This is a genomic window from Streptococcus infantis (assembly GCF_047464415.1).
In the GTDB taxonomy this organism is placed as follows: domain Bacteria; phylum Bacillota; class Bacilli; order Lactobacillales; family Streptococcaceae; genus Streptococcus; species Streptococcus infantis_AE.
This window is the reverse complement of sequence record NZ_JASHBX010000001.1, coordinates 57,672-115,342: the sequence shown is the minus strand read 5'-3', so window position 1 is coordinate 115,342 and position 57,671 is coordinate 57,672. Positions and strand designations below refer to the sequence as shown.

The 57,671-nt window shown below is 39.9% G+C and carries 56 protein-coding genes and 1 pseudogene (2 of these 57 cut by a window edge); 10 read left to right on the top strand and 47 right to left on the bottom strand.

Annotated features, from left to right (window positions below; all coding sequences use genetic code 11):
• From QM460_RS00580 to QM460_RS00465, 24 genes and pseudogenes are all read right to left on the bottom strand, one after another.
• Window positions 1–1,183, bottom strand: partial view of a M1 family metallopeptidase gene (locus QM460_RS00580; RefSeq protein ID WP_075228659.1) — the 5' end (the start) only. 1,364 nt of this gene lie to the left of the window's left edge; only the first 1,183 of its 2,547 coding nucleotides appear in the window; it begins with the start codon at window positions 1,181–1,183; its stop codon lies off the left edge, out of view.
• Window positions 1,184–1,305: 122 nt separating this feature from the next.
• Window positions 1,306–1,746, bottom strand: coding sequence for an ASCH domain-containing protein (locus QM460_RS00575; protein WP_075228658.1), 441 nt, complete (start codon window positions 1,744–1,746; stop codon window positions 1,306–1,308).
• The gene (locus QM460_RS00570) at window positions 1,743–2,591 is read right to left on the bottom strand and encodes a putative PEP-binding protein (RefSeq protein ID WP_075228657.1); all 849 of its coding nucleotides are present in this window, start codon (window positions 2,589–2,591) and stop codon (window positions 1,743–1,745) included. Before QM460_RS00570 ends, QM460_RS00575 begins: the two co-directional genes overlap by 4 nt.
• Window positions 2,569–3,069, bottom strand: a complete 501-nt coding sequence (locus tag QM460_RS00565; protein WP_414288806.1) for an NUDIX hydrolase — start codon at window positions 3,067–3,069, stop codon at window positions 2,569–2,571. Before QM460_RS00565 ends, QM460_RS00570 begins: the two co-directional genes overlap by 23 nt.
• Window positions 3,070–3,108: 39 nt before the next feature.
• Entirely contained in the window at window positions 3,109–3,714 is a 606-nt protein-coding gene (locus QM460_RS00560) for a DUF6707 family protein (RefSeq protein ID WP_414288804.1), read from the bottom strand.
• Between the two features lie 59 nt (window positions 3,715–3,773).
• Complete coding sequence (locus QM460_RS00555) at window positions 3,774–4,376, bottom strand: hypothetical protein (protein ID WP_414288802.1); 603 nt, start codon at window positions 4,374–4,376, stop codon at window positions 3,774–3,776.
• The gene (locus QM460_RS00550; protein WP_414288800.1) at window positions 4,349–4,936 is read right to left on the bottom strand and encodes an SMI1/KNR4 family protein; all 588 of its coding nucleotides are present in this window, start codon (window positions 4,934–4,936) and stop codon (window positions 4,349–4,351) included. The genes QM460_RS00555 and QM460_RS00550 overlap by 28 nt, the downstream gene beginning before the upstream one ends.
• A gap of 64 nt (window positions 4,937–5,000) precedes the next feature.
• Entirely contained in the window at window positions 5,001–5,360 is a 360-nt protein-coding gene (locus QM460_RS00545; protein WP_414288799.1) for a hypothetical protein, read from the bottom strand.
• A gap of 272 nt (window positions 5,361–5,632) precedes the next feature.
• Window positions 5,633–5,995, bottom strand: a complete 363-nt coding sequence (locus QM460_RS00540; RefSeq protein WP_414288797.1) for a hypothetical protein — start codon at window positions 5,993–5,995, stop codon at window positions 5,633–5,635.
• A 131-nt stretch (window positions 5,996–6,126) separates the two neighbouring features.
• Window positions 6,127–6,435: a hypothetical protein gene (locus QM460_RS00535; protein ID WP_414288796.1), complete on the bottom strand. Its 309-nt coding sequence runs from the start codon at window positions 6,433–6,435 to the stop codon at window positions 6,127–6,129.
• 24 nt (window positions 6,436–6,459) lie between these two features.
• Window positions 6,460–6,672 (bottom strand): annotated as a pseudogene (locus QM460_RS00530) (DUF4304 domain-containing protein); the annotation flags it as partial.
• 50 nt (window positions 6,673–6,722) lie between these two features.
• Window positions 6,723–7,043 carry a hypothetical protein gene (locus QM460_RS00525; RefSeq protein WP_414288794.1) on the bottom strand — a complete coding sequence of 107 codons (321 nt, stop codon included), beginning with the start codon at window positions 7,041–7,043 and terminating at the stop codon, window positions 6,723–6,725.
• Window positions 7,044–7,059: 16 nt separating this feature from the next.
• On the bottom strand, window positions 7,060–7,449 hold the full coding sequence (locus QM460_RS00520; RefSeq protein ID WP_414288792.1) for an Imm50 family immunity protein: 390 nt from the start codon (window positions 7,447–7,449) through the stop codon (window positions 7,060–7,062).
• A 199-nt stretch (window positions 7,450–7,648) separates the two neighbouring features.
• Window positions 7,649–8,056 carry a hypothetical protein gene (locus QM460_RS00515; RefSeq protein ID WP_414288790.1) on the bottom strand — a complete coding sequence of 136 codons (408 nt, stop codon included), beginning with the start codon at window positions 8,054–8,056 and terminating at the stop codon, window positions 7,649–7,651.
• A 485-nt stretch (window positions 8,057–8,541) separates the two neighbouring features.
• Window positions 8,542–8,880 (bottom strand): hypothetical protein, encoded by a 339-nt coding sequence (locus tag QM460_RS00510; RefSeq protein ID WP_414288788.1) that lies wholly within the window; start codon window positions 8,878–8,880, stop codon window positions 8,542–8,544.
• Window positions 8,881–8,898: 18 nt separating this feature from the next.
• Entirely contained in the window at window positions 8,899–9,318 is a 420-nt protein-coding gene (locus QM460_RS00505; RefSeq protein ID WP_414288787.1) for an SMI1/KNR4 family protein, read from the bottom strand.
• Between the two features lie 18 nt (window positions 9,319–9,336).
• Window positions 9,337–9,672, bottom strand: coding sequence for a hypothetical protein (locus tag QM460_RS00500; RefSeq protein WP_414288786.1), 336 nt, complete (start codon window positions 9,670–9,672; stop codon window positions 9,337–9,339).
• A 36-nt stretch (window positions 9,673–9,708) separates the two neighbouring features.
• Complete coding sequence (locus tag QM460_RS00495; protein WP_414288784.1) at window positions 9,709–10,407, bottom strand: 3-oxoacyl-ACP reductase; 699 nt, start codon at window positions 10,405–10,407, stop codon at window positions 9,709–9,711.
• Window positions 10,400–10,636: a DUF2829 domain-containing protein gene (locus tag QM460_RS00490; protein ID WP_000141913.1), complete on the bottom strand. Its 237-nt coding sequence runs from the start codon at window positions 10,634–10,636 to the stop codon at window positions 10,400–10,402. Before QM460_RS00490 ends, QM460_RS00495 begins: the two co-directional genes overlap by 8 nt.
• Window positions 10,637–10,734: 98 nt before the next feature.
• Window positions 10,735–11,661: an aldo/keto reductase gene (locus QM460_RS00485; RefSeq protein ID WP_414288783.1), complete on the bottom strand. Its 927-nt coding sequence runs from the start codon at window positions 11,659–11,661 to the stop codon at window positions 10,735–10,737.
• Window positions 11,662–11,762: 101 nt separating this feature from the next.
• On the bottom strand, window positions 11,763–13,760 hold the full coding sequence (gene metG / locus QM460_RS00480) for a methionine--tRNA ligase (protein WP_414288782.1): 1,998 nt from the start codon (window positions 13,758–13,760) through the stop codon (window positions 11,763–11,765).
• Window positions 13,761–13,894: 134 nt separating this feature from the next.
• Complete coding sequence (locus tag QM460_RS00475; protein WP_414288781.1) at window positions 13,895–15,154, bottom strand: ABC transporter permease; 1,260 nt, start codon at window positions 15,152–15,154, stop codon at window positions 13,895–13,897.
• Window position 15,155: 1 nt separating this feature from the next.
• A complete protein-coding gene (locus tag QM460_RS00470) occupies window positions 15,156–15,857 on the bottom strand; it encodes an ABC transporter ATP-binding protein (RefSeq protein ID WP_414288779.1) in 702 nt (233 codons plus the stop codon).
• Window positions 15,841–17,028 carry an efflux RND transporter periplasmic adaptor subunit gene (locus tag QM460_RS00465; RefSeq protein ID WP_414288778.1) on the bottom strand — a complete coding sequence of 396 codons (1,188 nt, stop codon included), beginning with the start codon at window positions 17,026–17,028 and terminating at the stop codon, window positions 15,841–15,843. The genes QM460_RS00470 and QM460_RS00465 overlap by 17 nt, the downstream gene beginning before the upstream one ends.
• Window positions 17,029–17,270: 242 nt before the next feature.
• On the opposite strand from QM460_RS00465, the gene gor reads away from it, so the two are divergent.
• Together gor and QM460_RS00455 are read left to right on the top strand one after the other, a co-directional pair.
• Window positions 17,271–18,617, top strand: coding sequence for a glutathione-disulfide reductase (gene gor, locus QM460_RS00460; protein WP_414288776.1), 1,347 nt, complete (start codon window positions 17,271–17,273; stop codon window positions 18,615–18,617).
• Between the two features lie 484 nt (window positions 18,618–19,101).
• Window positions 19,102–19,641: a biotin transporter BioY gene (locus QM460_RS00455; protein WP_414288774.1), complete on the top strand. Its 540-nt coding sequence runs from the start codon at window positions 19,102–19,104 to the stop codon at window positions 19,639–19,641.
• A gap of 51 nt (window positions 19,642–19,692) precedes the next feature.
• Here QM460_RS00455 and QM460_RS00450 read toward each other — a convergent pair whose 3' ends face one another.
• Window positions 19,693–19,908, bottom strand: a complete 216-nt coding sequence (locus tag QM460_RS00450) for a YdbC family protein (RefSeq protein ID WP_000807425.1) — start codon at window positions 19,906–19,908, stop codon at window positions 19,693–19,695.
• A 98-nt stretch (window positions 19,909–20,006) separates the two neighbouring features.
• Here QM460_RS00450 and QM460_RS00445 point away from each other — a divergent pair, with 98 nt between their 5' ends.
• The gene (locus tag QM460_RS00445) at window positions 20,007–20,327 is read left to right on the top strand and encodes a hypothetical protein (protein ID WP_414288772.1); all 321 of its coding nucleotides are present in this window, start codon (window positions 20,007–20,009) and stop codon (window positions 20,325–20,327) included.
• 30 nt (window positions 20,328–20,357) lie between these two features.
• Here the strand turns inward: QM460_RS00445 and QM460_RS00440 are convergent, their stop codons facing one another.
• From QM460_RS00440 to rpsP, 6 genes are all read right to left on the bottom strand, one after another.
• On the bottom strand, window positions 20,358–20,696 hold the full coding sequence (locus QM460_RS00440; RefSeq protein WP_001196044.1) for an ATP cone domain-containing protein: 339 nt from the start codon (window positions 20,694–20,696) through the stop codon (window positions 20,358–20,360).
• Window positions 20,697–20,708: 12 nt separating this feature from the next.
• Window positions 20,709–21,428, bottom strand: a complete 720-nt coding sequence (trmD, locus tag QM460_RS00435; RefSeq protein WP_414288943.1) for a tRNA (guanosine(37)-N1)-methyltransferase TrmD — start codon at window positions 21,426–21,428, stop codon at window positions 20,709–20,711.
• Window positions 21,418–21,936, bottom strand: coding sequence for a ribosome maturation factor RimM (gene rimM, locus QM460_RS00430; protein ID WP_316108272.1), 519 nt, complete (start codon window positions 21,934–21,936; stop codon window positions 21,418–21,420). The genes trmD and rimM overlap by 11 nt, the downstream gene beginning before the upstream one ends.
• A gap of 71 nt (window positions 21,937–22,007) precedes the next feature.
• Window positions 22,008–22,343 (bottom strand): MazG nucleotide pyrophosphohydrolase domain-containing protein, encoded by a 336-nt coding sequence (locus QM460_RS00425; protein WP_414288770.1) that lies wholly within the window; start codon window positions 22,341–22,343, stop codon window positions 22,008–22,010.
• Between the two features lie 43 nt (window positions 22,344–22,386).
• The gene (kphA, locus tag QM460_RS00420; RefSeq protein ID WP_000379617.1) at window positions 22,387–22,626 is read right to left on the bottom strand and encodes an RNA-binding protein KphA; all 240 of its coding nucleotides are present in this window, start codon (window positions 22,624–22,626) and stop codon (window positions 22,387–22,389) included.
• A 19-nt stretch (window positions 22,627–22,645) separates the two neighbouring features.
• Window positions 22,646–22,918: a 30S ribosomal protein S16 gene (gene rpsP, locus QM460_RS00415; protein WP_004253064.1), complete on the bottom strand. Its 273-nt coding sequence runs from the start codon at window positions 22,916–22,918 to the stop codon at window positions 22,646–22,648.
• 179 nt (window positions 22,919–23,097) lie between these two features.
• Here rpsP and QM460_RS00410 point away from each other — a divergent pair, with 179 nt between their 5' ends.
• The 5 genes from QM460_RS00410 (at window position 23,098) to QM460_RS00390 (ending at window position 26,459) form a co-directional block, all read left to right on the top strand.
• Window positions 23,098–23,631 carry a hypothetical protein gene (locus QM460_RS00410; RefSeq protein ID WP_414288769.1) on the top strand — a complete coding sequence of 178 codons (534 nt, stop codon included), beginning with the start codon at window positions 23,098–23,100 and terminating at the stop codon, window positions 23,629–23,631.
• Window positions 23,632–23,744: 113 nt separating this feature from the next.
• Window positions 23,745–24,488: a DeoR/GlpR family DNA-binding transcription regulator gene (locus QM460_RS00405; RefSeq protein WP_414288767.1), complete on the top strand. Its 744-nt coding sequence runs from the start codon at window positions 23,745–23,747 to the stop codon at window positions 24,486–24,488.
• A 13-nt stretch (window positions 24,489–24,501) separates the two neighbouring features.
• Window positions 24,502–25,314 carry an HAD family hydrolase gene (locus QM460_RS00400; RefSeq protein ID WP_414288942.1) on the top strand — a complete coding sequence of 271 codons (813 nt, stop codon included), beginning with the start codon at window positions 24,502–24,504 and terminating at the stop codon, window positions 25,312–25,314.
• Window positions 25,315–25,385: 71 nt separating this feature from the next.
• Complete coding sequence (locus QM460_RS00395; RefSeq protein ID WP_414288765.1) at window positions 25,386–26,192, top strand: peptidylprolyl isomerase; 807 nt, start codon at window positions 25,386–25,388, stop codon at window positions 26,190–26,192.
• 27 nt (window positions 26,193–26,219) lie between these two features.
• Window positions 26,220–26,459 carry a zinc-ribbon domain-containing protein gene (locus tag QM460_RS00390; protein ID WP_083501000.1) on the top strand — a complete coding sequence of 80 codons (240 nt, stop codon included), beginning with the start codon at window positions 26,220–26,222 and terminating at the stop codon, window positions 26,457–26,459.
• A gap of 61 nt (window positions 26,460–26,520) precedes the next feature.
• On the opposite strand, the gene QM460_RS00385 is transcribed toward QM460_RS00390, so the two are convergent.
• From QM460_RS00385 to QM460_RS00340, 10 genes are all read right to left on the bottom strand, one after another.
• Window positions 26,521–28,062, bottom strand: coding sequence for an ABC-F family ATP-binding cassette domain-containing protein (locus QM460_RS00385; protein ID WP_049503000.1), 1,542 nt, complete (start codon window positions 28,060–28,062; stop codon window positions 26,521–26,523).
• 1 nt (window position 28,063) lies between these two features.
• The gene (locus QM460_RS00380; RefSeq protein ID WP_414288764.1) at window positions 28,064–28,537 is read right to left on the bottom strand and encodes a VanZ family protein; all 474 of its coding nucleotides are present in this window, start codon (window positions 28,535–28,537) and stop codon (window positions 28,064–28,066) included.
• 1 nt (window position 28,538) lies between these two features.
• Complete coding sequence (gene rlmN, locus QM460_RS00375) at window positions 28,539–29,624, bottom strand: 23S rRNA (adenine(2503)-C(2))-methyltransferase RlmN (protein ID WP_045763788.1); 1,086 nt, start codon at window positions 29,622–29,624, stop codon at window positions 28,539–28,541.
• 16 nt (window positions 29,625–29,640) lie between these two features.
• Window positions 29,641–30,174 (bottom strand): YutD family protein, encoded by a 534-nt coding sequence (locus tag QM460_RS00370; protein WP_414288763.1) that lies wholly within the window; start codon window positions 30,172–30,174, stop codon window positions 29,641–29,643.
• 272 nt (window positions 30,175–30,446) lie between these two features.
• Window positions 30,447–31,316, bottom strand: coding sequence for an aquaglyceroporin Gla (gla, locus tag QM460_RS00365; RefSeq protein WP_049503004.1), 870 nt, complete (start codon window positions 31,314–31,316; stop codon window positions 30,447–30,449).
• Window positions 31,317–31,474: 158 nt separating this feature from the next.
• Window positions 31,475–32,641: an ATP-grasp domain-containing protein gene (locus QM460_RS00360; RefSeq protein ID WP_301559731.1), complete on the bottom strand. Its 1,167-nt coding sequence runs from the start codon at window positions 32,639–32,641 to the stop codon at window positions 31,475–31,477.
• 12 nt (window positions 32,642–32,653) lie between these two features.
• Window positions 32,654–33,394 (bottom strand): esterase family protein, encoded by a 741-nt coding sequence (locus QM460_RS00355; protein ID WP_414288761.1) that lies wholly within the window; start codon window positions 33,392–33,394, stop codon window positions 32,654–32,656.
• A 21-nt stretch (window positions 33,395–33,415) separates the two neighbouring features.
• Window positions 33,416–34,240, bottom strand: coding sequence for an alpha/beta hydrolase (locus QM460_RS00350; protein ID WP_045763792.1), 825 nt, complete (start codon window positions 34,238–34,240; stop codon window positions 33,416–33,418).
• 134 nt (window positions 34,241–34,374) lie between these two features.
• Window positions 34,375–35,589, bottom strand: a complete 1,215-nt coding sequence (gene thiI / locus QM460_RS00345; protein ID WP_045763793.1) for a tRNA uracil 4-sulfurtransferase ThiI — start codon at window positions 35,587–35,589, stop codon at window positions 34,375–34,377.
• An 8-nt stretch (window positions 35,590–35,597) separates the two neighbouring features.
• The gene (locus tag QM460_RS00340) at window positions 35,598–36,740 is read right to left on the bottom strand and encodes a cysteine desulfurase family protein (protein ID WP_045763794.1); all 1,143 of its coding nucleotides are present in this window, start codon (window positions 36,738–36,740) and stop codon (window positions 35,598–35,600) included.
• Window positions 36,741–36,876: 136 nt separating this feature from the next.
• Here QM460_RS00340 and QM460_RS00335 point away from each other — a divergent pair, with 136 nt between their 5' ends.
• A complete protein-coding gene (locus tag QM460_RS00335; protein WP_045763795.1) occupies window positions 36,877–37,293 on the top strand; it encodes a DUF6556 family protein in 417 nt (138 codons plus the stop codon).
• A gap of 280 nt (window positions 37,294–37,573) precedes the next feature.
• Here QM460_RS00335 and QM460_RS00330 read toward each other — a convergent pair whose 3' ends face one another.
• The 3 genes from QM460_RS00330 to QM460_RS00320 all read right to left on the bottom strand — a co-directional run bounded on the left by QM460_RS00330 (window position 37,574) and on the right by QM460_RS00320 (window position 39,567).
• Window positions 37,574–38,275: a lysostaphin resistance A-like protein gene (locus tag QM460_RS00330; protein ID WP_414288759.1), complete on the bottom strand. Its 702-nt coding sequence runs from the start codon at window positions 38,273–38,275 to the stop codon at window positions 37,574–37,576.
• 304 nt (window positions 38,276–38,579) lie between these two features.
• The gene (locus tag QM460_RS00325) at window positions 38,580–39,236 is read right to left on the bottom strand and encodes an SAP domain-containing protein (protein WP_256263276.1); all 657 of its coding nucleotides are present in this window, start codon (window positions 39,234–39,236) and stop codon (window positions 38,580–38,582) included.
• 31 nt (window positions 39,237–39,267) lie between these two features.
• Complete coding sequence (locus QM460_RS00320; RefSeq protein WP_049488992.1) at window positions 39,268–39,567, bottom strand: helix-turn-helix transcriptional regulator; 300 nt, start codon at window positions 39,565–39,567, stop codon at window positions 39,268–39,270.
• Window positions 39,568–39,815: 248 nt separating this feature from the next.
• Between QM460_RS00320 and QM460_RS00315 the strand changes: the two genes are divergently transcribed.
• Entirely contained in the window at window positions 39,816–39,998 is a 183-nt protein-coding gene (locus QM460_RS00315; protein ID WP_049488991.1) for a hypothetical protein, read from the top strand.
• A 697-nt stretch (window positions 39,999–40,695) separates the two neighbouring features.
• On the opposite strand, the gene QM460_RS00310 is transcribed toward QM460_RS00315, so the two are convergent.
• From QM460_RS00310 to QM460_RS00300, 3 genes are all read right to left on the bottom strand, one after another.
• Entirely contained in the window at window positions 40,696–49,083 is an 8,388-nt protein-coding gene (locus QM460_RS00310; protein ID WP_414288756.1) for an SIALI-17 repeat-containing surface protein, read from the bottom strand.
• Between the two features lie 156 nt (window positions 49,084–49,239).
• Window positions 49,240–56,259, bottom strand: coding sequence for a SpGH101 family endo-alpha-N-acetylgalactosaminidase (locus QM460_RS00305; protein ID WP_414288754.1), 7,020 nt, complete (start codon window positions 56,257–56,259; stop codon window positions 49,240–49,242).
• Window positions 56,260–56,589: 330 nt separating this feature from the next.
• Window positions 56,590–57,671 carry the 3' portion of a DNA translocase FtsK gene (locus QM460_RS00300; RefSeq protein WP_414288753.1) on the bottom strand. Its footprint extends 1,249 nt past the window's final position, so the window shows 1,082 of its 2,331 coding nt (coding positions 1,250–2,331); its start codon lies beyond the right edge, outside the window; its stop codon occupies window positions 56,590–56,592.

Here is a 57,671-nt window from a genome sequence, read left to right as displayed (position 1 = left end):
CCCCTAACCAACGACGAAGCATGTGCATGAGGCGACTTCCTTTGGCATAGACGATAGCTCCATCAAAGAGCGTATTGATTTCATCTGGGTGTTTGACTTCAACGTGAACAGATTGAACGCCATCCGTCGCATCGCGTTCAAGAGCAAGAGGTACTCCACCTGTTTGGAAATCTTCAAAGATATTCCAACTTGGCTCGATGGCATCCACACAGACGTATTCCATCATGTTCGCGAAGCTTTCATTGAGCCAAAGGTCATCCCACCACTTCATAGTCACAAGGTTACCAAACCATTGGTGAGCAAGCTCATGGGCAATGACTAGAGCAACTTGTTGACGGCTGGCAAAGGTAGAGTTCTCATCCACAACCAAGTAAACTTCACGATAAGTTACCAGACCCCAGTTTTCCATAGCACCAGCTGAGAAGTCAGGAAGGGCGATGTGGAGAGATTGAGGGATTGGGTACTTGACTCCGTAGTAGTCTTCGTAAAATTCAATTGAGCGAACAGCGATATCTAGTGAGAAATCAAGGTTTGAAAGTGGATGGGCCTTGGTTGAGTAAACACCTACCAGCGTACCATTTTTAGTTTTGGCAGTTACCCCTTGCAAATCACCTGCTACGAAAGCCAGCAAGTACGAAGACATACGTGGAGTTGTCTCAAATTTCCAGATACCAGTTTCCTTGCGGTTTTCAACGTCAATTTCTGGCATGTTAGACAAGGCCAACTCACCTTCTGCTTGGTCAAAGCGAAGAGCTAGGTCAAAGGTTGCTTTGGCTTCTGGCTCATCCACACATGGGAAGGCTTCACGAGCAAAGTGACTTTCAAACTGAGTTGACAAAACTTCTTTTTTAACACCATCAACTGTATAGTATGATGGGTAGATTCCTGTCATGTTGTCTGTAATTTTTCCTGAAAAAGCGATGACCACTTCAACTTGACCTGCTTCCGCAAGTTCGATATGAAGGGCTTCGTTTTCATTATCAACTGTGAATGGGCGAGCTTGACCTGCTACTTCTACAGAAGCGATTTCTAAGTCCTTTTGGTGAAGGGAAATTCGGTCACTTTGAGCTTGACCGGTAATGGTTACTTTTCCTGAAAAAGTCTTGGTCTCACGACTCAAGTCTAAAAACAAATCATAATGTTCAGGAACAAATTGTTTAATATAATGTTCAACTGCTTGCATCATTTTCTCCTATTCTATATTTCTGAGCAAATGCTCTAGTTCAAACATACCTATTTTATCATATTTTAAGTCAGAAAAAAGCTTTGGACGGTGATTTCCAAAACTTTCTTCTTACTAGTAGCCTACAGAGGGTAGACCTTGCGAAATTCTTCCAAAACAACCTTGCTGTCAGGTGTAAAAGTCAGTCCAGCCTCCCTCATCCACTCAGCGAAACAGTCCTCATGAACCTGACGCCAATAGGCTAAAGATTTGTCTCCTTCACCTTCCTTGTAGGCATGGTCGGCTGAAACCTGATGGAAAGGCTGAACGGAAACCTTTGTAATTTCGATAATGCAGACAGCCCGATCTTGGCTATCTAAAATGATGTCAAAGGTCCCTTCTTGTGGCAGGGGATCGTTATCAACTGCATAAAGATCATAGGCTGATGTAGTTGCAGTCTTTTCACCTTTTAAAACCAAATCTGCCAAGAGATCGGCTTCTACTCCAAAAGCCCAGGCATCTATCTCATCACCGATAGAGGGGTTGATTTTCTTATAGGCATTCCACATTTCTTGAGGTGTCATAGGTTGCTCCTTTGTATTTTTTTACTTTCTTCTTTTACACGTTTGAGATGGTCTGGATGGTCAATTTTTAAATCAAAAATCTCTGGAATAGAACTGTAGTGGATTATGCATTTGATATCCATTTGATTCATTTTTTGTATGAAAGAAGGATTCAGATAACCTGCTACAGCGAAATCTATCTTTTTCATCCTTGCTTTATCCTGCATCTGTCTCAGCATTTGTAACATAATGGGACTTTCCATATCATGCCATTGACTATTTCTCACAGTTGCAAAAATAAATGAAGTCAAATCATTCATTCCAACTACAATCTTTAAAATGCCAATTTCCAGTATCCTGTCCAAGTCAAAATAAGCTGACGGTAATTCAATCATTGTTCCAACTTTTCCAGTAAAACCATGCTGGCGCAATACTCTAATAGCTTGTTTTAACTGTTCAGCATCATTGACAAAAGGAAAAATAACAGACAGATTGGTATTGGTTTGATAAACTTCTGTAACGACATGTGCCTCAGCCTGAAATTCATCTGGACACGCCAGTAAACGCCTAGTTCCTCTATATCCAAATAAGGGGTGGCGTTCGTCAAAATACTCTTTAGTCCCGTCTAGACTATTTGCTTCTGCATTTGTTAACTCTGAAAATCGATACCAGACTTCTTCATCTGAGTATAAATGGCAAATAGTGTCTAGATAATCTTTTACAAATTGCTGACAACTTGGTAACAGGATGTTTTGGTTTATTTCTCTCAACAAGTATTCCCCACGAATCATACCAACATGATGAAATAGTTGTCGGTAAATTTTTTCAACAATTCTTTCGCCACTAAGAGCTAGTTGGTTTTGCATGTTTTACCTTCCAATTCTTATAGCTTGTCCGTTCTAATTCAGGAAATCCTCGTAACTCTGCCTTCACCTTCAATACTAAGGGTGAGGCATTTTCTTCGGTAATTTGCTCAAGAGGAAGCCAGATTGCATTTGCTGAATCATTGCTTCCATCAAGAAGCTCCTGAGGAAGGGATTGTTGAGAGCGTTCAAAATCGAGTACGATGTCATAAAAGGCCATGATATGGTGTACTGCGAAATCTTGCCCTTCTTCTTGAACCAGCACATCATAGATTCTAGGGTTTGAATAATCGCTAAGAGCATATCCTGTCTCTTCCAGAACTTCTCTCTTGAGGGTTTCTGTCAGTCCCTCACCGATTTCCTGACTACCACCCGGTAGATCAAACCGATGCTGATAAGGTCCTCTCGTTTTTTCAATGCAAAGTAATTTCCCATTCTCATAGCAAACGCCGTAGACACCAAAGTGTTTTTTGATTTTCATATTCTATTCTTTCTAAAAGTTCCAGATTGCTAGCTCACCTTATCCCTTAAAAGGAAAGAGGCTATAAATTTCATGATCCTTGATATACTTCCTTAGTATCTCCATATTCTCTTCGATTTTTGCTTGGATATCTGTCTCTTCACAAGTTGACTCATCAATAAAAAGGTGAATCTTCAATAAATCTGTCAAGTATAGCAAACGACGTTCCATTTCTGATTCAGGGCTTGGAGCCTGCTCGATTTTTGCAAGCTTTTGCTCCAAGCTATCACCATTCAAAAATCTCTGATGAACTCTCCTTCTAATTTTTTGAGTGGATTCCTCCCCTTTTTCTAATGGAGATAAAAGAAGTTTTTTATAGACCAATACCTGATTTTCTGCCTCTCTTTCCATATAGGCCAATAAAACCAGAGAGCTATCAACAAAGGTCCAAGTGTTATAATTCCCTTCAAATGGGACTTGTATGATTCTATCTAATAATTCCTTAGTCATTTCCTCTTGACCATCCAGATAAAGTAAATAGGCCAGACGATTCAGTGATTCGAGATAGCTAGCTTGGGTTTTCTTATTCTTTTTAGGGATCCGGTTTAAATACGATACTAACTCGACATCATTTTCAATCTCTTCGATTAGTTCTTTCACATTCATTTCTTTTCTCCTATCCAATTCACTTTTTGTTACTGAGGAATGCTATTCTCAAGTCAATCTTACTGAAGTAGATATTCTTTCCCTGTCGCTTGGACGTCTGAGGAAAGGTAGCGCTCTATCAAGTCACCTGTCCCTACAATATATTCCTCCTGTGGGACATCCTCTCTTTGGCCCCAAAAATTTGAAAAAGCGAAATAGAACTCCAAAAACTCCGTCAAACTTTCGCTGAGTTTGTAGAAATTAGGATCTCCAGGACTGCCAGCGTAAACTGGAGAACTGTCATCTTTCATATCACAGAAAAGAATGTCATCTATATCTGTAGTAGCGAATATCTGGTATTGCCCTTCACTAAACTGAAGAATATCTTGTAAGGCCCAACATTCGACTGTCCTTGCAGGAGAATTTAATGGCAACAAAATGATATTAAAATTTTGATTAGCAAAACATAAATCCTCATTGAACACTATATGTTGATAATAATCAAGTAATTCTCCTGTCAAATCTGAGGACTGGATCCTTAATTTTTCGTTTGAAAAACTCACTGGTTGGGGAATAAACGTTGTTTCCTCATAGAGTTTAATGATCTTTTTTAATACAGTCACTACTGCCATTTTTCTCTCCTCGGTTATTCCTCTTACGTCTCCTTTAAGAATTCCAGCCATATTTTCACCTCTGGATTTATCTCATGTGCTATCTCAGCATACTTCCTATAATACATATCCAAGTAGCCTTGTTCATTCCGGAAAATAATACCTTGTTCATAACAGTTTTTAAGAGTTGTGAGCATAGATTCCAATGACTGGTATTCGACCTGAGGTTCCTCTTCATACACATAAAAACCAAGTCTTTGACCCTGAGCTTCTGGAGCCAGGATCATGGCATAAAAATCTCCCCCACCGCTGGAAAAAATTGGGAACCAGCATTGATTCCAAGTAGAAGTCTTCCTCAACTCCTGATAGGTCTGGATACTTTCTTCCAGAGACATCAAATAGAAACCAGGAAAAAATGCCAGCTCACCGAGTGTGATTTCCTCACTATCTTTTGATCCGTTTCTCCAAGTATAAAGGGTACGCAAGTCCTGGTTTGGCTGCAATGGTATTTCCTCAAACAATTCTTGAATCTGTTGAGAAGATATTCCCGGATTTAGATGGTCTACACAAGGATGATCTAGCTGTTGGAGACTTTTTTCAATCTCATTTAATAATTGGGCGATCGTTTCCATTCGTTCTCCTCGCCTTGTAAATCATTAGAGACGAGTTACTTCGTCCCTAGAAAAGAGTTTGCGATTATTCAATCCCATCCTCTTTGTTATATTCTATCATGCATTTGACCGCATATTCTACCCATTCCCAAAAATCGTTAAACTCTTTTCGTTGCTCCCAGCCTTCGGCAGCAAAGTCATGAATGAGTTGGACTTTATTGCCCTTTCCTATTTCAAAACAAGCTGTATCATCACAATCTCCTCTTTTAGCAAATGGAATCAACTTTCTGCTTGGGTACCTTTCCTGCAATCTCTCATACAAAGACAGGGCCCATTCTGAATCCAACAGATACCAAATATCAAAATCAACTAAATTAAGTTCGATACATTTTTTAAACGATTCAGGATACTGAAATATCCTTTCGTCCAATAAGTAGGTTTTCATTTCTTATTTCTCCTTTTAGAAGCATTTTCTACTGATCTATATAGATTTATAATCGCATTACAAAGGCAAGTTTAACCATTTAGAATCATCAAACCATTCTTTCTTATCTATCCGCTATTCTGCGTAAGAACTCTTCCCAGGTGAGGATTATAAACCTTAAATAGATAATCCTCACTCAGCTAAGTCTTGAGTTTAGGCTGTCAACTACTCTTAAAATACGCGACCTCGAAGTCCATAAATTTCATTCTTTAAATTCAAAGGAAAATAGATGACTAGTCTAAGAGGGACAAATAAGAGACTAAAATATCCTTTACCAATTCTAGAAAAGCAACTTTATTTATTGGCTCTTTTGAAGCCAAGCCAAATTCATATTCAAAAAAATGCTCAACCACTTCATCTCCAGCCTGTATAACATCCTCAATGGTCTCAAGCACTTGCTTCTGCTTCTCTTCTTCTAGGCTCAAGAAATCCTCTTTCACAAATGCATCAAATACTGTAAGGACATCTTCCTTTTTACTCATATCAAAAGGATATAGAAACTCTGCCTCTTCACTTGTAACAACATTACTTTCTAAGGACATCATTAGATTCCATAATACTAAATAGTGCCTATGAAAATTATCTCTACTTTTCAACTTTTCCCCCAATTTTTGCGACATATCCTTTACTGAATAGGTTTAGACTAGCATTCTGGACTATTACTTACTTTATTGAGAAAACCTCCCCTTTTCCATCATCCCTTCCTAATCTCAACTTACTAGTAGTATTATTTTAAAACTTCTCCCGAACGAATATAGGTTTTAAAGAAGTTTTTAGGAACAGAGGCAATCTTAGGTGTAATGGATAATCCATAATTGGCAAAATCTAAAGCCAACTTTTTAGAGTCAATTGCATCATAATACTCAACATACAATCTGCATAAGTTCATTTTGGTAATAGAGAAATGTTTTAACAACCAATCCTTATCAAGATCCTTCTCGGGTTCTATGCTCGAAAATACGGTTGGATACGATGAATACTGAGCAGTAAAATCGATGGCCTCTTGGACAGCCTTTTCCAATTCAGCTTGATCCATGCCATTGCTATGATCGATAGAACCTAATCGAGTCCTTAAAGCACAATCCACTTCTTCTAACAGTCCCGAGTCCAGAAAGAGAGGATGAAGCCCAATATTCACGAAATAGGCAGTCCCATCTGATTTTCGTTGAAAATAGATTACCGTGTAAAAATCATGATTGATTTTATAATAGTTATTGGTTCGTCTTAGTCGCGAAAAGCCATTTTTTACGAAGAGTTCTTTGGCCTCTTTTATTTCATTACCTGCTCTTTCATAGGATGTTAAGAGTTGTTCGTTACAGTTTACTAGGAATCTAAATGGATATAGGTTATCCCTACAACTTTACCATTCTCAATATTGTATTGTTTCACTGTATCTATGTAGCCAATCAATCCTTCATCACTAATCTCTTCTAGCGTTGCTGGCACTATATTGTCTTTTAATTTAAAATTTCTAGCTTTATTCATGTTGCCTACATCCTCAATGGAGGTCCAAAAAAGCATATATTCATCGCAATAAAAATAGATCTGATCATCACAAAACTCCGGTATTTTACAGAACTCAACGCCATCACTTTGCCTTTCTATCGCTCCACTATCTCGATAAACAAAGTAGGTCTTTTTCATCTCTCATTTCTCCTTTTTAAGTATCAATCTTCACAGGAGCAATCTCAGCAATTCTAACAAGGTCAGAAGATCCCGATAACATCACATCATTTTGGTTTATAAAATTGAATTCAACCTTATTCTCTAAAAAAAACAGTTCCAGTTGACCATTCACCTGATGAATCCCCTTGGAATAAAAATGGATTTCATCTAAATTAAAAAACTCTAAATTAATTTTTATGGCATTAAATACACTTTTCTGCCACTTTTCAGGGAAATTAGTTGGCAAATCAAATAAATAAAAGACAAGATCTAATTTGTAATCGTAACATAATACAGTATCAAGAAATACATTATTCAATTCCAAATCACCATCAAACAGATGAATAATCTTTTCCTTCCCCACTGCTTTTTCAAACCATTTCACAATATGAACTCCTTTTTTAAAAATGAATAAAAATCTTGTTTTTAAGAGTTATTGTTTCGCTCTTAAAGTAGATTTTAGAATAGACTAATTCTCCTGCCGTCCTTGCCTTTTATAACGTCATTATCAAGTCTAAGTGTTTTCTCCCCTGAAAATACCACACAAAAGCCGTGCTCCTTGACTAATTCATTAATATTGACTGTCATTTTTCTATCCGATCTCCTAGGTTATTTTCACCCAATTTTTTTAACTTCCAAAGTTTGATAGCCGCATCTTTCCTGAGTCCCATAAAGAGGCTTGCTAAGGTTACTGCTTCCTCTTTTTTATAGATTTGAGAACTAATACTGGCCCATCCATCTTGCAGGCATTCAATTTTTAAATAGAAATCTCGCTCTTGTCCAAGTTTCCCTGTTACATCGTCTATTTCATAAGAAGCGGACAGCAAAGACACTGAGATAAAGTCACCCGGTCTTCGATACATTCGCATGACGGATTCTTTCTGATTAACAGAGTGGATATCCTCTTTTGTTTCAGCTCTATCACGATCGGATAAAATCACCCACTCCCTATCATCCTCTGATGAATAAAAACGCCATTCTTTCTCAACCATATCCTGCTCCATCTTCTAGTGCTTCTCTTGTTATTGACTACACCTAGTAGTATGCTACTTTGCCTATACCATATTCTAAAATTTCAAGACTATTGTGGGAGAATTTAAGTCCTCTACCATGCTCCGAGTCCTCTCTTAGTCCAAATTCCAAACCAAAAATCAGGTCTATGTCCGTCTGTTCAGACAAGATAAAAACGGATAGGAGTCTGGCGTGCGCTAGTTCTGGAAATTCCTCCTGAATTTTTTCCAAAGCTTTTGGATACCATACTGATGATTGATTCAGTAGATGATCGAGTTTTGCTTTATAAGACGGAGTCAACTCCTCATTGATAACCTCTAAAGAATCACTTAAAGTAAGGCAGACCTTTTCCTTTTCCTCTGGAATTGCTACATAGTCTCGTTATGGATACCAAATTTATATTCTCTCATCATTCTCTATCCTTATCGTTATCAGTCATTGGATACCATTTCTCTAATAGACCTGCTTAATTATCAAAAAGCATAAAACTATCATGCTGCTGATAATAATTCAAAGCCTCGACCAAGTCTTGGTGACTTGCATTTAGTTTTTCCTCAAGTGCAACCGAAAGAACATCAATCAACTGCTCTCCATAGTAGACTAGCTGGAGATCTTGCTCCGCTACATCAGCAGGGTAAATATCACGGTCTTCCACGACATCCGGATAATTTGATACCCAATAGGACCTAGCTAGTGCCAGTTCTCCATCCTCCTTGCCATAGAGGCAAAAATCATCTGAAGTTAGTTGATCCGCTCGTAGCTGCTCGATGATCTGATCTAGTGAAAGTTCTTGGTGTTTCCGCATCCCTTCTCCTTTTTAGTCTCACTCTTCAACAAAGGAATTTAAAAAATCCTCAAAAGATGGCCATTGACCATACAACTCAGCTTTTTCTTCTAGAACATAGAAGTACACCTTGCCATAATCTTCTGCCCTTAAAGAAAGAGCATAGTTGCCTGATCCAGGATCATAGGCGAAATGAAGAAGGTCTGTTGCCTTAAATCCTTCAGGCAAAACCTCATCGTCAAACCAATTCAGAGACTTTCTCATCTCATCAAGTGAATCAAAGGAATTGAAAGGAAAGATATGACGATCATCGTGGACACCCCTTACTTGGGGCTGGCCTCCGTTGTACTTAAGGTAAAAATCCTTCATGGCTTCCGGTAATTTCTTCCCAAGAATCTCCTCAAATTGTAAAAAATCTTCTTTTGAAATCGGTGAATCTGCATCTAGCACTCTAAACATGATTAATTTCTTCCTTCTTTACAATTCTTCTTCCAACACCTTATCAATAAAGTCATAGACGTTTGCAGCAACTTTTTGCATTTCTAAGGAGCCTAAAGCACCTAATTCATTTTCATAAATGCAATCATCTGCATTTTTCTTGATAAAGTAGGCCAAATCTCCTTCCTGTCCAATCATAAAGTAATCTGGCTCTACTTCCTCAATCTGATAAGTCTCATTACGCTCCTCTAGATCCTCCTTGGCATACAAACAGATACCTGTATCTCCAATTTCATAGGGGTCAATCTTTTTCCACTCCATTAAAAACTGATAGTAGAGATTGGGCAAGACAAATCCAAACTCATCTCTTTTCATAGTTCACCTCCACATATTCACTGAGTATCAACTATATTACTTCAAAGACCAACCACCATCAATCGTCAGGATTTGCCCTTGCATGGCGCTTGCTTTCCCACTTGCTAGGAAAAGTGTAACATCTGCTATTTCCTCTGGCTCAATCCAGCGTTTGATGGGTGTCTCGCTAGCCACCCAATCTGCCAATCCACCTGGCTCAAAGTCAGCTGCGGTCATACCTGTCTTAACTGCACCAGGAGCAATGCCAAAGACCTGAATCCCAGCTTCTGCATAGTCTAGAGCCAACTGCTTGGTAAATCCTGCTAAGGCATGTTTAGAAGAGGTATAGGCGTGCCCACCTCCGCCTGCCAGACTTGAAGCAATGGAGCACATATTGATGATAACCCCATGTTTATGTTCCAGCATGTTTGTCAAATAATAGCGGGTCAACTCTACTGGAGTCACATAGTTGATTTCAAAAATCTCTTGGATCTCCTGAGCAGATTGTTCTAGTAAAGGTTTATAATCATCCAAAACTCCAGCTGTATTGCAGAGAACATCCACCTGAGGGCACCAGTCAAAAATTGGTTCTAAGTCAAGTGTTAAATCACGTTGTAAAAAGTGGAAATCACCGTCTAAGACTGGATTTTCTCCTTGATCCGCACCATAAACCTGATAACCTTTTTCTAAAAATAGACGAGCTTGCGCCAGGCCAATCCCTGAGCTAACCCCTGTAACAAGGACACGTTTAGTCATGGACTTCCACCCAATCCGTCGCTAGGACATCACATGGTGTCGGGCTCCACATAGAAAAACCTTCCCCTTCTCCAGATACATTGATGAGGAAATAGGGTGTCACTTCAAGGGCGACGCCATTTTGCTCGATAGTATCAAAAAGCTGGACATAGTTTTCAGCTCCACCCCAGCCAGTTCGTACATATTTTTTCTTAGCCTTTAGTCCAGGCAAAATTTCTTCAAATGTCATGTTTTTCTCCTTTGTTATCTATGAATCTTAATTTAATTATAACAAAAAACCGCTTTCCAACGGCTTTTTGACTGTGAATTTTGAAATGCAAATTCACCTTACGGCAAATCATTCCCAGCTGCTAGGTAAATCTCATACCATTCTTTTCGTGTTAGAGTCAGGTTACTTGCTTGGCTAGCTTCTAGCAAATGTTTTGAATTGGTTGTGCCAACAATAGCCTGCATCTTGGCTGGATATCGCAACACCCAAGCGATAGCAATGGCTGATGGGCTTACTCCATATTTTTGCGCAAGGCGGTTTAAAACTTGATTCAAAGCCTGGAACTTTTCATTGTCAACAAAATTCCCTTTGAAGAAACCAAACTGTAAAACTGACCAAGCCTGAATGACCATGTCGTTTAATTTGCAGTATTCAAAGACGCTACCATCACGCACAGCTGCCTTGTCACCTTCCATATTGACATGGAAACCTGATTCAAATCCTGGCGTGAAAGCTGCGCTTAGTTGTAATTGATTGATAGATAAAGGTTGTTTGACCTCTTTCTTCAGTAATTCCATCATCATAGGATTTTGGTTGGACACACCAAAGTCTCGAACTTTACCTGATTTGTGTAGAATATCAAAGGCTTGAGCCACTTGATCAGCTTCCATCAAGGCATCTGGACGATGGAGAAGCAAGCTATCTAGGTAATCAACTTGCAATCGTTGTAGAATCCCATCAACTGACTCTAAAATATAATCTTTTGAAAAATCAAAATAGGTAAATTCTTCTATGCGAATGCCACACTTGGACTGAATCCACATCTTCTCACGCAAGTCAGGGCGATGTTTTAAGACTTGACCCAGTAATTCTTCGCAACGTCCACGACCATAGATATCTGCCAAGTCAAAGGCATTGATTCCGACAGATAAGGCTGTTTCAACCAGCTCCTCAACTTCTTTGACCGATTTATCACTGATTCGCATCATGCCTAGGACGATTTCGGACAATTCTCTTTTCTCTTGACCAAATGGAATGTATTTCATGGCAACTTCCTCCGTTTTCTTCATTATAAAGCAGAATGACACTTTTATCAACTGCTATCTCACTAAAGAAAAGAACCAGCTTAAACTGGTCCTTTCAGATCTTATCCAATCACACTCCCGTTTGGTACAGCTGGATCAACTGTGAGAAGGGTTAATTTGCCATCATGTTCAGCTGAGAGGATCATACCTTGGCTTACATATTTTTTCATCATCTTACGAGGTTTAAGGTTGGCAACGATTTGTACTTTCTTGCCGACCAATTCTTGTTCATTTGGATAGTACTTAGCAATTCCTGAAAGGATTTGACGATCTTCACCATCTCCAGCATCCAAGCGGAATTGAAGCAACTTATCAGAGCCTTCCACTTTAGAAACTTCTTTGACCTCTGCAACACGGATTTCGACCTTGTCAAAGTCCTCAAATTTGATTTCTTCCTTGTTGAGTTTGAGTTCAACTTCATCAGGATTCCATTCTTTTTCGACTGCTGGTTTGTTACCTTCCATTTGTTCCTTGATATAGGTGATTTCTTCTTCCATATCGAGACGTGGGAAGATTGGTGTTCCTTTGGCAATTACAGTTACACCTGCAGGTAAATCAGCCAAGCTCAAGTTTTCAAGGCTAGAAACTTCTGCGAGTCCAAGTTGAGTCAAGACTGCACGACTGGTTTCCATCATAAATGGTTCAATCATGTGAGCTACGACACGAAGGCTGGCTGCCAAATGGCTCATAACACTTGCCAATTGGTCACGAAGGGCTTCATCCTTAGCCAAGACCCATGGGGCTGTCTCATCGATGTATTTGTTGGTACGTGAGATAAGAGTCCAGACTGCTTCAAGCGCACGTGGGTAGTCAACTGCTTCCATGTAGGTATGGTAGTCGGCGATTGATTGTTCTGCCACTTGAGCAAGAGCATTGTCAAAGTCTGTTACACCCTCAACATATGCAGGGATTTGCCCATCAAAGTACTTGTTAATCATGGAAACCGTACGGTTGAGGAGGTTTCCGAGGTCATTAGCCAATTCATAGTTGATACGTCCCACATAGTCCTCAGGTGTGAAGGTTCCGTCTGAACCAACTGGAAGGCTACGCATGAGGTAGTAACGAAGTGGATCGAGACCAAAACGCTCTATCAACATTTCAGGGTAAACGACATTCCCTTTAGACTTAGACATCTTGCCGTCTTTCATGACAAACCAGCCATGCCCAATCAAACGTTCTGGCAATTTGATATCCAACATCATGAGAAGGATTGGCCAGTAAATTGAGTGGAAACGAAGAATGTCTTTTCCGACCATGTGGAAGACTGTTCCATTCCAGAACTTGTCAAAGTTAGCGTGTTCTTCTTGATCGTAGCCAAGAGCTGTCACATAATTTAGAAGGGCATCAAACCAAACGTAAACAACGTGTTTTGGATTTGATGGAACTGGCACACCCCATGTAAAGGTTGTACGAGATACTGCTAAATCTTCCAAACCTGGCTCGATAAAGTTTTTCAACATTTCATTGAGACGTCCATCTGGAGTGATGAAGTCAGGGTGAGATTTGAAAAATTCAACCAAACGGTCTTGGTATTTGCTGAGACGAAGGAAGTAAGACTCTTCTGAAACCCATTCCACTTCGTGGCCTGATGGAGCGATACCACCAGTTACATTTCCAGATTCGTCACGGAAAACTTCCGCAAGTTGACTTTCTGTAAAGAATTCCTCATCTGAAACTGAATACCAACCAGAGTATTCACCCAAGTAAATATCATCTTGAGCAAGCAAGCGTTCAAAGACTTGAGCTACTACTTTTTCATGGTAGTCATCAGTTGTACGGATAAATTTATCGTATGAGATATCCAATAATTTCCAAAGTTCTTTAACTCCAACTGCCATACCATCAACATAAGCTTGAGGCGTGATGCCAGCTTCTTCTGCTTTTTGCTGAATCTTTTGACCATGCTCGTCAAGACCAGTCAGATAAAAGACATCGTAGCCCATCAGGCGTTTGTAACGTGCTAAGACATCACATGCGATAGTTGTGTAGGCAGAACCGATATGAAGTTTACCAGATGGATAGTAAATCGGTGTTGTAATATAAAAATTCTTTTCAGACATAATATTTCCTTTCCAGGCAAATGAAACCTGTTTTTCTAACACTTCATTATATCATATTTTGATGATTTTCGATATGGAAATCCATACAAAAACAAGACAGACTAATGTCCATCTTGTTTTTCCTGTTGATTATCTTATTCATAGCGAAGTGCTTCAATCGGATCTAGTTTAGAAGCCTTGTTGGCTGGTAAAACACCAAATATCATTCCGATACCAGCTGATACCGCTAAACTAAAGAGAGCGATTGGGATAGATACTCCAACTTCGATTCCTGCAATCATATTTTGAAGAAGAACACCTGCAAGCATGGTCACCCCAGCAGCAAGCACTAGACCGATGAATCCGCCTAACATGGTCAAAATCATGGATTCGATCAAGAACTGAACCAGAATATTCGCCCGTGTTGCTCCTAGTGCTTTGCGTAGACCAATCTCACGGGTACGCTCTGTCACCGAAACAAGCATAATATTCATAACACCAGTACCGCCAACAAAGAGTGAAATTCCCGCAATGGCACTAATAATGGTTGTTATAAAACCAAAGAGTTGTTGAATTTCTTGGAAGGCAGCAGACGCATCTGCAACTTGATATTCCCCTTGTTGAAGACCTGCAATCTCTGTCATTCTTCTAGCCAATTCTGGACCCAAAGTCTGAGTCAGGGTCGTATCGTTAACACGAAACACAATATCAGAAATTTCGTCGGTGTTAAAATTGGCCGCAAGAGAAATATTGGTCGTGATTGGTAGTCCTCCAATCCCAAAGGTTTTTGCAGCCTTAGCTTCCTTACTTGCATAAACACCAATAACACGATAACTGATTTCATTTACTTCAACAATTTGGTTGAGAGCTTCTTGTGCTGAACCAAAAAGACTATTGGCAAGTTCTTCATCTAAAATGATAACACTAGCGAAATCCTTATAATCTTGTGTTCTTAAACTACGGCCTGCAACGATTTTGTTTTCAACCGCATCCATATAGGTGATGTTTCCACCTGTCAAGCTCGCACGTTCAACCTTTTTATCCTTATAAGTCAAAGTCACATTGGATGAGTTGGTTACATAGTAGCTGTCCACACCCTTGAGCTTAGCAGCTTCCTTAACCCAGGCTTCTTGAGGTTTTGGTGGTTCAACAATAACATCTTCCTCTTTACCAGACAGAGTTAGAGCAGATTGCTTCTGGGTAAAGGAACCGTCCTTACTCTTTGTAGGTGAGAAAAAGACATGAATGTCTTTCTGAGACTTGGTCATGTTTTTATTGACCTGACGAGACATGGAATCGCCCAAGGCCATGATCACGACAACTGAGGAAACACCGATGATAATACCAATCATGGTCAAGAAGGAACGCATCTTATGAGCCATAATAGATGAAAAGGCAAATCTCAGATTCTGCATCTTAGTTTTCCTCCTTTTCTACTTGGATACTATCAGACGAAATAACACCATCACGGATGACAATCTGACGTTTAGCATAAGCAGCAATTTCAGGCTCATGCGTTACCATAATAATTGTTTTTCCTTCTTTGTTTAATTCAACCAAGAGCTGCATAATCTGGTTTCCTGTTTTAGTATCAAGGGCTCCAGTAGGCTCATCTGCCAAGATAATCGAAGGATTGTTAACAAGTGCACGCGCTATGGCAACTCTTTGCTTCTGACCACCTGACAACTCCGAAGGTAAGTGATGGCTACGCTCAGTCAACTCAACCTTTTCCAGATATTCTTCTGCTAATTTGCGACGTTTTGAAGCACCAACTCCTGCATAAATCAGAGGAAGTTCCACATTTTGGAGGGCATTCATTTTAGACAAGAGAAAGAACTGTTGAAAGACAAATCCGATTTCTTGATTTCGAACCTTGGCTAATTGTTTTTCACCCAAACCGGCCACTTCTTTTCCGTCTAGAAAATACTGACCACTTGTAGGTGTATCTAACATACCAATGGTATTCATGAGGGTAGACTTACCAGAACCAGATGGTCCCATGATAGCCACGAATTCTCCCTCATGAACTTCTAGGTTAATGTTTTTAAGGACTTGAAGTTCTTGGTCACCATTACGATAGCTACGGCAGATATTTTTGAGGCTAATTAGTTGCTTCATCAGTCTTCACCTCTTTTCCTTCTTGCAAGGAAGCTGTCGGATTACTGATGACTTTTGCTCCATCTGTCAGACCAGATGTAATTTCTTGGTTTTCTGCATCTGCATTGCCCAATCCAACTTCAACTTTTTTGGCCTTTTGATTTTCATCAAGAATCCAAACATAGTTTTTATCTTCTTCCATCACAATGCTAGTAATCGGTACAAGCAATGCTTTACTCATGCTTTTGACTTCGACACTGACAGTAAAACCTTGTTTCAGATCACCAATTTCACTAGTTACATCGACCGTATATGGATATTTAGAACCTGTGTTTGAACCAGCTAAGCTACTGCTTGCTTCACTACTGTTCTTTGGATAATTTGAAATATAGCTAATCTTACCATTCCAAGTTTTATCTGGGTAAACCTTTGAAGTAAAGGTAACTTCTTGGCCTACAGATAGATTGGCAAGGTTGTACTCAGAAAGCTCTCCCTTGACCTGCAAGTTATCGTTACTTACGATATGAACCAAAACTTGACTATTTCCTGTTGGAGATTTTGAAACGTTACGATTCACTTCAACAACTGTTCCCTCCACCGTACTCAATACCGTAGCAGCATTCAACTGGGCTTGAGCTTTTTCGAGTTGCGCTTCTGCATCTGCACGCACATCACGAGCATCGCTGATTTGAGAATCAATAGCAGCTGTGGCAGAACCGGATGACTGAGCTGGCGCTTGTCCAGTTGCTCCTTCTAGACCTGCTTGCGAAAGGCTAGGTGTTGCTGCGGCGGTATTACGTGCATCGTTTAATTCATTGATATGACGGTCAGCTTTAGCTACAGCACGACTGGCAGCATCATAGGCAGCCTGGGCTTCTGTGCTACTATACTTGACAAGAGCCTGTCCTTCGCTGACCTGATCTCCAACAGAAACCAAGACCTCGTCCAAGTCACCCTTACTTGCATCATAATAGATGTATTGTTCATTCTGAGCCGTAACACTCCCCGATAGGAGAACTGAAGATGCCACAGACCCCTCTTTAGCAAGGACAATCTTAGCAGTTTCATCTTTTGCTGCGGCTTGATTTGGTTGTCTCAATAGAAGAACAGCTGCTGCTCCCACTACAAGTACAGACGCCACTCCAATAGCAGTAAATAAAGGCCATTTCTTAGCTTTTGACTTTCTTTTCATAGCAATACCCCTTTTATAAATATATATGTTAAGATTATAGCACACATCCTAAAAATGGACAATTGATTTCTCATTATCCAAAAACATTTGCTGAAATCTTTTGTTGTTGTATTAGTTATATAATACACTTTCTTTTTTATTTTTGCAAGCATTTTCTTAAAAATTTTTAAGCGTAGCAGATTTTTGCATTGACTCCCAAAAAAAGATAGAATATGACTAGAAAACAAGTAAAGGAGCTTTCTATGAGAGAATATGATATTATCGCTATCGGTGGAGGTAGCGGAGGTATTGCTACCATGAATCGTGCTGGTGAACACGGGGCAAAAGCTGCAGTCATTGAGGAAAAGAAATTAGGTGGAACTTGTGTAAATTTGGGCTGTGTTCCCAAGAAAATCATGTGGTATGGAGCACAAATTGCAGAGAGTATCCACAAATATGGACCTGACTATGGTTTCACAAGCACTGGGAATGAATTTGATTACGCAAGGCTTCGTAAGAATCGTGAAGCCTATATTGACCGTGCTCGCTCTTCTTACGATGGAAGCTTCAAGCGTAATGGAGTTGATTTGATTGAAGGACGTGCCGAGTTCGTTGATGCTCATACTGTCAGCGTTAATGGTGAGTTGATCCACGCTAAGCATATTGTGATTGCAACTGGAGCTCATCCTCATATCCCTGCTATTCCTGGTGCTGAACTAGGTGGTAGCTCAGATGATGTCTTCGCCTGGGAAGAGTTGCCTGAATCGGTAGCTATTCTAGGTGCTGGTTACATTGCTGTCGAATTAGCTGGCGTACTCCATACCCTTGGTGTACAGACTGATTTATTCGTCCGTCGTGATCGTCCTCTACGTGGATTTGATAGCTATATTGTTGAGAGCTTGGTTCAAGAAATGGAAAATACTGGATTAAACCTCCACACCCATAAGGTTCCAGCAAAACTTGAAGAAACTGAACAAGGTATTATCATTCATTTCGAAGATGGCAGCACTCATACTGCCAGTCAAGTTATCTGGGCAACTGGCCGCCGTCCAAATGTCCAAGGACTTCAACTCGAAAAAGCTGGTGTTACCCTCAATGAACGCGGCTTTATCCAGGTTGATGAATACCAGAACACAGTCGTTGACGGAATCTACGCTCTTGGAGATGTCACAGGTGAAAAGGAACTAACTCCTGTCGCAATCAAGGCTGGTCGTACCCTATCCGAAAGACTTTTCAACGGTAAAACCAATGCTAAAATGGACTACACTACTATTCCAACTGTTGTCTTCTCTCACCCAGCTATCGGAACTGTCGGTCTAACTGAGGAAGAAGCTATCAAAGAGTATGGGCAAGAAAACGTCAAAGTCTATACTTCAAAATTCGCTTCTATGTTTTCAGCAGTCACTAGCCACCGTCAAGAAGCTCGCTTCAAGCTAGTTACAGCTGGTGAGAACGAAAAGGTAGTTGGACTTCATGGTATCGGCTACGGTGTTGATGAAATGATTCAAGGTTTTGCTGTAGCAATCAAGATGGGAGCTACAAAAGCTGACTTTGATGCAACGGTCGCTATCCATCCTACAGGTTCAGAAGAATTTGTGACCATGCGTTAATACAAAAAGAGACCATCTTGGTCACTCAGATTGAAGAAAAAATCTATTTTGGATAATTTTCTTCAATCTTTTTCTTTTACTAGATCAAATGAAAGAACTCTTATAATAGCATGCCATCAGATTCCTAATACTCAATGAAAATCAAAGAGCAAACTAGGAAGCTACCCGCAGGTTGCTCAAAGCACTGCTTTGAGGTTGTAGATAAGACTGACGAAGTCAGTCACATATATAATCCAAGGCAAAGATGACGTGGTTTGAAGAGATTTTCGAAGAGTATAAGTGTTTTCACCATATGGTAGCCAACCACCATATGACTAATCTTTTTATAACTGATAAAATTTATCTGTGTTTTAAAAAAATCCAAGCCGACTTTTTTATCTAAATCGGCCGTTACAAATTTGTAACCTTAATTTTTAAAACGGGTTGACAATCATCTTCCTTGCAGTATAATAGTTACTATAAATTAAAAAAGAGGTTAACTATTATGAAAAAAGCACATATTTACGCTATTCCTGCTATTGGAGCTGCTCTGATTGCAGTATTAGCCCAAATCAGTATCCCAATTGGACCAGTACCATTTACTCTTCAAAATTTTGCTATCGGACTCATTGCTACTGTTTTTAGACCAAGGGAAGCCGTTCTTTCTGTTGGTCTCTATCTCTTGCTGGGTGCTATCGGTATTCCTGCCTTTGCCAGTGGGGGAGCTGGTTTTCATGTTTTGGTAGGTCCAAGCGCTGGCTATCTTTGGTTTGACCTTGTCTATGCTGGGCTTACGTCCTATCTTATCCATAAGAAAAGTGGCTATATTCGTATCTTTCTTGCAAATCTCTTGGGAGATTCCCTTGTCTTTGTTGGTGGTATTCTCAGCCTCCACTTCCTTGCTGGTATGCCTTTTGATAAAGCACTAGCTGTCGGTGTCATTCCCTTTATCATTCCTGATCTTGCAAAAATCCTTGCCATCAGTTTTATCGGTCGACCACTCCTTCAACGTCTCCGTACTCAATCCTATTTTTCAAGCAAATAAAAAGAGGCCGGGTTTTTCCCAGCTTCTTTTGAATTATTCTTACATGATTGCTTATTGATTCTTAAAGGCATCGACCATCACTTGAAACTCCTCGTTTGAGAGGGTGATTCCTTTCCCCATCTTAGTGTGGTCTGGACTCCAAGCACGAATGTCAAACTTTGCTGGTGCTCCATTAAAGCTGACACGATTGATTTCCTTGGTCCAACCTTTTTCATTCTCTGAGAGCGTAAGTAAGTGTTCTTCGATTTCAAATGTAAATTCTGCCATTGTATTCTCCTTTTAATTGTCTTCACTTGATTATTCGTAAAATCTTGTAGTTTTTTTTTAAATTGTATATAATAATGGTAAAAAGAAGGGAGGCTCCGATGAAAGATTTATTTAAACATATTCAACAAAAATTCCAAGGATTTCTCAACGGACGAGAAGAAACAGATCATTCCAAAGCTGACTCCCTGACAAGTGCCATTAAAGAGGCAGTCCTGAAAAAAACTGCTGTCCACATTATTTTTTCAGATACAAGTTTTACAGGGGATATCATCAAATTTGATACAGACCGCCAGCAAATTATCGTTAAAAATTTTGCAAAAAATATGACCCGCATTATTCGAATCCCAGATATTCAAAAAATAAGTTTTGTTCCCTCAACTGTCCAAACTGCCCAAAAAAATCGATTTAAGAAAGAGTGAGATGAGTTTTCTTCATCTCACTCTTTTCTATTAACGAATTTGTTCAAAATGAAGGTGAACAGCAATGTGTTCTCCGTAACCACTTCTCTCTAAATCCCGTTGCAAACGGTAAGAGATATAGTGTTCAGCGATGGTGATGTAACCTGCACCAAGCAAGCGATGCTCAACCATTGATTGAATCATGCTGATTGTCGCACGCTCCACTTTTGCCTCTTCTAGATCCAAGACAACTTTCTTAGTTACCTGAGCTAGGTTTTGACGTAAATCATCTGTCAAAACATAAACCGTTTGAGCAGCTTTGAGAATGGCTTGATAAATTTTATCTGGATCAAAGTCGGCAACTTGTCCATCACGTTTAATGACTTGCATAGGCTTCTCCTTTTAATTTGTATTTCCTTTAATGTCCGCTAACATTTTAGCTTCTTCTGCTGTTAATTCATAATGTTCCAACAAATCTGGTCTACGCTCATAAGTTTTTTTGAGACTTTCATAGAGACGCCATTGGCGAATCTTCTCATGATGCCCACTCATAAGCACTTCTGGAACCACCATACCTCGATAATCATAGGGACGTGTGTACTGAGGATATTCAAGGAGCCCAGATGAAAAGCTATCATCTTGGTGACTGGTTTCCTTCCCAATTACTTCTGGTATCAAGCGAACCGTTGCATCAATCATGGTCATTGCTGCCAGTTCTCCACCAGTTAGAACATAATCACCAAGGGAAATCTCATCTGTTACCAAGGTCTTAATGCGTTCATCATAGCCCTCGTAGTGACCACAGATAAAGATGAGTTCCTCTTCTTGTGCTAAATCTTCAGCATAAGCCTGGTCAAACTGCTTACCAGCAGGATCCAAAAGAATCACGCGCGGATTCTTCTTTTCAATAGCATCAAAGGCATCAAAGATTGGTTGCGCACGTAGCAACATCCCTTGACCCCCGCCATATGGCTCATCATCCACATGACGGGCCTTTTCAGCATATTCACGAAAATTGTGATACTGGATGTCAAGAAGTCCTTTTTCACGGGCCTTTCCAACGATAGAATGTTCTAGCGGTGAGAACATCTCTGGAAAGAGGGTTAAAATATCAATCTTCATCATCTAACCCTTCTAAGAGTTCTACATCCACACGCTTATTTGGAATATCAACATTGAGGACAACTGGTGGGATATATGGTAAAAGCAGATCACGTTTTCCCTTACGCTTAACTACCCAGACATCATTGGCACCTGGTTGAAGGATTTCCTTGATGGTTCCAATCAAGTTATCACCCTCGTAGACCTCTAGTCCAATAATCTCGTGATAGTAAAATTCACCCTCATCTAGGTCATTCAGGTTTTCTTCTGCAACCTTCAAACTGTGGCCCTTGTATTTTTCGATATCATTGATGTGATACATATCCTTAAATTTGATGATATCAAAGTTTTTATGCTTACGGTGACTTGCGATAGTCACTGTTTTAACAAATTGATCCTTTTCATCAAACAAGGCCAGTTCTGCACCTTTTTTAAAGCGTTCTTCCGAAAAATCCGTCACAGATAAGACTCTCATCTCACCTTGCAAACCTTGTGTATTGACGATTTTTCCAACGTTAAAATAGTTCATTTGATCTCCTGTGTATGTTTCTCCCTTTATTTTATCACGTTCTAGGTATTTTCACAAGTTGGAGAAAAAAGCTAGTTCTGACCTTCCGCTTCTAAATATCCTTCCAAATCTCGTTCATGGTGATACTTGATGGCAGCCTTTTTGTCTTTTTCAAAAATTGTCTTGGTTAAATCTATGCCGTTGATGGCTGCGATTGCAACCGTATAATGAATAATATCAGCAAGTTCTTTAGCAAGTTCCTCATTTGAGTCCTGAACTCCCTCTTTTCGTCCAGAACGTCCATTTAAAACCTCGGCTACTTCACCAACTTCCTCTACTAGCTTGATAAAAAGACCTTCCTCTGTACGAGATTGCTGGTAATGTTCTAGCAAATAGGCTTGTAATTGTCTAACTGTTAAATCCTTCATATCCTGCTCCTAGCAAAAAAGCGGGACATCCGTCCCGCTTTTTTTATTTTTCGTCAATAACGATTCTTACTTTTTTGTCTTCAGTTGGGACAGAGTAGACAATCGTTCTTATCGCAGAAATAGTGCGACCCTTACGACCGATTACACGACCCACATCGCTTTGGTCAAGATCCAAATGATATTCCAAAAATTCTGGTGTATCTTCAATCTTGATAGTTAGGGCATCTGGTTGTGAAATCAAAGGTTTCACAATTGCAATAATAAGATTTTCAATCGTATCCATCTGTCAACCTACTTTAAACTTATTTTGAGAATTTAGAATCGTGGAATTTCTTCAATACGCCTTCTTTTGAAAGGATGTTGCGAACTGTATCTGAAGGTTGAGCTCCATCAGCCAACCATGCAAGAATACGGTCTTCTTTCAAAGTCACTTGGTTTTCTTCAACAAGTGGGTTGTAAGTTCCAACTGTTTCGATGAAACGTCCGTCACGTGGTGAACGTGAATCTGCTACGTTAATACGGTAGAAAGGTTTTTTCTTAGAACCCATACGAGTCAAACGGATTTTTACTGCCATTTTTAATATCTCTTTTCTTTTATTTTTTAGTTCGGTGAAATAGCTAAGCTATTTAGCACATGTTCTATTATAGCAGATTTCTGAGAGGTGTCAAGAAAAAAACTTGACAGAGTTTAAATATTTTTAATTTTTTTTTGAAATTTGTTAGACTGGTAAGGAAAAAAAGAAAGAATAATTTTATGAACACTATTTTGAGTACCATCTATAAAGACTATCCAGTCAAACCCTACATATCTCCAAATCGTGATATGGAAGCTTGGCTCCTAAATCCTAAACCTGTACCAAAACGCAATATGGAACTCCTTGAGAATAATTTATTAGCAGGTGATATCATCCTTCTCTGGAGAATCAACTTTGGAACTTTCACCACTGAAACTTGGTTTCCAAAATATTTTGAGTATACTTATGGAATTGATGCACCAAAACATTTAGAAATGCTCGTTGAAAAAGGCTATGCTCTTGTCGAAACTGCTTTTGACTCGCTTGACCATCTAAATAGCACCATGAAAAAGAATATCCTGAAGAAGAAGGGGGTTACTGGACTTTCTAAAATGAAGGCTGGCGACCTGGATCAAGCCCTTCATGAACATTTTTCAGAAGAGGAATTAGCAAGTCTCTTTTCGATTCGTGGCTATAAACTAACTCCAAAAGGAGAACAGGCTCTCAAGGACCATCAGGCAATCATTGACCGCCATCCAAAGAAGAATCTTTAATCAACCAAGTCAGGTTGATTTTTTTGTAAATCTTTTAAAACACTTATAAATCATTACATTTATTGACAATCACTTACGAAAGAGGTATATTAGTATTAAAAGAGGGAATTCATATGTACCAAGAACAACGATTAGAAGAAATCATTAAACTTTTAGAGGATAGAGGAAGTCTATCAGCAAAAGAAATGGTTGACCATTTCCATGTTTCTAAAGATACCATCCGTAGAGATTTTGCTATTCTCGCAAAGGAGAAACGAGCAAAAAGAACTCATGGAGGTTTATTGCCAATTCAAAAGCAACGGATTCTTGGTTATAAAGGTCGAGCAGAACAATCATCTAAAGAAAAAGAGAAAATTGCTCATTTAGCTACCCAACTCATTTCTGATTCACAATTAATTTTCTATGATGTTTCAACAACTGTACTTGAGTTAGCAAAAATAACAGATAAAAAAGTTACTATTTTCAGCCATTCATTGGATAATGCACTGGTCTTAGGAGAAAATGAAAATGTCGATTTTCACATTATCGGTGGACGATTTCATAAAAAGAATCGTTTCTATTACTCATTAGAAGAATCCGAATCTTTGAATAGAATTAAATTTGACTTAGCATTTTTTGGTGCAGCTAGTCTTTCAGACGGACAAGTTAGTTTTGAAGATCAAGAAGATGTTCTAATGAAAAAAAGAGCATTTAAAACCAGTAAAATTCGCGTCTTGTTAGCTGAAACCAGCAAGATAAATAAACACTCTCATTATATTCTTTCCGAACTTACTGATTTTGATTATTGGATTACAGACAAAGAACCCGACTTAGAAATTCAACAATCTTTAGATGGCAAAACAACTATTCTATTTTAGAAAGGAGAAACATATGTCAGTAATAAAGTTAATCATAAGTGATATTGACGGCACTATTTTGGATAAAGATCACCAATTAGACTCTCATTTACTAGAGCTTATGCCACTTTTAAAACAAAGTGAAATTCCTTTTGTTCTAGCTTCTGCTCGCTCTCCTCTTGGTATAGCTCCAATTTCGAAAGAACTTGGAATCACAGATTTTCCAATTGCAAGTTATAATGGTGCTCTCATTAGTACAGGAGATAAAATTCTAAGTCAGCATACTATTAATAAAAAGGAATTACTCTTACTACATGATTTTTTAACAAAAGAATTTCCGACAGTTTCTATCAATGTTTATTCTGGAAAAGATTGGTACGTAAATGCTTTAGATAAATGGGTAGAAATTGAAGCACAGATTACTGGAGAGAGCCCAAAAGTTACTTCACTAGCAGATTTTCTTCAGGAAGAAAAGAATCTTATTCATAAACTTTTACTAATAGATAATGCAGCTACTATCCAGAAACTTAAAGAGACATTAGCAACAATAGATTTCCCTCAAACTGACTTTTACCTTTCGAAGGATAACTATCTTGAAGTCACACATAATCAAGTCTCAAAAAAACAAGCTCTGTTAGAATTAGCCAACTATTATCAACTATCACTCACTGAAATTATGAGTATTGGAGATAATTATAACGATATTCCAATGATTGAGACCGCTGGACTTGGTGTTGCAATGGGAAATGCTCCTACAGATGTTAAAGTCTGTGCAAATAAAGTAACAGATTCTAATGATCAAAATGGTGTAAGTAAGGCCATAAAATTGTATGTACTATCGGAATGATCACAATTGAATATTTGAAATCCACTTTCAATTAGGGTACAATGGTAGAAATGATTTTTGAAAGGATTACCATGAAAAAAATAGCAACACTTCTATTAATCTCAACTTTTGCCCTTGCTGGATGTAGCAGTATCCAACGTAGTCTCCGAGGGGATGACTATGTAGATTCTAGCTTGGCTGCTGAAGAAAGTTCCAAAGCAGCTGCCCAATCTGCCAAGGATCTCAAAGACGCTTTGACAAATGAAAATGCTAACTTCCCACAACTCTCTAAGGAAGTTGCTGAAGACGAAGCTGAAGTCATTCTCCACACCAGTCAAGGAGATATCCGCATCAAACTCTTTCCAAAGCTAGCTCCACTTGCGGTTGAAAATTTCCTAACTCACGCAAAAGAAGGCTACTACAATGGCGTTACCTTCCACCGAGTGATCGATGGATTTATGGTACAAACTGGAGATCCTAAGGGAGATGGGACAGGTGGCGAATCCATCTGGCATGATAAGGACAAGACTAAAGACAAGGGAACAGGTTTCAAAAACGAAATCTCTCCTTACCTCTATAACATTCGTGGTTCTCTCTCTATGGCCAATACTGGTCAACCAAATTCAAATGGTAGCCAGTTCTTCATCAACCAAAATACGACAGACATTTCTGCCAAACTCCCTACAAGTAGCTATCCAAAGAAAATTATCGAAGCCTACAAAGAAGGTGGAAATCCTAGTCTAGACGGTAAGCACCCTGTCTTTGGTCAAGTCATCGACGGTATGGATGTTGTTGACAAGATTGCCAAGGCTGAAAAAGACGAAAAAGACAAACCAACTACTGCTATTACAATCGACAGTATCGAAATTGTTAAGGACTACGATTTCAGTAAAAAATAGGATGGCCTAAAATAAGGAGATGTGAAAATGATTTTATTCTGGGGTTCGAAAGGTTACCAAAAGGTCTTAGGACATACTCAAACCACTATCGAGTGTGGTCACTGTAACAATGCCGACACTTGGGAAATTTCAGAAACTGGACGTAAATTTACCCTTTACTGGATTCCACTCTTTCCTTACGGAAAAACTTATTTCGTTTCTTGCCCGATTTGTCACTACGGGAAAGAAATTCAAAAATCTGATATTGAAACCTATTTAAATTACTAGCCAAAAAGCCAAGTTACACAGACTTGGCTTTTTACTATTCTAGTTTTACGGAATTCTCTTTTTATGTCAACTCATTGAAATCCCAGATCTGGTCCATCCAGCCTTCGTAGAAGTCTGGTTCGTGGCAAACCATAAGGATAGAACCCTTGTATTCTTTCAGAGCACGTTTGAGTTCATCCTTGGCATCCACATCCAAGTGGTTGGTAGGTTCGTCAAGTACAAGGACATTATTCTCGCGGTTCATCAAGAGACAGAAACGAACCTTGGCTTGTTCCCCACCTGACAAGACCTGAATCTGACTTTCGATATGTTTAGTCGTCAAACCACAACGGGCAAGGGCAGCACGAACTTCGGCTTGGTTAAGAGCTGGAAAGGCATTCCATACTGCTTCCAGTGGGGTCTGACGATTGCCACCTTCCACTTCTTGTTCAAAGTAGCCGAGTTCTAGGTAGTCCCCACGTTCAACTTCCCCAGCAATAGGTGGAATGATTCCCAAAAGACTCTTCAAGAGAGTTGTTTTCCCGATACCGTTGGCACCGATGATAGCAACCTTTTGATTGCGCTCAAAGGTAAGATTTAATGGTTTAGTAAGGGGACGGTCGTAACCAATCTGTAAGTCCTTGGCTTGGAAGATAAAGCGTCCAGGTGTACGAGCTGATTTAAATTCAAAGGATGGCTTTGGTTTCTCACTTTGAAGTTCGATGATATCCATCTTGTCTAATTTCTTTTGACGAGACATAGCCATGTTACGAGTAGCAACACGCGCCTTATTACGGGCTACGAAATCCTTGAGATCCGCAATTTCTTTCTGTTGACGCTCATAGGCTGCTTCCAACTGTGATTTCTTCATGGCATAGACTTCTTGGAACTGGTAGTAATCGCCTGAATAGCGTGTCAACTGTTGATTTTCAACGTGATAGACGATATTGATAACGTCGTTGAGGAATGGAATATCGTGAGAAATGAGGACAAAGGCATTCTCATAGTTTTGAAGATAACGCTTGAGCCAGTCGATATGTTCCGCATCCAAGTAGTTGGTTGGCTCGTCCAAAAGCAAGATATCAGGTTTTTCAAGAAGGAGTTTGGCCAAAAGTACCTTGGTTCTTTGTCCACCTGACAAGGCTGTTACATCCGTATCCATCCCAAAGTCCATGACACCAAGGGCACGCGCCACTTCATCGATCTTAGCATCCAAGGTATAGAAATCACGGCTTTCCAAACGGTCCTGAAGTTCTCCAACTTCTTCCATCAATGCATCGATATCAGCGCCCTCTTCTGCCATTTCCATGTAGAGTTCATTGATACGTGCTTCGGCTTTGAATAATTCGTCAAAAGCTGTACGAAGAACGTCACGAACAGTTTGGCCTTCTTTAAGCACAGCATGCTGATCTAGGTAGCCAGCTGTCACATATTTAGACCATTCCACCTTACCTTCATCAGGTAACATTTTACCAGTTACGATGCTCATGAAGGTTGATTTTCCTTCACCATTGGCACCAACTAAGCCGATATGTTCACCTTTAAGGAGGCGGAAAGATACATCTTCAAAAATCGCACGGTCACCAAAACCGTGACTCAAATTTTTAACTTCTAAGATACTCATTTTAATTCCTTATCTTGTTTTTATGTAGTAGTTTATAGAGGAGCCAAGCTAGGTAGCCACCCAAGGTATTGGTCCACAAATCATCAATCTCAAAGACCCGATTAAAGTCCAAGAAAAAGTCTAAAACTAGTTGTGTGCATTCAATTCCCAAGCTCAATAAAAAGCTAAACAAAATCACTTTCTTAGTATTTCTTAGACTAGGCATGAGAAAGAGAAGTTGGAAAATCAGTGGGAAAAGTAAGAGGATATTTAAGGCATTCTGCAAAAAAATCCAAAATAACTGAAAAAGACTTGTTACTTCACCCAGTTTCCAAAGGGAGTTAAAAGGCGTCAAAAGAAAAACCAGGCGTCCAAAAGTTTGAATACCTGGAGTTTCCACTCCTGTAGGAAGTTGAGGCTGGGGAGTAAAACAAAAACAGACGATACAAAGACTGTATAAAAGCACTCCCAAGCTTAGTAATGTTTTTCGACTCATCTTATGGATTTACTTCAGCTACTGCCTTTTGGCGATCACGCTTCATGGTATTTGAACGCAATTGTCCACAAGCCGCATCGATATCTGTACCATGTTCCTGGCGAACGACACAGTTGACACCTTTTTTCTTGAGCGTATCATAGAAGGCCATAACACGCTCTTTAGGACTACGGCTATACTGGTCATGTTCACTAACTGGGTTGTAAGGAATCAAGTTGACATAAGACAATTTCTTGATATTCTTAAGCAATTCAGCTAACTCAAGCGCCTGCTCCACACCATCATTCACTTCATTGAGCATGATATATTCAAAAGTTACGCGACGGTTAGTTGTTTCAATATAATACTCGATAGCAGCAAAGAGTTTTTCAATTGGAAAGGCACGGTTAATCTTCATGATGCTTGAACGAAGTTCATTGTTTGGTGCATGAAGAGAAACAGCAAGGTTGACCTGAACTCCTTCATTAGCAAATTCACGGATTTTGTGAGCCAAACCTGAAGTTGATACGGTGATATGGCGAGCACCGATAGCCATTCCCTTATCGTCATTGATGGTACGGATAAAGTTCAAGACGTTATTGTAGTTATCAAAAGGTTCTCCAATACCCATAACAACGATATGACTAACACGTTCATCTTGTCCACGTTCATCAAAATATTTTTGGACTAACATAATCTGCGCAACGATTTCACCGTTATTGAGGTCACGTTGCTTCTTGATCAAGCCTGATGCACAGAAGGTACAACCGATATTGCAGCCTACCTGAGTCGTTACACAGACTGACAAACCGTAGTGTTGACGCATCAGCACTGTCTCAATCAACATCCCATCTGGCAACTCAAAGAGATACTTTACAGTACCATCAGCTGATTCTTGCACGATGCGTTGCTTCAAAGGATTGACTACAAATTGATCATTGAGTTTGGCAATCAAATCCTTAGATAAGTTGGTCATTTCTTCAAATGATTGGACACGTTTACGGTAAAGCCACTCCCAGATTTGGTCGGCACGGAATTTCTTTTCTCCCTGCTCCAAGACCCATTCTTGCATGCCTTGACGTGTTAAACTATAAATAGACGGTTTCATGTTTTCTCCTTATTCTCTAATCTTTCTGACGGATGACGAAATGACGTTGCCCCTTGTCTTCTTTCTGAGATTTCTGTTCTTTTGAACGGCGTCTATTTCTCTTATCCGTATGATTTTTTTTCTTACTTTGAGAAGTTTTTTTCCCTTTTCGATTATCTTTTTCTTCCTCTTTTTTGCGCATCTTTTGGTCAAACGGTGCTCGTTTAGGAACTTCATTTTCTAGAACAAAGTAGGCACAACCATAGCTACAATACTCAAGTAGGTAATCTTGTAAACGACTGATTTTCTCGAGAGACTCTTCAGCTCGCTCATTCTTGTAGAAACCACGTAAGCGCAACTGCTCATTACTCCAGTCTCCAACAATAAAATCGAACTTACTTAAAACTTCAGAAAAGCGTTGAGTAAATGCCGTTGCATCAAAAGCATCCTTACTATTTTCAACCAAAGTAAAGGTAAACCCTTCAGCTTCGACTTTATCTCCAGATAGATGAAATTCAGGACCAGGGAATTTATTGTAATTATATAATTCGGGTGCAATCTCTTTACGCATAATATTCCTTTTTAACGTTTACTTAGTACTCTATTTTACCACATTTTTGCTTTATTTTCACCTTTAGTTTTAAAATGAAAAAAGTCTGACGATTTAATACTCTTCAAAAATCAAATTCAAACCACGTCAGCTTCGTCTTGCCGTACTCAAGTACAGCCTGCGGCTCACTTCCTAGTTTGCTCTTTGATTTTCATTGAGTATAAGAATCTCTATCTAAAAACTCGACTTTCGTAGACAAGAAAAAACTGGGGCTTCCCAGTTTTTTCTTGTGATTATAGGTAAAGTAATTTGAAAAGTGCTACTGCTGCAATACCAGCTGCAATCGGTGCAACTACTGGTACCCAAGCATACCACCATTTTGAATCACCCTTGTGTTGACCAAGGATTGATTTTGGAAGGAAGGCATGAAGGAGACGTGGTCCAAAGTCACGAGCTGGGTTCAAACCAGGTCCTGTAGGTCCTCCAAGTGAAGTAACCAAAGCCATTACTAGGAAACCAAGTGCCAAGTGACCAACAGCAAGTCCTGATGCTGTATGAGGCGCTACTTGAGCTTTAATTGCCAAATCAGAGAAGTCAACATTTTGACCAGCTTGAGTTGCCATTTGTTTCATGTATTGGAGGACTTCAGCTCCAAAGAAGTTCTTTGTCATACCAAGTGCTGCAAAGAAGAGAACGAATGAACCAACAAACTCGTTGATAAAACCGTTAACTGTTGCTGCAAAGCGTGATTCTTTTGTACCTTGGTCAATACTTGAAATTGTTGAGAATGTTCCCAAGATATTGTTTGCTTTTTCAGTTTGCAAGTAGTAAGGACGGTGAGTTGCAACAACCAAGGCTTGTCCGAAGATTGCTCCCAAGACTTGTGCAACGATGTATGGTACTACTTGTGCCCAAGGGAAAAGTCCGCTAACTGCTAGACCAAGAGTGAAGGCTGGGTTGATGTGGTTACCAGAAACATTACCAAACATCAAGGCAGGGATCATAACCCCCATACCGTAACCAACAGCGATAACGAGCCAGCCACTTTGGTGACCTTTCGTACCTTTAAGTTCAACGTTGGCAACTGCACCATTTCCCAAGATGATCAAGATGGCTGTTCCCAAAAATTCAGTGGCATATTTGACTGCCCATGCGAAATCCATTGATAGATTCTCCTTAATATTTTTTAGACAATCCCTATTCTATCAATTTTTAAGCCTTTTAGCAACAGATTTTCTAAAAGAATACTGCGGGAAAACGCTTTTATTTTAGTTCTTAAAAAAAGACCTAACAAACCTAGTTTGTTAAGTCAAAATTTTGATTATTCTTGACGCTGACCAAAGTCCTTGATCATCTGATCCATTTCCTCACGACTTGGTGTCGTTAGCATATAGAGAAAGTCTCCTTGCAATTCAGCAAAGGCTGCAGGCATGATTTTCTTAACCTTAAATTGCTGACCGTATTTAGCGAGCAAGTCTTCTTCTGAATAAACATAGTTGGCATTAGCGCGACGAGATGTTGCCAAACAGTATAGTGGTTCGAATTGTGAAGCAGGGAATGGCTCACCCGCAACGATTGCTGCATAGCCCTTGTACAAATCAAAAGAATGGGCATAGTTATAAACATCAATGGTGAAGCCACCTGCTGGACGGTTGTTATACTCAATGGCAATATAATCATCACCTTCACGGAAGAACTCAATATGGAAGAAACGTTCTTTCATGCCAAATTCTTTAACGATTGCCTCACCATACTTGCGCAATTTTGGATCCATATCTTTAAGAACATAATAAGAATTGTCCATCTTGTAAATCATGAGATCAAGCGGTGTATGGGCATAGTCAAAGGTCGTAGAAAAGACGATATTTCCATCTCTATCTACCAAACCATCAAAGGTACAGATTTCACTAGAAGTAACAAATTTTTCAAAGAAATAAACGGTTGAATGATCCCACTCTGCCTTGAAATGATGGATATCCTCTTCTGTTTCAAGCTTGAAGGTTGCTGCCGCTCCCACTCCATTGTCAGGTTTGGCAATCATAGGAAGGCCAATTTCTTTCACAGCTTTGTCAACATCTGCATCTGTTTCAATGACAGCACCTGGAACCACTGGAACTCCAGCTTTTTTGAAGAGTTTCTTCATTTCAGACTTGAACTTGGTCTTTTTGAGGTCGTCTGGTTTGGCACCAAAGACATTAAATTGTTCACGAAGAGCAGCATCCAGCTCTAGCCAGTATTCATTGTGAGATTCAATGCGGTCAATTGGACCATGCTTATAGAAAAGAAAGGCAACTGCACGTTTGACTTCATCAATATTTTCAAGATTATCAACACGGAAATACTCAGTCAAGCTATTGCGCAGTGGCTCATCTAGTTGTTCATAGGGTTCTTGCCCAATCCCTAGAACGGTGATTCCTTTATTGGCTAGTTCAATACTAAACTGTTGGAAATTTTGTGGGTAATAGGGTGAAATTACAAGATAATTCATAAGCTACTCCTTTTACAGACTCATGTGATCGAGGAAGTATGGCATTTGTTTGCGCCACCAATTCCAATCATGGGCGACATCATGTCCCCATTCTGCAAACCAGGCAGGAATTTGTTTTTGGTCAAAGGCTTCTTTTAACTTGTAGTAAGAAGGCAGGCCATCATGCTCCCAAGCACCTAAGCCAGTACAAATCACAATCTCAGCCTGACGGTAACGATCGATAAACCAACCATCATTTTGATTCCAGATATAGTCTACTGGTGAATTTTGATAGATAGCATCATCGTTGTAGTAATCTCCAACAAAGAAACGAGCATCATAGACACCACTGAGGGCGATTACCTTGGTAAAGACATCTGGATGCTGAAGGAAAAAGTTAAGTGCATGATAGGCTCCCATAGAACAGCCTGTCGTCATCATGCCGTCGAACCAGCCTGTCTTGTGCTTGATAAAAGGAATGGCTTCTTCAATAACGTATCGCTCATAAGCACGGTGCATTTCAGCTTGGTCATGACCATTTTTCCATGTTGCTAGCCAACTTTCACTATCGACACTTGAAAGGGTAAAGAATTGCACTCGACCTTCCTCGATAAAGGATGCACATGCATCAATCATGCCAAAATCATAGTATTCATTGTGGCTACCACCTGAGGAAGCAAAGACAACCACTGGGATACCTGCGTGTCCGTAACGATTGACGTACATTTCACGATTTAGATGACCACTCCAGTGGCTAAGATGTTCAATATTCATATCCTGTCTCCTTTATACTATTTACCAATTTTCTGCAAAAAAACGTAAACAAGCTGGAAGATTTTCTGACCATGGCACTTCATGGTGAATGGCTCCAGCCTGAACCTTGAGTGAGAGATTTTCCAACTGCACTCCTCCCGCTATCAAATCATGATAATAGCGAAGGGAAGAGTCGATATAGGCCTGCTTAATATTGCCAGCCATGAGGGTCTTGTCTGTATCATCAGCTTCTTCCGTTCCAACATATATAAAGATGCGTTGGTCAGGCAAGAGTTTTTTACGCTCGATATAGCGATCAAAGGATTCTTGGTGGAGCCAGTTAGCTGATGAGAAAACTCCCAAACATCCAATCTGATCTTGATACTCCAAGCCAATAAACTGGGTAATATTGCCACCAAGTGAAGATCCTATCATAGCAGTGTGTTTACGGTCTGATTTTGTCCGATAGTTTTCATCGATAAAGGGCTTAACCACTTCCATGACAAATTCTGCGTACTCGACTCCCTTACCACCAAATTGTTGGCCAGGAATATTAGACTCTTGGAATTTCCAAGCTGCATACTCATTCATCCGTCCAAGACCATCATTGTCAATAGCCACAACAATCATACGGCTGATATCTGGATTTCGCTTGATAGCAGGAATAATCTTCCAGGAATGTCCAACGTAAGATTCCTTACTATAAAAGACATTTTGTCCATCATGGAAATACACCACAGGATAGCTTCTATCCGTGTCTTTTTCATAGTTTTTTGGGAGGAGAACACGTACGCGGCGCTCCTTACCCGTGTAGGGAACCACTAATTTATGCTCTCGCATTTTCAGGTAAAAATATGATTGATTCATTGTCAGAAAACTCTCTATATTCAAAATTTTATCTAATTATATCATAAAAATAGAAAAAAAGTCAGTTTCCGTCCAAATTTAGGACAATAAACTAACTTTTTTACTTATTTCATCTTTTCCTCTGGTTTTTCTGATTAAAGGAGATCATCGATCAACTCATCGACTGCATCCTTCTCAGCTTGAGGCGTAATTTCAGTAATCATAATTCCTGCTACTGCACGTTCAACCAAACCTTCGACATCCATTCGCGCTTCATACTGCTCTGCATTCTTAATCTTTGGATTTGTCTTCGGACGATCAGGTGCAAAAATGGTACAGCAGTCTTCAAATGCCTGGATAGAAATTTCAAAAGTATCAATTTCTTGTGCAATGTCAATGATTTCTAGCTTGTCCATAGTTACAACTGGACGGATGATTGGTGTATTGGTCACCGCATTGATAGCCTGCATACTTTCAAGGGTTTGGCTGGCTACTTGACCAAGGCTTTCCCCATTGATAATGACCAAACCTTTTCTCACTTCACGGATACGGTCTGTAATCCGCATCATAAAGCGACGAGTCAGGGTCATAAGATAAGCTTCCGGAGCCTTAGCCTTGATTTCTTCTTGAATCTCCGTGAAGGGAACCTCGATAAATTGGATATTTCCTCCGAACTTAGTCAATTTACGGGTTAAGTCCTGGGCTTTCTTGAGGGCACCTGGACTTGTGTATGGAGGGCTAGCAAAGTGAACAGCCTCAATATCTACACCACGTTTTAGAGCAAGATAGCCTGCTACAGGAGAGTCAATCCCTCCTGACAACATAAGCATACCTTTACCAGAAGTTCCGACAGGCAAACCACCTGCTCCTCGAATGGTCTCATAAGAAAGATAAGCTGCCTCCTCACGAATTTCCACTTGCAGATTGATATCAGGATTTTTCATTTGTGCTTGCACATTTGGAATAGCTTCAAATACTGCTCCACCAAGTGTCTGATTGAGTTCCCGACTATCTAGCTCAAAGTTGTGGTCGCTACGCTTACTTGAGATTTTAAAGGTCATCCCTTCCTTGTAGATGTCCTTCATAATTTCTTGCACGGCAGACTTAAGAACTTCTACGGATTTTTCAACCTTATATACTGGAGAAAAGTTTTGAATCCCGAAAACTTGCTTGAGTGACTCTGCCACCGGTTCATAATCTGCCCCATTCAGATAAGCATGGGCACGATCGCGGTCTGCTGTCACTTTAACTTGAGGATAGATGGATAAAACGTCTGAGATATTATTACGTAGTTTATTGATGAAACGCATACGGTTTTTACCTTTGGTTGAAAGCTCACCATAGCGAATCATAATTTCTGAATACTGCATGAATGCTCCTATCTTACTTTTTTAGTTTGATTGTAGATTAATTTTAGTTTAGTCAAAAATTGCTCAACTTGACTCATGTCATTTTCTAGGTCTAGGCTTAGACGAACTGCTGACTGGGCCTTATCCTTTTCAATGCCCATGGCAATCAGGGTACCAGCAGGTTTTCCAGCCTTGGACGAGCAAGCTGATGTTGTAGAAATGAAAATATCATAGTCTTCAAATGCGTGCACGATAACTTCCCCACGAACTCCCTTAATCCCAAAGGTCAGAATATGAGGAGCAAAGTCTTCCTCACCTGAGAAGACAAAAATATCTGGATAGTCAAGAAGAGCCTGACGGATGACTTCCTTCATCTGACTTGTTTTACTAGCAAATAAGTCTAATCTCTCCATAGACAAACGTAGGGCCTTGGCTGTTGCTGCAATTCCTGCTACATTCTCAGTTGTGGAACGATAGTCACGCTCCTGGCCACCACCAGTTAAAAGCGGGGTAATCTTCTTACCAGACTTGATATAGACAAAACCAACACCACGAACTCCGTGGAATTTATGGCTAGAAAAGGTCGCAAAATCCACTCGGTCTGTCAAATACTTTTCTGTCGGAATCTTGGCCAAGGCCTGAACAGCATCTACATGGAAAGAAATGGTTGGTTTATCCGCTAAAAGTTCTGAAATAGCTTGGATGGTCTGGATGGAGCCGATTTCATTGTTGACTGCCATAACAGAGACTAGCGTTGTATCAGGACGAAGTAGATTTTCTAAAGCAGTTACATCTACAAATCCTTTTTCATCAACTGGTGCAAAATCCACTTCAAAACCTTGAGTCTTGAGCCAAAGAGCTGACTCCTTGACTGCTGGGTGCTCAATAGCTGACACAATAATGTGTTTACCAAATTGCGCTTTTTCAAATGCAACCCCTTTGATAACCCAGTTATCCCCTTCAGTACCACCAGATGTAAAGAAAATTTCCTCGCTTTTCTTGCCAATCAAATCTGCAATCTGTTGACGAGAAGCTTCTAAAATTCTGGTTGACTGGTCTCCCAAACGATGGAGACTTGAAGGATTTCCAATAATTTTTGCAGACACTTGCATATAGGTTTCAAGTGCTTCTGGATAAGGCTTAGTCGTTGCCGAATTATCAAAGTAAATCATGGTTTCTCACGCTTTCTAAAATCACTCCTTCTATTGTATCACGAAACAGTTCAGGCGACAAGAAAGGCAATTCAGGTTCATTTAAGTTTTTTTTAAAGATTTTCGGTATAATGAATTTTAGTAAAGGAGAGATATTATGTCTAATTATCGTAGAACATCAAAACCCAAAACAGAACACATCAAAAAAGGATTTACTGTTTTTCAAAAAACGATAGCTACTATCGGTAGTATTCTGGGGCTGATTACTGCAAGTATCACCATCATGAATGCTATGAATAATAATAACAACAATAACTCTAAAAAAGAAACTACGACAACCCAGACAACTGTCATAAAAGAGATTCAAAAGGAATCTCCTCAAGAGAATACTACTCCAAACAAGGACAATACTTCTACAAAAGAAAACACACAAGAAGAAACAACAACTCAATCTAGTAGCAGTGCAGAAAGTAAGAAAGAAGATACTAGCAGTAAACAAGAACAACCGACTGTTCCTTCATCTAGCACTCAAACAACAGATACAAAAACGTCTACTACTAATGGAGCTTCCTAAAAGAACGATCTAACAGCCAGTGATTGAATCGCTGGTTTTTTATTGCTATCTTCAGCATTTATCAGCAAAAGTTGATCTTTGCAACAGAAAAATGATCAGCCTTTAAACCAATCATTTTTTGAATATATTTTATACTCAATGAAAATCAAAGAGCAAACTAGGAAGCTAGCCGCAGGTTGCTCAAAACACTGTTTTGAGGTTGTGGATAGAACTGACGAAGTCAGTAACAAATATACGGCAAGGCGACGCTGACGTGGTTTGAAGAGATTTTCGAAGAGTATTAGCTAAAAACTAAAAATAGATAGTTTAAAATAGATACCAGTACTAGAACTCCGTTATTTAGCAAATGAACAGCTATAGAATCAAGAATATTCCCTCTACGAGCGTAGGCTAAGTAAAATATCACTCCCAGTAAAAAATAAGTTAGAAACTCTATCGGATAAAACATATGCAGGTAGCCAAAAATCGCAGAACTTATTAGCAATTTCAACCACTTTTGATCTTCTTTAAAAAAATAGTGGCTGAAGAATCCTCTAAATACTAATTCTTCCATGATTGGAGCAAATATACCAATTGCAAAATGAAAGGCGATGAAAAACAGAGGAAAAACACGAGTAACCTGCTCGCTTGTAGCCAGCAAGGCAGCATCGTTAGCGGATGTTGGATTTCCAGTAACTACTTGGATCAGGAGGGTACCTACAATCGCTACTAGTCGAGTAGCCACATAAAATAAAAGGGCTATTCCAAAATCCTTCCAGGTAAACTTGAAAGCCTTCTGCTGATTCGGAATTTTCTTTTTATATTGTCGCCAAACAGCAACTAGCAAGAAAGTAGCCAGTACCAAATACCCAATACTAGTCGTCCACTTTAAGGACAGAGAACTAGAGTCTTCGAGAGCCAACATTCTCATGGGAAATGTATTTACATTTATAATCAGTAAGATCATTCCTACAAATTTTAAACTATTTTTCAACTTTTGCAAACCACTACCTCTTCTTTCCTGAACTCCAGCATCTCTAGTTACTAACGATGCTCATCTATGCTTTCTTTCCTCTTTATGGATTTCTACTCCCTTAATCAAGGATAGTAATACAAGGATAACCCCAATATCTAATTCCGAGAATGTATTTGAAATAAAAAAGAATACTGATAATTCAACATTCTTTTTAAGTATTATTTGCAAAAAACAAGATATTTTGTCTGTTTAGCTACCAAAAAGATACCATAGTTTTTTTATTTCTATCGTCTTTAATACATTATATTCCGTTCGACAAACTTGAAGTTGTTTACTTACAGTACTCCTCTATTTTGTAGCTATATTCTTTTAGAAGTCTCCGTGAATAAATTTTTTTATTTTTTGAATCTCTAACCTCTTTCCAAAGGATAGCTGCAACTTTTAACTTGTTGGAGTATTGATTGCTAAATTCATCTGCACAGAAGTCTTTTAGAAATTGATTCCATTGGCAAGCTGAATTATCATACTTGGCGTAGTCTGACTCTCCATAGTATATTTTAATCATATCTTGGATTGTGAAATTTATGTTGCTGTCCCGTTTTACTTTTCGCCAAGCTGTTGCCATATCAGCATTAAATTTAAACGGATTAACACCTGTTACAGCTGAAAAATAATCACGAAATTTCTGATTAAAGGAAAACCCACATTCAAGTAATGATGTATTTAGGGTTATTATTTCGGTTTGATTTTTGTTTCTTTTCCTCAAAAATTTTTCCACTCTATTTCCCTTAAAATATTGTTCTATAATATGATTTAATTCTTTTTTTGTACATCTGTATTCTAATCCAAGGTACTTACAAATTTGTGAAAGTTCTTCTCGATACCAGTAGTATCTGTTAAATTCTTCAAATGATTTTATATCTCTAAAATCAGGTCTATTTTCCCAGCGTTTAATAAATGCTTTATCTTGCTTTTTTTGTTCCCGGATATTATTCACTTTGTGCTCTCCAACTACCACATTATTTTGATTTATTTAATAAATCCTTTAAAGTGTTAATAATTTTGTTTTTATCTGTTTCTGTCAATTCATACTCTCTCAATAAACTAACAATTTCTTCTAGTCCGTCATCACGTCCTTTTAAAAACTCAAAAGATGTACCAAAGATTTCAGCTAATTTTTCTACTGTTTCATCTTTCGGATTTCTCCCTCCGTTTTCCCACCTAGCGTACTGAGCTTGAGCTACACCTAACTTTTCAGCAACTTCTAATTGAGTAAGTCCTGCATCTAGTCGGGCTTTTTTTATATTGTCTTTTAACATTTTAAGATTCCTTTCGTTTTTCTATTGACTTATAACCATTTTGGTTGTATTATACTTATATAACCAAAATGGTTATATAAAAACAAAGCATACAAAATAAGTGATACTAGTTAACTTTATGAGTATGCAAAAACACCCCAGAAAGCTCTGCAAAGCGTTCTGAGGCTTTCGTTTAAAACCAATACAATTATACTAAAATGGTAATAAAAAGTCCATAAGAAGCGAAATATGGCTAGATTGAGGATATTATGACATCAACACAATTGGCATTTCAAAACAACAAAATTAACAATACTCATTCTTTTTATTCGCCTAGTTTAGAAGAATATATTCAAGTAAATGATAATGAATTTGAAGATATTCGAAATGAAGAAATTGAGCTTAGAGCACTTGAATTGCTCTCGCAGTTTCTAGACAAGTATTTTAGCTAATTTTTAAACCAATTAAATTTCTAAATTGATCAAACTACCTCCATCAGCGAATAAATACAAACCCAAGCAGGCTTGCGCTAAGGGATAGGCATATTTATTAAATTTCATAGATACTCCCCAAAGCTTTCTAACAATAAATGAATAGAATAACTTCTTAGTCTTGCTCACAAGAGAACATCAAATTTCAGATGTACTTTTCTCTACTAGCTACCTCTAAAACCAAACTAATAATACTCTTCTGATTAACTTGTAAGATCGGTTTTATTCTTTTAGGGTTGAACCAGACTACTGAATTACTAAATCATGTTTAGGAACAATCATAGTTTAGCATTTATTTCCAGGAATAGATTGCTCTTTCTTAAATTGTCATCAAAACATCCTAAATGGTAGTAATTGGCTTGCGGCTTAAGGACTTCGTTAGGAGTTCGAAATGTTTTATCCAAGGAACTTCAATGGGCATCAGCTTCCTCACTTTAAGAAAAAGCGAACAAGACCAGCTTCTGTTTATCAGAAAACTAGTTTTGTCCGCTTTTTATATTCGAGATTAGTCTCTTGATCCAATCTCTATGACTTATACTCTTCGAAAATCAAATTCAAACCGCGTCAACATCGCCTTGCCGTACTCAAGTACAGCCTGCGGCTAGTTTCCTAGTTTGCTCTTTGATTTTCATTGAGTATTAGATGCTTTTACATCATCTTATTCGTCGTCTTTTTTCTTTCCCATAGCAAAGAGACCAAGAAGTGCACCTACAACACCAACGGCTGCAAGACCAGCATTTTCTTTAGTACCTGTCTCTGGGAGCTTGTATGGATGACTTGCAGGTGCTTGGTAGGTCTTATCTTGTGACATAGCAAGAGTTACAAGAGACTGCTCATCTGTGTATGCTGGAGTTTCACGTGTAGTTGGGGCTGAACCATTCACACTTCCAGTAAATTCTTGAACTTCATGAGTAGTTCCTTCTGATCCATTTACGTGACCAGTGAACTCTGGGACTTCGTGGACAGCTGCTTCGACACCATTCACCCCACCAGTATATTCTGGGACTTCGTGGACAGCTGCTTCGACACCATTCACCCCACCAGTATATTCTGGGACTTCGTGGACAGCTGCTTCTGCTCCATTGACACCGCCTGTGAATTCTGGGACTTCTAATACTGGTGCTGGAATCTTGTCTGCTTCTACCGTAGCTTCAGTATACTCTGGTACTTCATGGATAGCCGCTTCGACACCATTTACGCCACCGGTGAATTCTGGAACTTCTACTACTGGTGCTGCTTCATCACCTGCTGTGCCAATAGCTTCAGTGTATTCTGGAACTTCATGAACAGCTGCTTCGACACCATTTACGCCACCGGTGAATTCTGGGACTTCTAATACTGGTGCTGGTTCGTCCCCCTTGCTTGTAGTTAAAGCTGGTTTCTCTGGTTCTTCTGGAAGCTCTTGGTGGAAGGTCGTCATTTCGTAAAACTCAGGTTTGCCACCTTCCCAAACAAGTTTGACATCTAACAATGGCGCTTTTTCTCTCACTGCAAATGTTTGGAAGCTTGAGGTAATTTCACCTAGTTCTGACCAAGCATCTGCTTTATCTTCTTTCAGAGTACGAGCAAGCACACGAGCTTTCATTCCTTGAGGAATACTTGAAACAAGGCGAATATGGTTAGCGTCTGTTGGTTCTGACAAGTGGTAGACAAGCTCACCTTGTTCTTTCTCAGCCTTGTAGCTTGTCAATACTTTGCCATCTACAAGGTTAGTGTAAAGGTTGCCTTGGCTTTCACCGCTGTTTCCTTCTACAGTTGGGTCATTGATTGGTTTCACGAATTCGCCATCATTGATCACCAACTCAGTGAAGCCTACAAAACGAGCATCGTAGTCTGCTGTAAATAGAACGCGGAGGTAGTTGGCTTTAACTGGGCTTGAAAGTTCACCCTCGATATAGCGATTTCCTGGCATCTTAGAATCATGTGTCCAGCCATCTGTCAAGGAGTCATCACGTGTTTCATTAGCAACACCGTCACCAACTGTCACAACATCCGTCCAAGTCTTACCATCTTGACTGACTTGAATCTTACCATCACGGAGATAGTTTTGAGTGCCATCTTGGATGTAAGCTCTAATCTTCTTAATATCACGTTCGCTACTAAGTTTCAAGGTAATATGACCGTCTTTACGAGCATAGTCTGAGAACTCTACAAAGTTATTGTAGACACCGTCAAACAATTGATCCAAGTTCTTGATCTTACGAACGTCGTTTCTACCGTATGTTGGGTGGATTCCCATTGATGTAGAATCAAGTGTGGTTGGCTGAACTTCTTTTGTCTGAACAAGTAGAGAAGTTGCTGTCACTGCTTGTTCTTGGTCAGTCTTATTAACCAGACGAACATAACGTACCAAGGACTTATCAGTCACTTGATTAGCTGGATACCATTCTTGGGCATTTGGAGAGTATTCCAAGTTGAGAGATGGATTTTCTGTACCAAGTGCTTGAATGCTTTCAGCTTGGTGTAGACGATCAAGCTTCATACCCAAGTAGCTATTAGCTGGAAGCTTAGTTCCGCTTGGAATTTGAAGGTCATAACGGCCTAGGCTGTCATAAACTGGAGTTGACTTCAAGCTCTCAACGTTTGTATCAGTCAATTCGCTATTGCCTGCACGTGTTTCAACTGAGAAGTCAGCGATACGCCACCATAGGTTGATGTTCTTAGTATTGCGAACACGAACGTAGCGAGCTGAAATTGGAGTTTCGATTTCTTTTGTTTGTTCACCAGTCAAGCGATCCAACTCTTGCCATGAGCTACCATCTGCAGAGTATTCAAGAACACCTTCTGCCAATTTATCTCCTGATCCTTGAACCAAACGAACCTTGGTCACAGGTTTGACTTCACCCAAGTCAAGTTGTACCCAACCATTGACTGGAGTTGTGTCTGTTCTATCAGCATTTGCAAGCATGGCTTCAGTATTATCACGTCCGTCTGTAATCTGACCAACTGTTGTGTTGTACTTGTACATAAGATTTGGACTGATAGTCACAGTGGCTGACTGTTTAGCACGAGTAACTTCTACAGGGCGGTTAACAGCAATTTCTCGTACAGCAAACCAAGTATTTCCACGATCTGAAGTCGCAATCATACGAACAGCTTTGGCGTTGATGTTGAGGTTTTCAAATTTAAGCAGAGGCTCATTACCAGTGTAGCTTGGTTCTGAAAGGGTTACCCACTCATCATTTTCATTGAGGTATTCAACCTTAGCGTTGTTGAAGGTATCGCGAGGATTTGCTTGAGTTCCCATTGCAAATGTCAAGTTTTGAACTGGAACAGCCTTGTTAAATTTCAAACCAATGTAGTCACCAGTTTGAATGCTGTTTGGTGATTTGATCAAAGCATGTGTTCCTAAATCACCATCAGTCACCTCAGCCAATCCACCTTCGACACCAGTACGGTTCGTGATAAAGGTACTAAGGACTTGGTCAGGATGCAAGGCTTTTTGAACTTCTGTTGCGAGGATTTCACGAAGTCCAAGCAAGAATGGACGGATATGTTGAACACCCAACTCAGCTCTCTCATCATGGTCTACATAATGGAAGGTATAAGTTTGTGATTGTTCGTAGAGTTTCAAGCCCTTATAGTAGCTATCCCAAAGTTTTGCAGAATCGTTCTTTTCGATAGCTTCTGTACCATCAAGAAGAGCACTCAAGGCGTCCATTTGGTCGATGGTATTATCCAACCAGTAGTGGATTTGAGCACGCATCTTTTCATCACCAGATGCTTTATAAAGTTGAGCTGCTGCTTTTAGTTTAGCAAATTCTGCACGCAATCCTTCACGCTCTGCACCGACATCTTGACCAGCTTTTAGCTTAGTCATAAAGGCATCTAATTTCGGTGCTAGTTCAACAGACTCTTCCAATTTCACAACACGACCATCCATGTTTTGGTTGATCATATGTTTACCAAGCTCACGGAAGGCAACTGATGCTTCGCTATCTGTAAACTTACCGTTTTCAACAAAGTTGAAGGCGATGTCATTTACTTTCTTAGCTTCTTCTTCTGATTTCCATTGTTTCCATGCGTATTGAGCTGCAGAGAAGAGGGCAATCTTCGATGGCTCAGATTGTTGCATTGGGTTCAACATGATACCTGAAAGGAGACTAGGATCTACATTTGGATGAAGGAATTTCTCACCGCCACCCAAAATCAAGTGTTGTTTAGAGTTATCTGTAACAGGCCAGTTTACCCATAGAGAAACTGGACTGTAGGTCTTACCACCTGCAGTCAGGTTGTTCTTAAGGTTAGAAAGGAAGTTTTCTGATACTTCACCCCAAATCTTACCACCAGTAAGGGTCATAGAAGTTGAAGTTGGAAGGTTTTCATTTAGAGATTTCAACTCATCTTCACGTCCATTACCCCAATATTGACCTGGAACGAAAATCATTTCCTTACGAAGACCAACATAAGTTGCTTGTTTTTCAGTCAACCAGTCTGTCATGTCCTTCATCAAGCGGTTGTAGCTATTGTAGCCACCAACTGGACTTGGAGCGTCATCGGCCAAAATACCGAACTCACGAACACCGACATCCATCAATTGAGTGAATTTAGCTTTAATAGTTTCAAGGTCTTTTTGGTAGTCAGCATCGTTACCAAAACGGATACGGTTGTTCATGAATGGGTGGATGGTCCAAACATAACGAGTCTTGTTTTGGTTTCCGACACGTGCCAATTCACGGATTTCAGCTAATTTTTCTTCTGGATAAAGTTCACGCCATTTCTTGTTGTGATATGGATCGTCTTTTGGTGCAAAGAAGTATTGGGTCAACTTCAAGTCACCACCATAACGCATCAACTCAGCACGATCAGCATTGCTCCAAGGGTTACCATAGTATCCTTCGATAAAGCCACGGTTCTTAATTTCAGCAAAGTCTTCAACTGTTACGTTACGCAAGACTGGAGCTTCACTTTCATTAAGCATGTGTTTGAGAGTTGTCAAACCGTAGAAGACAGCATCTGTATCCTTACCGACGATAGAGATTGTATTATTCTTGATAGACAAGGCATAGGCATCAATCTTATCAAAGAGTCCTTGAGAAATACCAGATACTTCTTTTTCAGCCTGTGAATTTTGGCCATGAACACCAAGGTAGATGTTGGTAGCACCTGCCACTGCTGTTTGACTACTTGTGTAAGAGATTTGATGATCTTGTAGGACACTCTTCAAGCGGTTACGAGTATAGATATCTAATTGATCGCCCATGACAAGATTGACTTGTTTATGGAGTTTCGTAACACCTTCATCATAAGTTACTTTTTGTGGTGTTGGGAAGACCTTGTACTCTTTCTTGAGATAATCCTGACTTTGAGCTGCTGCGGCAACTGCTTCGTCGCTTGTAGGTTTCGTAGCTACAAAGCTATCAGCAAGTTCAGTTGTACCATCGCCCATTTCCTCAACTTTAGGTTTTTCTGGAGTTTCAGGTTTTTCTGGTGTCACAGGTTTCTCTGGACTAACTGGCTCTTCCATCTTGTTAGAAGAAACTGGTTTAAGAAGTTGAATTTCTGCAGCACTACCAAATCCTGCAGCACCAGCTAGAACTTTAAATTCTACCTTATCGGTTTCAATGGCATCAAAGTTAACTGTTTTCTCTTTGGCATTGTTTTCCCAAGTTCCTGAAGCAACTTTAACCATTTGACCATCTTTTTGAGCATAGATTTCATAAGATGTCACAACACCGTTGCCTCCACCTGGACGTGGAAGATAGGTCAAGCCATTGACTGTTTCAGCTGCTTTCAAGTTCATTGCCACTGTAAATGGAGCCTGATGACCAGACCATTTTGAATGCCAGAAAGTATTTGGATCATTGTCAAAGGCTTTTTCGACTGGACCTTCTGCATTGGTTCCTGGTAATTCTTGACTTGTTGCAGAAACTGTAAAATGGTCATTTGGAATCAAACGTGGGTTTACAAATGCTTCATTTGACAACTCAGCACTATGCAAGATTCCTTTAAAGCCACCGATTGTTTCAAGTGGAAGTACCAAGCTATTATGGGCCAAACGTGGATTAGCTGGATTTGCAATTCGTTCAACCTTTTCACCGTCCACATAAACTTCAGTCACTTGAGGTTTGGTTACAACAGAAATTTGATAACGTTTGTTCTTTTCAAGTTTCTTGTTAAATTGAATATGAAATTGTTCAAAAGTATAGGCAAGGTAGCCATCTTTGTCCGCAAGATAGAGTTGATTGTTTCCACTTGTTGAGAAGGTTTGCTCGCCATCACCAGTCACTGTCACATCCAATTTCAAGACATGACTTGGTCCAGCATCACCAACTAGGCCTTCGATAGTGCTATCTTTTTCGAAATTCAAACCTGCTTCAGTCTTCTGTACTTTCTTAGCAAGATAATCTTTGACAGTATCAGGATTGATCTTGAACAAGTCTTCTTCAGCTACGGTCTTATCTGGGTTAGATTGTGGTGCATAAACACTTGCTGGTTGAACACGTTCTGCATAGGTCTTGGCTGCACGGTCTGAACCCCAAGTGCGTTCTGCAGTTGATTGCATACTCTTGAAGAAGCGTTTAAAGATATCGTAAGAAGTGAGTCCAGTTTCATGGAGGTCAATGTTATCATTCCAGACCGCATGACCACCACCAAGGATATTTGGATTAGAGGCTTCTAGACGTGGTCCTCCACCTGTTGAGAAATCATTTGGTGTCCAGCGATTGTATTGAGTTTCATAGTTTGCATAATCTCCATATCCACCTTGACTATTGCTACCACTTGGAACACTATAGGTTGGAATATCTGTGATATTGATAATCTTAGCACCTTGAGCAATTGCGGCAGCTGGACGTTGCCATCCAATGCTCCAAATATCGACTTCTACATCTTTCCAATCGACCGGCGTAGTTCCTTGTTTGGCACTGAGGGAACCCCAAATACGTGGTGTTAAGCCTTTGCCTTTGATGTACTGAATCATATCGTTGACATAGCGACGATAGCTTTCTGGATTTCCATAGTATTCATCTGTACCGATATGAACAGTAGAAACACCATGAAGTGGTGCGTCTTCTCCATCCAACAATTTATCATAGACTGATTTGACAAAAGCAAGAGTTTCTTCGTACTTGTTATCCAAGTCTAGCATAGCCACGCGCTCTACATTATGTTTTCTCGCACTAAGCTGACCTTTATACATCAAGTCTGGACGGACTTTAACAAATGAAAGGGCGTGACCTGGAGTGTCAATTTCAGGAACAAGGTTGATATGCAAAGCTTTTGCCCACTTGATAATATCTTGCATTTCTTCCTTGGTGTAGTGCTCGTCAGATGTTAATTTTTCACCATTTTCACCGACAACATCAGTCTCTACACGGAAGCCTGTCTTAGCTTTTTTGAGGACATAGTCTAGTTCTTCATCTTGAGAAAGATTTTTACCAGCCAAGTGATCTTTTAAGAAGATATAGTTGTCATTCAAGTGCAACTGAAGATCGTTCATCTTGTAGTAAGCCATGTTGAGCATGATATCTACAAGTGTATCATAAGGGATAAACTTACGACCTGTATCTAGCATAAAGCCACGGTGGCTGAAGCTTGGGAAGTCACGGATTTCACCATTCTGTAAGTCTTTTTCTCCCATCTGAAGGAGAGTACGGGTTGCATAGAAGGCACCTGTATTTGTTGCAGCTTCTACTGTGATAACTCCATCTTTAATGGTGATGCCATAGCCTTCTTTGCCATATCCCTTGTCTTCAACTTTTTTAAATTCAATCCGTTTTTGAGCTGTTTGATCACCTGTAGCGATTTCTAGCCCACGACTTTCAAGGTCAGTCTGATAGAATTTAGCTTCTTGACCAAATCCAGAATCGCCAACTGAAATCACGGTATCAGCTGTAATAGAAGTTTTGCCTTCAGTTCCATACCATTGTTGAACTGCTGGAGCAACTGCTGGTTTAGTGCCAACGCCTTCGTCTGCATGTAATCCTTTAATAAGGACTTCAAATTCTTTTGTGAAGGTATGAGTATCCTTGACTTGTTGGACCATGACCTTAACAGTTTGGTCTGTTAAGGGTTTATAGATTTTGTTATTTAGGTCAACAACCCCCTGTTTGTTGCTACCAATCAAGCTGACTTGACCTGGTAATTTAGGTAAAACAAGTGATTTCCCATCTTCAGCAACCACTAATTCTGTGACTTGGCGAATATCTGTTGGTTTGCTAGCGTCTGGAATGTTTGAGTAGGCACGAATTTCTTGAATCCCAACATTTTTCCAATTCATTGTACCAGCTTGATAGTCTGTAATTTCAAGTTTGAGGTATTTAGCTTGGATAGCTTCTTTCAAGTCAATTTTTTCATCAAGAAGAGGATTCCCTGTTCTTTGATAAGCCAACTTCCATTCTTTAACTCCTGAACCATTCACATCATCCTGGCCAGCGTAATAGAGGTTCCATGATTTGATATTTGGATCATTTTGTTCACCACGAACGCGGCGGTCCCAATCAATCTCAACATGCTTAATCACTGTTGTCTTTTCAAGTGTAAATTCGATTGTTGGTTTCTCAACGTTTTGGTCAGTAGCCCAACGAGTGTCAGGTTTTCCGTCTATCGCCTTTTCTGCTGTGTATTGTGTGTTGGCTTCATGGTTTGATGCTGTAGCAGAAGCTTTTTCTAAATGATTGACATCTGGTGTATCTACTATATCTTTAGTCGCAGGACTTGCAGCTGGTTTCGCCTCAGAAGCTGCTTCCTCTTTAGGATTTGTAGTTGGTTTTGAAGCTACTTCTTCCTTAGGAGCAGGAGTTTCAGTTGGTTTTGGAGTAGTTGTTTCAGCTGCAGTTGCTCCAGTTTCTGACCCTGCAGGTTGTTCATCTACAGTTCCAGCACTTGCTTCTGCTTTTTCAATAGCTGCTGCTATATCTGCTGGCAGTTTATCCAGAGGCTGAGCTTGTGTTACCGTACCTTCTGTCTCTGCATGTCCTTCTGTTTCAGCAGCCTGAACTGCACCAGCACCAAAAATGCTAGCACCAATCATAACAGAAGCTGCGCCGATTGTAAATTTACGTATACTGTAATGACACCGTTTCTCAAAAAAATGTTTTCCCATTTTTTCCTATTTCCTTTCATACGCTCACAAGGAGTAAGCGCTCTCATTCCCCTTTAAAAAAAGAGAGGACCTAGAGGGTCCTCTCTGGGTTTTCTTTTTCTCCACGACAATGAATGTGGAGTTTTAAGCTCTCTTTTATTGAAAACTTTTTATTTTTTAATCTTCTTTTCTCTTTGCAAGAAATAGAGCAGACATTGCTAGACTGAGGCTGGCAAGGAAGAAGAGATGCTCTGACTTGCTAGTACCAGTTTCTGGAAGTTTATCCTTCGCTTCTTGTTTAGCTGCTACTTCCTTCATTTCTGATTTAGCAGTATCAACTGATTTCTGATCAAGTTTTTGTACTGCTGCATTTTGTGGTTTCTGATCCAGTTTCTCTGTTGATGGAGTCTGTACTTGACCTCTAGGTTCGTCAGTTAATGGAGTTTGTGGTTTATGATCTGGTTCTCCTACTGATGGCGTTTGTGGTTTAGAAACTTGTTTATAAACTACTGCAAAATGTCCTAGCTGACTAGTTGTAAACTCAACTGTACCTTGACCATTTGTAAAGCTTACTGCTTCACCTGATGCAGTGTAGTATACTCCAGCTACTTCACTAGAAACTGGAAGTCGAACAAGCACTACACCCTTCGCTTGAACCTCATGCTGATCTTTATCAACTAAATGAAGAGCATAAGCATCAAACTTCACACCTTGTAGACTTTGGTCTGTTACTTTTTGAACTTTAAGATTAAGATCTGTAGCCAAATCTCTTGCTAGTCCTGCAACTACAACTCCTGTAGTCTTATCTGACAAGACCCGAACACCTTCAGTTGGTTTTTCTACAGTAGGTGCGGCTTGATCACCTGCTGTTCCAATCGCACCTGTATACTCTGGTACTTCATGGACGGCGGCTTCAGCTCCATTTACACCTCCAGTAAATTCTGGAACTTCGTGGATAGCTACTTCATTTCCTGCGGTTCCCTCAACTCCATTGTATTCTGGAACTTCATGAACAGCGGCTTCAGCTGCATTCACACCTCCAGTAAACTCTGGTACTTCATGGATTGCGGCTTCAACACCATTTACACCACCTGTGAATTCTGGAAGGTCAACAACTGGCGCAGCTTCGTCACCTTTGCTTGAAGTTGGAGTTTCAGGTTTAGGTTCTGGATCTGGAGTTGGAGTAGGTGTTTGGTCTTTCAATTGGTCGAGATAATTTGCAAAGTACTCAAGCATTCTATTTGTCAAGAGATGATTATCTGTTGCAAATTTCATGCTGGCAACAACACTTGCTACTTCCTCTTGATTACTCTTATCAGTCAATTTTTGAGCTTTAGCCAAGGCTGCTTCATAGGCTGTAGTATCGAGACCAGTTTCAGCAACCTGTGGACGAGCGAAGATCAATTCTGCAGCTGATTGATATTGGTTTTCAGTATCACCGTAGGTTCTTGTTCCAGTTAGAACAATCTTTTTAGCCTTGATAGTCTTACCAAAGTCAATATCTTTTGGTTTATTATTGTTAGCCCAATTGGTTGCATTGAAGGTATGTTCCTTACCTGTTTCATCCGTTACTACAAGAGTAACATCTCTCAAGTTGCCATTTGAACCTGAACCACGTGGAACATAACGGAAGCCTGTGATTTCAGTTGGTTCCTTCAAGACCATGGTTGCTGGTTTGCCAACATCTCCTCCGCTCCATGATGTATGCCATAGACTTGACACGTTACCATCAAAGGCATTTTCAAGACCTTCACCAGCCTGAGCAGGAGCTGTAAGACTTGCAAAGTCATCTGCTACAAGAGCTGTTTTCTTCATCACTAAAGCGTCTTTAAGAGCATTGACCTTAGCAATTTCAGACTTAGCTTCTTCTACACTGATATCATCATCTGCTTGACTGAGGTTGAAGACAGCTTCTTTCAAAGCATCCATTGTTTCTTTAGTGTAGTTAGTCATCGCAACAGTTGGAAGATAGTTCTTGACAGCATTTTCTGTCATCATCTTACCAGTCAAGACAATTTCTTCGATTTGAAGTCTGTCCATGATGAAGTCATTGTAGCCACGGAAGTTAGCATTACCACCTGAGTCTCCGCGAGTGTTGCTTGCATTGCCTGTAGAGTAGATACCTACCCATGTATCGCCAGTTTCCGCACCTGTTACTAGGAAGGTTGCACGTTTCGCTTTCTTAGAATCTGTCCAAGTATTTGGCAATTCATGCATTTCCATATTACCTGCTTGTCCAGATTGGAATTCTCCCTTACCGACTACAAAGGCGTAAGTATTGTCAGATCCAGCTTCATAGTCAAATGTAATACGGTAGGTCTTGCCTGCTTCAAAGCGGAAGTTTTGTGGAATTGTTTGGTAAACCAAGTTACGACGACTTACAAGTCCATTTGTCTTGAGTGACCAATTTCCTTCGATAACGTCATCAACTTTCTTGCCATTCCAATCACGTTGTGTGTATGGTCCATGTTTTTCAGACAAGTGAGTACGGTTGTCTTCAACGCCTTCGATACCACCGATGACAAATGGGAAGATACCTTGTCCGACATTTTCAAAGTCTTGTTTGAAGACGCCTGTTGCAGTATCGTGACCGTCACCGTACATATTTGATTCATTTTCAAAGGTACGAATTTCATCGAAGTAAGTTGCTTCATCGCCTGCTTCACGACTCAAGGTCAAGGTTACATTTGATACATCTGAACCTGTTGTGAAGAAAGCATACATGTTTTGGAAATAACTTGTGTTATCAACTGTTGCATTGCTTCGACGAGTATTGTGAGCATAGGCTTTTACATAGTTGAGGGCGAGTGACTTGTTGGTGTAGTTGGTTACTTCTTTTTCACCAGTATTAACGGTAATACTTGCTTTAGCATTACTACGGTTGTCTACACCGACATAGACTGCATATTTAGTATTTGGCTTCAAGCCAGTCAATTTTTGAGTGAGACTAACTTTTTCTTTGTTGCCTTGGATGCGGAGCATTTGGTTTGCACCTTGAGACTTCACGATTTCAGCCTTAGAAGCATCTCCCGAAATCTTCCAATGATCCAAAGATTCACTGTTAAATCCTTGGTCATAGATATGCATTCCTTCACTCCATGACATTTCAGGATTTGTTTGTTTAGAACGATAGAGAACATATGGCTGATTTGCAGTGAGGTCAAGGGTAATCTTACCATCTTTCACGGCAACTTCTTTTTCCTCAGTTTTACCTTGGTCAGTTAGCTTATAAAGGTAAACCTTACCATTTGCCCAGTCGCTAGGAAGTGTCCAAGTTGTTGCACCTGCTTCAGTATTGAAGTAGTACATTTTTTCCTTGTCACTTTCAAGCTTATTACCATTTGCATCCCAGTTCCAAGGTGTCAAGTAGGCTGAACCATCTTGAATCACACGATCGTTAAGCGTAACAATTCGTTCACGATATTGTGGACTGTTGACATCATTAGATTTACGAGTTACAACAACCTTGTTATTTGCAGCATCGACCAACTCGACTTTCATTTCTGGAGTCCATTTATAGGTACTACCATTGTCAGTCATGGTTACTGGTTTGCCATCTTCCCATTTGCTTACTGTGAAGTGTTGGAAGTACTTAGTCATAACGTCATGAGCAAACAAGTTTGTTACATAACCGTTATAGTCACTTCGTCCTTGCCATCCTTCAAAGTCCTTCATGCTATAACCGCCTAGAAGTGGGTAGTCAGCTGCACCACCATAACTTCTGTAGTCACCAACCCAAGAATCTTTTTGGTGGTTACGGATAAAGCGAGTGATGGCACTGTTAATACCTTTATTTGTATAGCCACCGTAGGTCAAGTCAGCTGCCCAGTGTTGGAAGGTAGAATCATATTCACCACCATGGCCCCACTCAATAGCAAAGCGCCAACCTTGTTTGTTAATTTCTTTCGCAATAACGTGAGTTGCCCAGGCACCGTTGTCACCTGATTGACCGTTACCCCATACGTCGACGTAGATGAAGTCTAGACCTTCACCCAACTCTTTCTTCAACTCTTCCCAACGAGCTAGACGCCCATGAGCGAGGTCATAACCAGCATCAATGTTGATACCTTGGTCAAGCCAGTTCCAACCGTAGCTATAGCTACCATCTGCATTTTTACGAAGAATATCTTCATTAAAGTATTTAGACTCTGGATAAGTTTCTGAAGCGTTGACGTGGATACCGAGGTGGGCACCATATTTCTTAGCTTTCTCAATAAGAGTCTTAAAGTCTTCAACACCACCGATACGTTTACCGATGTCCGCATAGTTCAAGTGTCCAGAGTCATGTCCTTCACTTCCGTATCCCTTAAGCAGTACACCTTGGCCAAGACCATCGGTATGGAGGTTGATCTTCTTGATACCATCCAAGGTCATGAGGAATGGGTTTTGCGCTTGTGAACCAAAGTTCATAGCGATACGGTAAGCAGTAATGTCTTTAACTTTTTCCCAACCTTGAGGGTTGTTCATGATGCTACGGTAAGCAATCGCACCATCTTGCCAGTCAACCTTATGGTCAGCATTGGCATCTTCAGTGATGACAACTTTTGCACTTGGAAGTTCTTGAGTGTATGCTGGGAAGACAACTCCATTGTGCGCTTTTTCCCATTGCCATTCAGAGCTATGAATTTCCACGTAGTTAGCATTGCCAATCGTATTCTTATAAGCTGTCAAACGTGTCCAGTCGTAAGAACCACCACCGTAGCTATTTTGTGAGTTACTCCATACACCTGCTGCAAGTTTGTCTGTTGAAACAAATCCGTACATGTAGCCTTTGGCTAATTCTTTCATTGGATTTGTTACTTCGATATGGTCATCACCACTGACGTGAGTATTGTTTGACATGGTTGCCCCATCAAACTTAGCTCCCGCTTGGTCGCTTGAAACAGATACCAAGGCATTTCCTAGGAAGCTGATTGAAGAAAGTAATTTACGTTCGTCATCAATCTTTTGTCCTGGTGTAACTTGGTTATGGTTGACAATCTTAGTCACATCAAAGTGAAGTTGGTTGTCCACCACTTGCAAACGAACTGTCATATCTGCATTGATGAGGTTTTCCTCATCACGGAGTTTCATTTCATACTCGGCAGTCGTTGCATTGACCTTCTTATAGGTAACTTCAGGAGTCACAGCGTGTTTATTAATCACAACTTGATTAATCGGTTGCACTTGACCTGGAAGCTTGTTGCCATTGAGGACGTACTCTTTAATACGTGGGAAGGCTTGGTCGATGACTGCTTTCAATACTGTAGATTCGATAGTGTCGTATTTGACATTGCTATCATCTACTGTGTCGCCCTTTTCTTTTTCAGCGGCTTCTTGATCGTTTTTCACACCTTCTTGATCATCAGTTTTGACATTGACAATGGTACGTTCGCTGCTGTTATAGGTTCCAGCTTTAAGAACGATTTTCTTCTCATCTTTGAGTTTGTCATTAACTGCAGATGGCAAGGTAACTGTGTCAAAGAGTTTGACATCGTTGTTAGTTGCATTGAGCTGTCCATCTGATTTAAGGCTGATGGTCAAGTGGTTCTCAGAACCATTTACTGGAGCTGCAACACGTCCACCTTGGTACCAAAGTCCACTTCCATTTGACTTGTATTCCCAGAACCATCCACCTTGGTCATAACCTACAAAAACGTTGTTATCGGTATCTTTGAATTTCATGAAGACACCAAAGCGAGATTTACCTGTTTCAGATTCTTCTTTAAAGGTCAAATCAACAGTGGCATTTCCATTAGCATCGACTGTCAAACCATCTTTTTCAAACAAGGCTGGTTTCTTACCATTGTCATTTTGAGCAGTTGAAGCTAGTTGGTTGTAACGAACTCCATTTTCTTCACGGATTGTTACTGTTCCCTGTTGGTCTTTATTTTCAACTGTTTTCCATTCTGGAGTAACTTCTTTTGATTCAGTCGGTTTATTCTCAGCTGGTTTATTCTCAGCTGGCTTGTTTTCAGCAGGTTTATTTTCTGCTGGCTTGTTCTCAGCCGGCTTGTTTTCAGCAGGTTTATTTTCTGCTGGTGTTTCTGCTTTTGGCTTATCTTCCTTAGGTTTATCCTCTTTTGGTTTTTCTTCCTTGTCCTCAACTTGTTTATCGAGAGCATCTAGACCAGCTGGTTTCGTTGTTTCAATACCCTTGATGTAGTTTTGAATCCACTCTAGCTGAGCAGGTGAGAAGAGAATACCTCCACTACGTTTACCAGATACACCATTTTGGTGAATACCAATCAGTTTCCCATTTTCATCGAAAATGCCGCCACCACTAGCACCTGGTTCACTTCCTTGATAGCTAATGCCACGAACACCTTCTCCGTGATTGTTAATATCCTCAACAGTTGTATTCAGAATCGGATCAAGTTCTCCTTTTGGATAGCCAAATACATGAACCTTATCTCCTACCTTAGTTGTAGCAGGCTTGTCAGTCACTTCAACAGGTGCATTTGCAAGAGGTGTACGAAGCTTAACGATTGCCAGGTCATTTTTATATCCTTTGAGGAATCCTTCACGATCCCAGTGTTTCACATCATTTTTACTGAATTTAACGTCTGGAGCGCCTTGGTAAGAAATTGTATAAACATCGTCATCACTTTCAACATTATCAGCTACCTTACGATTATTGCCATCTGGAACATCTTTGATAAAGTTATGAGAAACAGACAAAACGAGATTTTCCCCAATAACGATACCACTACCGAGCCCAGCAGAGCTTTTAATTTCGACAGTCGCACCGTAGTTTAATACCCCATTTTTTGTTTTAGCTACTTCTTCTGGAACTAAGCTTTTATCTTCTTTTTCTAGTTCTTCTTTTGAGGCAGTGCGGCCATTTTCTTCAGCCTTATCAAGTTTTCCACGTAGTTCTTCAGGAAGAGTATCTGAAGCTGCTGAGCTTGTTGCAGTTGCAGTTTCTTTTTCTTTTGCCAGCAATTCTTCTTCAGTCTTTGGTCCTTCAGTTACTTCAGGAGAACCCTGATCTTCACCAGGTTTTGGCGCTTCAAAGTCATGCCCATCATCCTCTTTAGCATTGGCAAGAGCTGCCGCCAAATCAGCTGGCATATTCGCTGTTGAACCTGTTTGTGCAGAATCTGCGAGAACAGTGCTCGTTCCAAAGAAAGCTGCACCAATCATAACAGAAGCAACCCCTAATGAAAATTTCCGAATACTATATTTGCAACGTTTTTCAAATAATCCTTTATCCATCGGTTTTTTTGTTCCTTTCAGTTTATCAAGTAAGCGTTTGCATTTTGTTTTAAAAAAATATCCTCCTCAATTTTTAAACACTTCTGGATAAACATATAATTTTTTCTATACCAACTTAATATATCAAAAACAGTTTAAAAAATCAATACTTTAATAGGTAAAACTAGTAAAAGTAAAATCCAATTAGTTGGCAAGTCTGAAACGATTTTCAGATGGCCTTATTTCTAAAGAAATCGCTATAAAAAAGGAAACTCTATCTAAAAAGTTAGACCATTTTTGACTAACTTTTCAATAAAGTTTCCATGCATTTTTATACTATTTTTTCGTTTTTTATTGTTGTAAAACCTTTCGCGGCTTCGTTCCTTCTGCAGGTCCGATAACTCCAGCCATCTCTAATTCTTCCATCAAGCGAGTTGCTCGGTTAAAACCAACTGATAATCGACGCTGAATCATGGAAGCACTTGCTTTTTGAGTTTCAATGACCAGAGCCTTAGCTTCTTCAAATAGCGGATCTCCACCTTCATCTCCTGTGCCAGACTCACCTTCTGTCTCAGAAACCTCTCCGGGATCAAAGCTTTCATCATAATCAGCATCTGCTTGAGCCTTGATAAAGCTAACAATACGCTCAACATCATCATCCGAGATAAAGGAGCCTTGCAGACGAACAGGGTGGTTTTCATCGATTGGTTTGAAGAGCATATCCCCTCGACCAAGCAATTTTTCCGCACCATTTTCATCCAAAATCGTACGTGAATCCGTTCCTGAAGAAACAGCAAAGGCTACACGAGACGGTACATTGGCCTTAATCAGACCAGAAATAACATCCACTGAAGGACGTTGGGTTGCAAGAATCATGTGAATACCAGCTGCACGCGCCTTTTGTCCGAGTCGGATAATGGCATCTTCTACTTCTTTGCTGGCCACCATCATAAGGTCAGCTAACTCGTCCACAATCACGACAATTAAAGGAAGAGGTACTTGTTTGTACTCAGATTGAGCGTTGAATTCCTCCACCTTAGCATTGAAACCAGCAATATTACGAACCCCAATTTTAGCAAAGAGTTCATAACGGTTTTCCATCTCATCTACGACTTTTTGAAGGGCCTTGCTGGCCTTACGAGGGTTCGTCACAACTGGAATCAAGAGGTGAGGAATATCATTATAGACTGACAACTCAACCATCTTCGGATCCACCATCATAAACTTGACTTGATCTGGTCGAGCCTTCATGAGAATACTTGCAATAATACCATTGACTGCAACAGATTTACCAGAACCGGTCGATCCAGCCACAAGTAAGTGAGGCATTTTAGCAAGGTCGAAACTACGAGCTGTTCCGTTAACTGCTTTCCCAAGAGGAATTTCTAGGAGATTTTCAGGTTTAGTTTGCGATTGTTCCCAGAGTTCCCGGA

Coding starts and splice junctions, on each gene's coding strand:
- QM460_RS00575 (WP_075228658.1), bottom strand. CDS start 1,746: ATGACACCTCAAGAAATGTGGAATGCCTATAAGAAAATCAACCCCTCT.
- QM460_RS00570 (WP_075228657.1), bottom strand. CDS start 2,591: ATGCAAAACCAACTAGCTCTTAGTGGCGAAAGAATTGTTGAAAAAATT.
- QM460_RS00565 (WP_414288806.1), bottom strand. CDS start 3,069: ATGAAAATCAAAAAACACTTTGGTGTCTACGGCGTTTGCTATGAGAAT.
- QM460_RS00560 (WP_414288804.1), bottom strand. CDS start 3,714: ATGAATGTGAAAGAACTAATCGAAGAGATTGAAAATGATGTCGAGTTA.
- QM460_RS00555 (WP_414288802.1), bottom strand. CDS start 4,376: ATGGCTGGAATTCTTAAAGGAGACGTAAGAGGAATAACCGAGGAGAGA.
- QM460_RS00550 (WP_414288800.1), bottom strand. CDS start 4,936: ATGGAAACGATCGCCCAATTATTAAATGAGATTGAAAAAAGTCTCCAA.
- QM460_RS00545 (WP_414288799.1), bottom strand. CDS start 5,360: ATGAAAACCTACTTATTGGACGAAAGGATATTTCAGTATCCTGAATCG.
- QM460_RS00535 (WP_414288796.1), bottom strand. CDS start 6,435: ATGGATCAAGCTGAATTGGAAAAGGCTGTCCAAGAGGCCATCGATTTT.
- QM460_RS00525 (WP_414288794.1), bottom strand. CDS start 7,043: ATGAAAAAGACCTACTTTGTTTATCGAGATAGTGGAGCGATAGAAAGG.
- QM460_RS00515 (WP_414288790.1), bottom strand. CDS start 8,056: ATGGTTGAGAAAGAATGGCGTTTTTATTCATCAGAGGATGATAGGGAG.
- QM460_RS00510 (WP_414288788.1), bottom strand. CDS start 8,880: ATGCGGAAACACCAAGAACTTTCACTAGATCAGATCATCGAGCAGCTA.
- QM460_RS00505 (WP_414288787.1), bottom strand. CDS start 9,318: ATGTTTAGAGTGCTAGATGCAGATTCACCGATTTCAAAAGAAGATTTT.
- QM460_RS00500 (WP_414288786.1), bottom strand. CDS start 9,672: ATGAAAAGAGATGAGTTTGGATTTGTCTTGCCCAATCTCTACTATCAG.
- QM460_RS00495 (WP_414288784.1), bottom strand. CDS start 10,407: ATGACTAAACGTGTCCTTGTTACAGGGGTTAGCTCAGGGATTGGCCTG.
- QM460_RS00490 (WP_000141913.1), bottom strand. CDS start 10,636: ATGACATTTGAAGAAATTTTGCCTGGACTAAAGGCTAAGAAAAAATAT.
- QM460_RS00485 (WP_414288783.1), bottom strand. CDS start 11,661: ATGAAATACATTCCATTTGGTCAAGAGAAAAGAGAATTGTCCGAAATC.
- metG (WP_414288782.1), bottom strand. CDS start 13,760: ATGTCTGAAAAGAATTTTTATATTACAACACCGATTTACTATCCATCT.
- QM460_RS00475 (WP_414288781.1), bottom strand. CDS start 15,154: ATGCAGAATCTGAGATTTGCCTTTTCATCTATTATGGCTCATAAGATG.
- QM460_RS00470 (WP_414288779.1), bottom strand. CDS start 15,857: ATGAAGCAACTAATTAGCCTCAAAAATATCTGCCGTAGCTATCGTAAT.
- QM460_RS00465 (WP_414288778.1), bottom strand. CDS start 17,028: ATGAAAAGAAAGTCAAAAGCTAAGAAATGGCCTTTATTTACTGCTATT.
- gor (WP_414288776.1), top strand. CDS start 17,271: ATGAGAGAATATGATATTATCGCTATCGGTGGAGGTAGCGGAGGTATT.
- QM460_RS00455 (WP_414288774.1), top strand. CDS start 19,102: ATGAAAAAAGCACATATTTACGCTATTCCTGCTATTGGAGCTGCTCTG.
- QM460_RS00450 (WP_000807425.1), bottom strand. CDS start 19,908: ATGGCAGAATTTACATTTGAAATCGAAGAACACTTACTTACGCTCTCA.
- QM460_RS00445 (WP_414288772.1), top strand. CDS start 20,007: ATGAAAGATTTATTTAAACATATTCAACAAAAATTCCAAGGATTTCTC.
- QM460_RS00440 (WP_001196044.1), bottom strand. CDS start 20,696: ATGCAAGTCATTAAACGTGATGGACAAGTTGCCGACTTTGATCCAGAT.
- trmD (WP_414288943.1), bottom strand. CDS start 21,428: ATGAAGATTGATATTTTAACCCTCTTTCCAGAGATGTTCTCACCGCTA.
- rimM (WP_316108272.1), bottom strand. CDS start 21,936: ATGAACTATTTTAACGTTGGAAAAATCGTCAATACACAAGGTTTGCAA.
- QM460_RS00425 (WP_414288770.1), bottom strand. CDS start 22,343: ATGAAGGATTTAACAGTTAGACAATTACAAGCCTATTTGCTAGAACAT.
- kphA (WP_000379617.1), bottom strand. CDS start 22,626: ATGGATACGATTGAAAATCTTATTATTGCAATTGTGAAACCTTTGATT.
- rpsP (WP_004253064.1), bottom strand. CDS start 22,918: ATGGCAGTAAAAATCCGTTTGACTCGTATGGGTTCTAAGAAAAAACCT.
- QM460_RS00410 (WP_414288769.1), top strand. CDS start 23,098: ATGAACACTATTTTGAGTACCATCTATAAAGACTATCCAGTCAAACCC.
- QM460_RS00405 (WP_414288767.1), top strand. CDS start 23,745: ATGTACCAAGAACAACGATTAGAAGAAATCATTAAACTTTTAGAGGAT.
- QM460_RS00400 (WP_414288942.1), top strand. CDS start 24,502: ATGTCAGTAATAAAGTTAATCATAAGTGATATTGACGGCACTATTTTG.
- QM460_RS00395 (WP_414288765.1), top strand. CDS start 25,386: ATGAAAAAAATAGCAACACTTCTATTAATCTCAACTTTTGCCCTTGCT.
- QM460_RS00390 (WP_083501000.1), top strand. CDS start 26,220: ATGATTTTATTCTGGGGTTCGAAAGGTTACCAAAAGGTCTTAGGACAT.
- QM460_RS00385 (WP_049503000.1), bottom strand. CDS start 28,062: ATGAGTATCTTAGAAGTTAAAAATTTGAGTCACGGTTTTGGTGACCGT.
- QM460_RS00380 (WP_414288764.1), bottom strand. CDS start 28,537: ATGAGTCGAAAAACATTACTAAGCTTGGGAGTGCTTTTATACAGTCTT.
- rlmN (WP_045763788.1), bottom strand. CDS start 29,624: ATGAAACCGTCTATTTATAGTTTAACACGTCAAGGCATGCAAGAATGG.
- QM460_RS00370 (WP_414288763.1), bottom strand. CDS start 30,174: ATGCGTAAAGAGATTGCACCCGAATTATATAATTACAATAAATTCCCT.
- gla (WP_049503004.1), bottom strand. CDS start 31,316: ATGGATTTCGCATGGGCAGTCAAATATGCCACTGAATTTTTGGGAACA.
- QM460_RS00360 (WP_301559731.1), bottom strand. CDS start 32,641: ATGAATTATCTTGTAATTTCACCCTATTACCCACAAAATTTCCAACAG.
- QM460_RS00355 (WP_414288761.1), bottom strand. CDS start 33,394: ATGAATATTGAACATCTTAGCCACTGGAGTGGTCATCTAAATCGTGAA.
- QM460_RS00350 (WP_045763792.1), bottom strand. CDS start 34,240: ATGAATCAATCATATTTTTACCTGAAAATGCGAGAGCATAAATTAGTG.
- thiI (WP_045763793.1), bottom strand. CDS start 35,589: ATGCAGTATTCAGAAATTATGATTCGCTATGGTGAGCTTTCAACCAAA.
- QM460_RS00340 (WP_045763794.1), bottom strand. CDS start 36,740: ATGATTTACTTTGATAATTCGGCAACGACTAAGCCTTATCCAGAAGCA.
- QM460_RS00335 (WP_045763795.1), top strand. CDS start 36,877: ATGTCTAATTATCGTAGAACATCAAAACCCAAAACAGAACACATCAAA.
- QM460_RS00320 (WP_049488992.1), bottom strand. CDS start 39,567: ATGTTAAAAGACAATATAAAAAAAGCCCGACTAGATGCAGGACTTACT.
- QM460_RS00315 (WP_049488991.1), top strand. CDS start 39,816: ATGACATCAACACAATTGGCATTTCAAAACAACAAAATTAACAATACT.
- QM460_RS00310 (WP_414288756.1), bottom strand. CDS start 49,083: ATGGGAAAACATTTTTTTGAGAAACGGTGTCATTACAGTATACGTAAA.
- QM460_RS00305 (WP_414288754.1), bottom strand. CDS start 56,259: ATGGATAAAGGATTATTTGAAAAACGTTGCAAATATAGTATTCGGAAA.